A 55,151-nucleotide genomic window follows, 5' to 3' on the forward strand; every position below is an offset into this window, starting at 1 on the left:
GTAAACTATATGATCCAACAGGACATTTTGGAACTTGGAAATAGGAGTATAACTTATGCAATTAGAGATTATCGGTAGTAAAATTTATACGGAACAAGATTTTCATAATCAAATTTCAAAAATATTTTCTATACAAGATTATTATGGGAACAATCTTGATGCTTTGTGGGATTTATTGAGCACAAATGTAGAACGACCGATTACTTTGGTATGGAAAGATGCTATGTTCTCAAAAAATCAATTAAAAAGTATATTTATTGAAATAGTAAAGGTTCTAGAAAGAGTTAAGAAACAAGATGAGGATTATGGATTCGAAGAAAAATTTAATTATATTTTAGAGTAAGCAAACCCTAATTATATTACGTACACAGGATTAAAACTCCCCGGAGCCAATTAAGTAAGCCGTAGCCCATATGAAACCTAAACTCAACAAGTAGCATGTGTGCAGAACGCACGCATGCGGTTCTCAAGGTTTGAGCTAAGAGGCCGTCTGAAAACAGAAAAAACGTTTCAGACGGCCTTTGTTTAACGTTAACAAGTCAGTAATGCCGCTGCGCCCTATGCCTCCGAAGCAATAGGCAGAACATTCGGCCACGGAGAAAACAAAAACGAAACCGCCCGGGCAATCGGACATTTCCTTTTAGGTGCAACGGTTGCCTGCGTCAACGGTGGTAATTTTGCTGCCGGCGGCTCGGCTGCAGTTGCAGCTGAAAAGGCAGCGGAACATCTTGCCCAACGGTATAACGATGGTAAAACCGCAATCGATCCGCAAACAGGCGAGTTCAATGCCAACCTGCTGCAGGAACATATTAAAGAAGAAATCAAATCAAAGAGCGGGGTGATTGCATCACTGACGGGAGCGGCCGTGGGCGGCACGCCGATAGACGTGCAAATCTGAGGCGCGGTCGGACAGAATGGAGTAGAGAATAATTTAGTGGGTATATCATATGTTGTATTGACTGATTTTTCGCATACTCACTGATTTTTTAAAATCTTTTTACATGGTTATAGAAATTTCGGTGTGGGAAAGTGATAAAAGTTTTAGCTTGTGTATATGTCGCAGCATTGAGACCTTATCTTAAGATATGAATATTAGCTTAGAGTTTCAAAGAGAATGTGGCAAAGGTTTAAGGAGTCAGGTTTTGCCTTCTGACGATGGCGCGGATAACGGTGCGGTTGGGGTGTAGGGCGTGGCGCAGGCGTTGTGAAAAGGGATGGGGCAAGCCTAGGATTTCGGCGGCAACGGCGGCGGCGCAGATGGGGGCGGTGGCGAGTCCGCGGGTGCCGTGCGCGGTGTTGACGTAGGCATTAGGCAGATATGGGCATGGGGCGTCGATGCGGTAGTTTTTGTCCAGTGCAAGTTTGGCGTAAGTTTGTTGCATGGCGGCAATGTCGCCGAGTGCGCCGACGATGGGCAGATGGTCTGGGCTGTCGCAGCGCATGGCGGCGTGCCCTTGGTATTTTTGAGGGTTTGGGTTGGCGGCAAACAATGATTCGGCGAGGGCGGGGTTAAGCTGTGCCAATGCTTGGCGGTTTGAGGCTTCTTCGGCGTCGTTCCATCCGGTATGGCTGCTGTTGGGAATAAAACTTGCACCGTAGCAGTGCAGCCTGTGCCATGATGGGCTGATGTAACTCTCGCCTGAAACGGCGCAACGCAGTTGTTCGGAAAATGGGGTGGATGGTGTGAGGCCGGTTTGTCCGCGTATTTGCCTGAGGGGCAGGGCGGCGAGGTTGGTTTCGGGCAGGCAGGGGCTGTGTGCGCCGGTGCAGTAGATGATGTGTGTGGCGGAAAATATGCCGTTTGGCGTGGTCGCAATCCACTTCTCCCCGTCGTGGGAAATGTCGGTTAACGGTGTGTTTTCGTGTAGTCCAATCAGCGGATGGTTGAGGAGGGCGTGGACGAATGCGGGCGGATTGAGCCATACGCCGTGCTGCCAGAAGAGGCCGCATGATGGTTCGGTGTAGGGGATGCTGAGGGGGATACCGGCGATTTTTTCGGCTTCTGCAGACGTGATGCTGCGGTAGAGGTGTACATGGTGTTTTTGCAAACCCAATTCGTGATTGCGACGGTATTCGTCTTGGTTGTAATTGAGGTGGATAATGCCGTTTCCGCCCCATGTGTCGGAGTCGGGCAGGATGTGTTCGAGCAGGCGTTTGGTGTAACCGTAGCCGGTGAGCAAAAGTTCGGTTTGTTCGGTATTGTGTGGCGAGATTTTGGCATAAAGCAGCCCTTGGCGGTTGCCGCTGGCGGCTTGGGCGGCTTTTCGGGCTTCCAATACGGTAACGGAAATGCCGTGTGATGCTAAGGCGTGGGCGGTTGCCGCGCCGGATATGCCTGCGCCGATAACGAGAACGTGTTCTGGTTTTTGCCGTTCGGATGTTTGTGGAAGTGCAAACCAGGGTTTGTCGGACTTGCTTTCGGTTTGCGGGATGGCTTCGGTCTGCCAGGAAAGGTGGTGGAAATGTTCGTGCAGGCGGTGGGTGCGTGAAGGGGGAACCAGCCAGAAACGGACATCGTGCAGGATGTGTTCGATTAGATTGATGCTGTTGAATTGTAGGCACTGCAGTGCTTGTTTCAAACGGTGTTTCAGACGGCATTCTCCGTCCGAAGCATCTTGTGCGGTTTGAAAATCGGGAATCTGATTATCGGGAAGGCAGATAATCAGGTTGAGCGGTTGCGCGCGTTTGTCGATAATATTGTAAAGTGTGCGGATGTCGGGAATGCCGTTCCATGCGAGATTGTCCATATCAATGCCGTCTGAAATGTGGGTTTGAATATCGGTATCGGGATAAAGCTGTTAAAATACCCGCCGTTTAAAGGCCGCGTGCGTCTGCCGGATATTGTATGCCGAATTGAGGTGTTTTTTGAATAATATTCCTGTTGAAATCCGTTTGTTGAAAAACCGTACCGTGTTGGTTTTGACTTATGGGGACGAACCTAAGGAGCTGTCCGCCGAATTTTTACGCGTCTATTCGCCGAGTGCGGAAGTACGCGGACACGGTGTGGGACAGGATGTTTTGCAGACCGGTAAGGCGGATGTGCAAATTACGGATTTACAGCCTGTCGGTCAGTACGCGCTGAAAATCAGTTTTTCGGACGGGCACGACAGCGGGCTTTACGATTGGGACTATCTGCACGGGCTGGCATACGGACGTGATGCCATGTGGCAAAAATATCTGGACAGGTTGGCGGCGGCGGGCGCGTCGCGTTTTGAAGAGAAATAAGACCGGTCGGATAGCAATCTGACGGACAACGGTATCAGAGAGGTGGTTAGAATATGGGCGGACAGAAAACGCATTTCGGGTTCAGTACGGTCAACGAAGATGAGAAAGCCGGAAAAGTGGCGGAAGTGTTCCACTCCGTCGCCAAAAACTACGACATTATGAACGATGTGATGTCGGCAGGGCTGCACCGTGTATGGAAACACTTTACCATCCATACGGCGCACCTGAAAAAAGGCGATAAAGTGTTGGACATTGCGGGTGGTACGGGCGATTTGTCGCGCGGTTGGGCAAAACGCGTCGGCAAAGAGGGCGAAGTTTGGCTGACCGATATTAATTCTTCTATGCTGACCGTCGGGCGCGACCGTCTGTTGAACGAAGGCATGATTTTGCCCGTATCGCTTGCCGATGCGGAAAAACTGCCTTTCCCCGACAATTATTTCAACTTGGTTTCCGTGGCGTTCGGCTTGCGGAACATGACGCATAAAGATGCCGCGCTGAAAGAGATGTACCGTGTTTTGAAACCCGGCGGAACATTGCTGGTATTGGAGTTTTCCAAAATCCACAAACTGCTCGAAGGCGCGTATGATTTCTATTCGTTCAAACTGTTGCCGGTGATGGGCAAACTGATTGCCAAAGATGCGGACAGCTACCAGTATCTTGCCGAATCCATCCGTATGCATCCTGACCAGGAAACTTTAAAGCAAATGATGCTGGATGCCGGATTTGACAGTGTGGACTATCATAATATGAGTGCGGGGATTGTGGCCCTGCATAAAGGCGTTAAATTCTAAAACGGTTCCCTTGATCATGCCGTCTGAATGGTTTTCAGACGGCATTTTGGTGTTTTCAAGGACTAGATAATTAATTTAAAAAATTAATTCATTTTATTATCATGAAGTTATAAACTTTCTAAAAAATAGGAACAATTATCATTTGCAAAATATAAAGATGTCTGTATAATGCAATCAATCCAGTAAATAACACAGCAGACGAAAGGAGGGAAAAATGCCGGAAAGTATTTTCAAACAGATTTCCCTTGATATTTTGAAACTGCATCGGGATTCTGTTTATTCGCTGCTTGCCACTTCCGGCTGCAACTGTCAGGTGCATGAAGCGGCGTATGTCAACATCGACGGCAAATATTATATTGCGCTTTCNTGCGAGCCTGAGGTAGGAGAAGTTAAAACAGGGATTTTGCTGATTGAAGATGAAAGCCGCAGCTTGCGTTTGAGCTGGGTCGGCAGTGCTCGGGAACTTGACCGTAAGGATAGTGTCTATAAGCGTGCCTTGTCTGCGCTATCCAGAAAGATGGAGCGGTGTAAAGACAAGCTGCATACGGCGGTTCAACCGTTTTTGTTGGAGCTGGTGCCGGAGAAAGGCAGATTTTCTGTCGGTGATGAAGAAGTTTGGATTTCTCAAAACGATTTAGTGAGAGCTTTATATCCTGTCGGATACAGTATGCGGCAGGCAATGTTGTAGATTTAAAGTTTTGGTAGTGGTTTGTGTTCCTTTTGCGCCCCTTTGTCAAGGGGCGATTTTTTTGCGTACAGATCGGCAGCAGGATAAAAATGCCATCTGAAAAAACTTAGACGGTATTTGCATATATCGAATTATTTATCCGTCAGGAGGCGGATACCTTGATCGCCAAGCTTTCTGGACAACTCGGCGGCTTTTCCATGTTTGCCTAGGACAAAATCAGGGAGGATTTCTGCCAAAGGGCGTATGACAAAACTGCGTTCGTGGGCGCGCGGATGCGGCAGGGTGAGGCGGGGGTCGTCGCTGGAGATTCCGTCAAAGTCGATAATGTCCAAATCCAATGTGCGCGGCGCGTTGCGGAAGCTGCGTTCGCGTCCGAAATCGGCTTCGATACGGTTGAGTTCGGCAAGCAGGGCAATGCCGTCCAAGGTGGTGGAAACGGTGCAGACGGCATTGATGAAATCAGGCTGATTGTCGTAACCGACGGGTGCGGTCATATACAGTGAGGAAGCCTGTTCAAGCCGGATGTCAGGATGGGACGACAGCGTGTCCAATGCGGCGCGTACCTGTTGGGCAGGGTTTTCAAGATTACTGCCCAGGGCGATGACGGCGAAATGTCTGTTGTTCATGGCAGTGTTTCAGAATGGTAGGACTTTGGTTTTGGCAAGGTAAACGATACAGGTGACGCAACACATAGCAAGCAGGTAAACGGCATAGAATTTGGCAGAACGTGGGCGGGCGCGCATCATAATCATACCTAATGCGATATAGGTGAGCAGGAGCAGAATTTTTGTACCGAGCCATGGTGCGTTGAACGGGGAAAAATGGGTAATCTTCATCAGCCACAATCCGGTAAACAGCAGCATGGTGTCGTTAAGGTGGGGCAGTGCCTTCCAAAAGCCCGCCAAGGGTTTTTCGGGATTTTTCCAAAGCAGGAAAAAGCGGATGTTGAACAACAAAATGGTAACGGTAACGAAGATTTGGTGGCTGTATTTGACAATCAGATACTGCATAGTCGGCTCTTATTAAAATAAGGGTTGGAACCGGCCTATTTTACCGCAAACATTTATTTTTGACGTAACTTTTCAAATGCCAACAGATAGGGCGGGTTGTTTTTCCGGTTGGTAAAGCCGTAACGCAAAACGGCAAACTGTTCTTGAGGCAGGTTTTTTGCCCATTGTTCGATTGCTTCTGCCTCCTGTTTGCCGTTTTCGTGTCCCGGATAGAGGACGGCAATAAGCATACCGCCTTCTTTCAGCAGGGAGAGGGTTGCGCAAAGGGCGGGAATGCTGGTTTCCGTACGGGTGGTAAGGCTTTTGTCTCCGCCGGGCAGCCAGCCAAAGTTGAAAATGGCGGCATTTAGCGGTTCTGAAACATATTGTTTCAGGTTTTCGTGTCCGTCTAAGATAAGTTGCACATTCTCGTATCTCGCCTCTTTCAGACGGCATCGGGTGCGGCTCAGGGCTTGCGGTTGGATATCGAATGCCCACACTTTCCCCAGAATGCCTGCTGTTTGTGCAAGAAAAAGGGTGTCATGTCCGTTGCCGGCTGTGCCGTCCAAGGCGTTCCCGCCTTCGGGCAGTGTTTGCTGTAAAAGGTAATGGGCGAATGGAATGATGTTTTGCAATAACATTTTTAAATGCTGTCAGAAAATAAAAATACCTTACCGATGCCGGTAAGGTATTGGAATATATTGATTTGTGCGGATTATTCAGCAGATTGTTGGACGGTTTCCACTTGGACGAGGGTTGATGCAGGTGCGGTTTGGGGTCTGTTTTCGTGTTGAAGGTTGACAGAGCGTGCCGGTACGATGGTGGAAATGGCGTGTTTGTAAACCATTTGGGTTACGGAAGTGTTTCTCAGGAGAACAACGTATTGATCGAAAGACTCAACCTGACCTTGCAATTTGATACCGTTAACTAAGTAAATCGAAACCGGAACATGCTCTTTACGCAATGCGTTCAGGAAGGGATCTTGCAACATTTGTCCTTTAGCTGTCATATTTTTTAACTCCGCTATTATGATTGTGAAATCGGGCAAATGCCCTGTATTTGTAGAATTGTAGCCTTTAATAGGAAAAATTACCAATTTTTTTTGTGCTTGAAACGGATTTCTACGCTAATTGTTTGCATACATTAAGAACGTTGCTGCAGCATCCATGATTCGATTTTACGTGCGTCGTTGACCCGCGTGGCGGATGTAGGCGAATTTAACAATATGATGGTAACCGGTTGGTTTTGAATATTGGCCCTGACGACCATAGACCTGCCCGCCTCGCGTATATAGCCTGTTTTCTGCAGCTCGATGTTCCACATGCCTTCCCTAACCAAGGCATTGGAATTTTTATAGTTTTGCTGTCCATTTTTCGTTTGTACGGCGGCATGGTTGGAGGTCGAGTTGATACGTATCTGGGGATATTGTACGGCTGCGTTGACCATAAGGCTTAGGTCTTTGGCTGTGGAAACGTTTTGGTAGTTGAGGCCGGTCGGTTCGTAAAATCGGCTGCTGTACATACCCAGGCTTTGTGCTTTACGGTTCATTGCGGCGACAAATGCGCCCATGCCGCCGGGGTAGGTTCTCCCAAGCGCGTGGGTGGCTCGGTTTTCGCTGCTCATCAGGCTTAAGTGAAGCAGCTCTTTCCGAGTAAGGGACGTGCCGATGGCAAGGCGGCTGCCTGTTCCTTTGATACGGTCGATTTCGTCTGGCGTAATGGTAACGGTTTCATCCATGTTTAAATTTGCATCTAAAACGACCATTGCGCTCATGAGTTTGGAGATGGAGGCAATGGGCATAATCCTGTCGGCGTTTTTCTGATACAGTATTTGCCCTGTTTTGTTGTTGACGACCAGTGCGGATTGGGAGGACAGAATCAGCCCGCCCGTAATGGCTTGGGTGTTGGGGGGGTGTATCGGACTTTCTGCAAATATTTCTATCGGGTCGGAGGATGTGAACAGGTTATGTTCCAAAAATTGTCCTAAAATATCGTCTTCGGCAAAGAGATATGCCGAAGGCAGGGACAGGCATAAACCGAGTAGCAGAGACGAAGGCAGATGTTTTAAGGTGCGGACGGACATTTTTGATTCCATTGATTGAATGTTGGCATTATTTTGTTGAAAAAACAGATATATGTAAAGTATGTTGTCAGGGAGATAGGTTGCTTGTATCCGTAATGTAAGATTGTTTTTATTAATAACATATTGTTTTTATTAAAAATATTTATTGTGATTTAATTTCGGCAGTTTGATTTGAAACAGAGGCCGTCGGTTGAATCTATGCGCCTCGAGGCGGTAGAATCGGGGTTGGCTTAGATATCAAACTAATGCACAGGTGTGTGCTGATGCATTGTTTTAATCGTTGAAATATTGGGAGTACGGATTAATGGGTTTGAAATATGAATTTACCCTGCCTTCAAGCAGCGGTGCGGATTTCCATTCGGCAGAACATCTGCCTTTGGTTGTGTATTTTTATCCGAAAGACAGTACGCCTGGTTGTACGACGGAGGGGCTGGATTTTAATGCGCGATTGGCGCAGTTCGGCGACTTGGGTTATACCGTGGTCGGCATTTCGCGAGACGGTGTGAAAGCGCATCAGAACTTTTGCGAGAAACAGGGTTTCCGGTTTGAACTGTTGAGTGACAAGGATGAAACAGTGTGCCGCCTGTTTGATGTCATCAAATTGAAGAAACTGTATGGGAAAGAGTCGTTCGGTATCGAGCGCAGTACGTTTGTTCTGAATAAGGACGGTGAAATCGTCCATGAATGGAGGAAGGTCAAGGTGGCGGGTCATGCGCAGGAAGTGCTGGAAACGCTTTCCTGATTATGCGGGTTTCGCTTCCTAACCTGTTTCAGACGGCATTTGTTTGGAATAATATGGAAGAAGATTTGATTGACAGGCTGCTTGAAACCTTATGGCTGGATCGGCGGCTTAGTCGGAATACCTTGGAGAGCTACCGGCGGGATTTGGAAAAAATTGCCCGCCGGTTGTCTTTGTGCGGTCAAACCCTGAGGGATGCGGACGAATCGGATTTGGCAGCGGCGGTTTATGTTGCCAGTGAGGAGCGAAGCTCTCAGGCCCGTGCATTATCAGCATGCAAACGCCTGTATATATGGATGGAGCGTGAAGGCATGAGGACGGACAATCCCACCCGTTTGCTGAAACCGCCCAAAATCGACAAGAATATTCCGACTCTGATTACCGAGCAGCAGATTTCCCGACTGCTTTCCGCACCGGATACGGATACTCCGCACGGTTTACGGGATAAGGCATTGCTTGAATTAATGTATGCAACCGGCTTGCGTGTTAGCGAAGCGGTCAGGCTGAGTTTTGGCAATCTGGATTTGGACAGGGGGTGTATCACTACCTTGGGCAAGGGTAACAAGCAAAGGATAGTGCCGATGGGGCGGGAGTCCGTATATTGGGTGGAACGTTACTACAAGGAGGCGCGCCCGTTGCTGTTAAAGGGAAGGTCTTGCGATGCATTGTTCGTCAGTCAGAAAAAAACGGGTATTTCCCGACAGCTGGCATGGATGATAGTTAAAGAATATGCAAGTCAAGCAGGTATCGAACACATCAGCCCGCACAGCCTGCGCCATGCTTTCGCCACACACTTGGTGCAGCACGGATTGGATTTGCGCGTGGTTCAGGATATGTTGGGACATGCTGATTTGAACACGACTCAGATTTATACCCATGTTGCCAATGTGCGGCTGCATAGCGTGGTTAAGGAACATCATTCCCGAAATTGAGGATCTATTCCCTCATCGGCTTCAGATTAATAAAAAACCAATCGAAAATAGAAATGCGATAAAAAAATACCAAGATAACCGAGTATCTTAACCTTGCAATACAAACTGTTTTTATTTATATTTGCGTACGATAATAAAAGCCGCTATCAGTATGATAGTTTGAGAACACACGGAGTATAAAATGTTTGTCTGTATCTGCAATGCCGTTACCGACCATCAAATCAAAGAAACTATTGCCGCAGGCGCGACCACAATGGGTGATTTGCAATCGCAGTTGGGCGTGGCAACCTGTTGCGGCTGCTGCGGGGAGCTTGCTGCTTCGTTTTTGACGGCACATAACGTGCAACCGACGGTTACGTCAGGTATTAGCGTTCAAGCGTAAAACGGTTTTAAAAATGCCGTCTGAACAGTTCAGACGGCATTTTTGCTGTTTTTGGGCTGCGTGTTAAGACAGTGCAGATTTGCTTCAATGATGATTCCGCTATGTATTGGGACGATAAAAGGGATAATAGTTATCCAAGATAAAAATTTTAATGATGGAGGTGCGGCATTCAGACCGACATCAGGCGAACAATATACAGTAATACAAATAGTTGGCGGAGATAATATTGTAAGGCATAAACTTTATATCCTTGGATTTTATAAAGGAAAAGATGGAAATTTTGAATATATCAGAGAAGCAGATGGAAAAATTAATCATAGATTATTTGTCCCTAAGCAGCAATTTCCTGAAAAATAGCAGATAGAGATTAATATGTTAAATGAGATTTTTGAAATTTATTCGAGACAAGGGGGAATCTTTGATAGGAATTGGAATTAGAGAAGCCGCATTACCCGTCCCCGCTGCAATAGATATATTAAATTTATTTATCAATGAGAGAATACTTGTATTGGGGGGGAGATATTTATATCAAGAAAGATAATTATTTTTATCAAACATATGATAATTGGTATTACGAGGGAAGTAATTTATTTAACAGTATCAACAAAGCAATGCATTATTTATCTCAAATAAAATTAGAGAATGCATACGTATCTTTTGTTTTAAAATTTATCTAACAAAGGAAGCACAAGAATAGATTTATAGTAAAACATCAAGATGTTGAATATCATGACTTAAAAGTCAGGTGTTGGAGTCACAGCTCAGGGGGTGCGAGAAATACATAATAAAGCAAAAGAACTATATGACCAAACAAGAAAGGATAGATGATGGGTTACCATATTAGGATAATAAATACCAGCAAAAAAATTTCAGACGAAAATAAAATATTAAAAAACAAGGAGAACTTGTCAATATTTTTAAGAGAAAAATTTAATTATCATGAAGGTTGCAACGAGATGGGTGAAGTATATTTTTATGACCCAAACGATGAGGAAAGCATTCTTTTTTATGATGGGGAAGAATTGCTTGCAATTACCACAAGCAATGATCTACTATCATCAATGATAAAAATTGCAAGGTCGTTTAAGGATGGTTCCAGAGTTGTTGGTGATGAAAATGAGACTTACAAGGATATAAATAATGCATATCTACATGAGGATGATTATGAGCAGACGCAACAAAAAGAAGATAACTACATTAAAAAAATTAAGGACGCCATTATTCCAATAATAGTTCCTATTTTACTTGGGATAATTGCATTAATATTAAAAATATTAAAAATTAATTAATCTTAAAGCTAGGAAACCGGCTATGGACATACTATCCATAAACAATCAAAACTCAACGATATCACTAACTCAAGATGAAGTTTTTGTTTTACGGGCTATCTTGAGTGAGATATATGCAGGTGTATGCGTAGATGCAAGGGAATTTGAAATAATCCATGGCGTTGAAAGAGATGAAGTAGATGATTTGAAGAAATATTTTATTGAAATTTATGAAAAAATGACCACTTGTCAACCCACCCCTGAGCCCCTGGTCTGAAGGCTTGGGATTGTGGAAGCAGAACGGTAAGGAAATGCTGATGAAACTAACCCTGATGTTTCGCGAATATTGCAGTTTATGCCACAAGATGCGAGACGAACTTAAACCTTTCCAGGATGAATACGGTTTCGGGCTGGATGTGCTTGATGTGGATGATGATCCCGTTTTGGAAGAGAAATATAATGAGCTGGTGCCTGTTTTGTTGGCGGGTGATAAAGAAATTTGCCATTGGTATTTGGATGAAAAAAAGTTGAGGCAGGTTCTCGAATCGTAAAAATGCCGTCTGAAGCAGGACTTCAGACGGCATTTTTAGATTGAATCAACGGTTCTCGCTTTTTTGCGGAACAGAGGACTTGCCGTTAAAGGCAGTACGTTTGAATGCTTGGTAAATTGCTAGTCTTCTTCGATGTTGCATATTAACCCTTTCTTTATTTTATTTGTCGGTTGGGAGAGAATCTAATTTATTGGTTTACTCAATGAGAAAAGTAAGATTAATTGTGAGATGTTATTGATTGGCAATCATAGCATGTTTTGAAGAAAGTGTAGGCATGATTGTGTAAAGATGATAAGCGTTTGTGTAATCATCGGATTTTATAATAAAACCGCCAAGTCTGAGCTTGGCGGCGGAAACGGTATGAATGAGTAGGGGTTAAAGCAGCTTTAAAACAACTTGTGAAAGGGCTTTTTGCCAGTCTGACGGTTTGATGCCGAAGTCGCTTTCGATTTTGCGGCAGTCCAAAATACTGTACGGCGGCCTGGAAGCAGCATCCGGATACTCTTCATCCGATACGGCATTCAGGTCGGGAACGGGAAAAGAGGCATCTTGCTGCAATGCCGTCTGAAAGATGTGCCGGGCAAATTCGTACCAAGAGGCGGATTTGCCGCCCGCAAAGTGGTAAATACCGCGTACCGGCGATGATTGCTGCAACAGGCGGATGATGGCAGCAGCTAAGTCGCCAGCATAGGTTGGGCAGCCGGTTTGATTGCTTACGACGGGTAATGAAGAACGTTCGTTGGCAAGGTTCAGCATAGTTCGGACAAAGTTATCGCCATATTCGCTAAATAGCCAGGAGGTTCTCAGGATAAGGCTTTCCGAATTGGCAGACAGCGCGAGCAGTTCGCCGGCGGCCTTGGATTTTCCATATATGTTGAGCGGATTGGTAAAATCGCTTTCCAAATAAGGTTTGTTGGCTTGACCGTCGAATACATAGTCAGTAGAAATGTGGATGAATCGGGCGTGGGTTCGGTGCGCCGCCGAGGCGAGATTGTAAACGGCGGAAGCATTAACGGCAAATGCCGTGGTTACATTTTCTTCAGCTTTGTCGACGGAGGTATAGGCCGCCGTATTGACAATGGCATCGGGTTGGAAATTTTTTACCATATTGAAGACGGCATCGGCATCGGTAATGTCTAAAGATGCGGAATCCGTTGCAATGGTTTCCCAATCTTCGGGAAGACGGTCGCGCAAGCAGCGTGCCAGTTGGCTTTTTGAGCCGGTCAATAGGATTCTCATGAGGTATTTCCTTTTGTAAGGTATTTATAGATTTGATATTGACATTATAGTGCTAAAATTTTGTCGGTGCTTGGCGTAATGGCATTATTCTGAGCAGTTGTTGTGGAAAAGGTATTGTTTTACGACGATTTCGGCTAAAATACCGTAATCCGATTCCGATTGTTGAGTGTGGTTTCGGTATTGTCTAAGGCATTTTCAGGGTAATATGAAATGAGTGTAACCAGTTTGGTGAAAATCTACTCCGGCAAAGTACGCGATTTGTACGAAATTGACGATAAGCGAATGTTGATGGTTGCTTCCGACCGTCTGTCTGCATTCGATGTGATTTTGGATGATCCGATTCCGGGTAAAGGGGAGATTCTGACGCAGATTTCCAATTTTTGGTTTAAAAAATTGGCTCATATCATGCCTAACCATTTCACCGGCCATACGGTTTACGACGTTTTGCCTGAAAACGAAGCCAAAGTTTTAGAAAAACGCGCCGTCGTGGCTAAAAAACTCACTCCGGTGAAAGTAGAGGCTATTGTGCGCGGTTATTTGGCAGGTAGCGGTTGGAAAGATTATCAAAAAACAGGCTCTGTTTGCGGTATTCAACTGCCTGAAGGTATGCAGGAAGCGCAACAACTACCTGAAGTGATTTTTACGCCATCGACCAAAGCCGCAGTTGGTGATCATGATGAAAACATTAGCTTTGAAGAATGCGAACGTATTATCGGAAAAGAATTGGCGGCTGAAGTGCGTGCCAAAGCGATTCAGCTTTACACGGAAGCGGCAGAATATGCGAAATCTCGCGGTATTATTATTTGCGATACCAAGTTTGAATTTGGTTTAGATGAAGAAGGTACGTTGACTTTGATGGACGAAGTGTTGACGCCTGACTCCAGCCGTTTTTGGCCTGCCGATCAATACAAGGTNGGTACCAATCCGCCATCTTTTGACAAACAATTTGTCCGCGACTGGTTGGAGCAAAGCGGTTGGAACAAAAAAGCACCTGCGCCTAAAGTGCCTGCCGATGTGATTCAAAAAACAGTCGAAAAATATCAGGAAGCATTGACTTTGCTGACTCAGGATTAATTTTTAAGTTTGAAGGCCGTCTGAAAGAGATATGTTTCAGACGGCCTTTTCATTGTATAAATACTGGATTTTAAGGATGGTTGCCTTTATAATCGAGAGTTGTTTTCAGCGTCTTAAAGGCCGTCTGAAAGCTTGTTTATAACCTGCCGCACGGTCTGAAACCCTAACTATGCACATTCGGATTTTAGTGTGCATTATTAGTGTTTTAGCAGTGCGGTATTTTGAAAGGAACAATAATGTTCAATAAACACGTTAAGACCTTCCAATACGGTAATCAAACCGTTACTTTGGAAACCGGCGAAATCGCTCGCCAAGCCGCTGCTGCCGTTAAAGTATCCATGGGCGACACTGTTGTTTTGGTTGCCGTGACTACCAACAAAGAAGTGAAAGAAGGCCAAGACTTCTTCCCTCTGACTGTCGATTACCTCGAACGTACTTACGCAGCAGGTAAAATCCCCGGCGGTTTCTTCAAACGCGAAGGCAAACAAAGCGAAAAAGAAATCCTGACCAGCCGTCTGATCGACCGTCCGATTCGTCCTTTGTTCCCTGAAGGTTTCTACCACGACATCCAAATCGTAGCGATGGTGGTGTCTGTTGATCCTGAAATCGATTCTGACATTCCTGCCATGCTCGGCGCATCTGCCGCGCTGGTGTTGAGCGGCGTACCATTTGCCGGTCCGATTGGTGCGGCACGCGTGGGTTATGTAAACGGCGTGTACGTTTTGAACCCGACTAAAGCCGAATTGGCTAAATCACAATTAGACTTGGTGGTTGCCGGTACTTCTAAAGCCGTGTTGATGGTGGAATCCGAAGCTGACATCTTGTCTGAAGAAGTAATGTTGGGTGCGGTTGTTTACGGTCACGATCAAATGCAAGTGGCCATTAACGCCATCAATGAGTTCGCCGATGAAGTAAACCCTGAAGTATGGGATTGGAAAGCGCCTGAAACCAATGAGAAATTGGTGGCCAAAGTACGCGAAATTGCCGGCGAAACCATTAAAGAAGCGTTCAAAATCCGTCAAAAACAAGCGCGTTCTGCCAAGTTGGACGAAGCTTGGAATGCCGTGAAAGAAGCGTTGATTACCGAAGAAACCGACACTCTGGCAGCCAACGAAATCAAAGGCATTTTCAAACACTTGGAAGCCGATGTTGTCCGCAGCCAAATTTTGGACGGCCAACCGCGTATCGACGGTCGCGACACCCGCACTGTTCGTCCGTTGAACATTCAAACCGGCGTATTGCCGCGCACGCACGGTTCTGCACTGTTTACCCGTGGCGAAACCCAAGCTTTGGCGGTTGCAACTTTGGGTACTTCACGCGACGAGCAAATTATTGATGCGCTGTCTGGCGAATACACCGACCGCTTCATGCTGCACTACAACTTCCCACCATACTCTACCGGCGAAGTGGGTCGCGTAGGCGCACCAAAACGTCGTGAAATCGGTCACGGTCGTTTGGCTAAACGTGCATTGTTGGCCGTATTGCCGGAACCTGAAGATTTCAGCTACACCATGCGCGTGGTTTCTGAAATTACCGAATCCAACGGCTCTTCCTCTATGGCTTCCGTCTGCGGCGGCTGCTTGAGCCTGCTGTCTGCCGGTGTGCCTTTGAAAGCACACGTTGCCGGTATCGCTATGGGTCTGATTTTGGACAACAACAAATTTGCCGTCCTGACCGACATCTTGGGCGACGAAGACCACTTGGGCGATATGGACTTTAAAGTAGCCGGTACAACCGAAGGCGTAACCGCGCTGCAAATGGACATCAAAATCCAAGGTATTACCAAAGAAATCATGCAAATCGCTTTGGCTCAAGCCAAAGAAGCACGTTTGCACATCTTGGATCAGATGAAAGCCGCCGTTGCAGGCCCACAAGAGCTGTCTGCACACGCGCCACGCTTGTTCACCATGAAAATCAACCAAGACAAAATCCGTGATGTGATTGGTAAAGGCGGCGAAACCATTCGTTCGATTACCGCTGAAACCGGTACTGAAATCAACATCGCTGAAGACGGCACCATCACTATCGCTGCGACTACTCAAGAAGCAGGCGATGCAGCGAAAAAACGCATCGAAGAAATCACTGCCGAAGTGGAAGTGGGCAAGGTGTACGAAGGTACTGTGGTTAAAATCCTCGACAACAACGTTGGCGCGATTGTCAGCGTGATGCCGGGCAAAGACGGTTTGGTACACATCAGCCAAATCGCCCACGAGCGCGTACGCAATGTCAGCGACTACCTGCAAGTAGGTCAGGTTGTAAATGTAAAAGCATTGGAAGTAGACGACCGCGGCCGCGTACGCCTGTCTATCAAAGCTTTGCTGGAAGCACCTGCCCGTGAAGAAAATGCCGCCGAGTAATGCTTAGGGATGAAAATGCCGTCTGAACTGGTTTCAGACGGCATTTTTTACGGGTATCGGGAATGAATGGGGCTTACAGCCACAGGACGGCAAGCTTCCATAATGCCCATAATGATACGGATAATCCTGTACACAGGCGGATATATCGGTTTTGCATGATTTTTTTCAGTTGTAGGGAAAAAATGCCGATTGCCAAAAGATTGGGCAGCGTACCCAGTGCAAAGGCAAGCATATATAACCCGCCCGTTGCCGCACTACCGCTTCCCAGCGCGTAAAGCGATGCGCTGTAAACCAGTCCGCACGGCAGCCAGCCCCATAATATTCCGACAGCAAGGCAGGCGGGTATGGATTTTATGGGGAACAGCCGGTTGAGTATCGGGTTCAGGTTGCGCCATATCGGTTTGCCGATTTTCTCGATTTTTGCCGCCAAGGAAGAAATACCGCTCAAGTATAAGCCTAAAAAGAGCAGTAGGAGGTTGGCGGCTGTGTATAAAATATTCTGCAGGACACGGGTTTGGTCGAGCGAAACGCCGACCTGTCCGATTAATCCGAGCATCAGGCCGATTGCCGTATAGCTGCTTATCCGTCCTGTGTTAAGCAGCAGGATCAGCCAAAAGCGGTTGATATGCGGGGGGAGTTGGAGCGCAAACGCGCTGCTTAATCCGCCGCACATGCCGATGCAGTGCGTTCCTCCGAAGAAACCGAGTAGGAACAGGGTTAGGAAAGTGATGTCATGGTTCATGGACGGCTCATGGTCAGATGTTTGTCGGGGAAAACGGATAATTTCCGGCAGTCCGACCAATAGGGTTTGGCGAGGGCATTGCCTGTGCTGTTAAAGTCTTGAATAAGGATGCGGTTTGTGTCATGAATTTCGACAGTCCTGTAAAATCCGCCCTTTACTGCGCTGTCGGCGGGTTTGCCGTGTGCGTCAAAATACAGGATGGTGCGGTTGTGAAGATGCGCGCAATTTGAAACGGCCGGGTTTGCCGGTATGTTTCGGGTGCAGGCAGCAAGGATTGCACAAGGGAAAAGCAACAGTAATATGCGGAACATGGTGTTTATTGTAATGGGTAACAAACAGTATAATGGCTTATTTTAATCTCCCGACGGCGGGAGATGGAAGCATTTCCCTTCGGCACGGGGATTTCGGAATTCGGAAGCAACAGACAATACGGGATTTCAGAATAATATGAAGACTTTGAAATTTACTAAAATGCACGGTTTGGGCAACGATTTTATGGTGATTGACGCGGTCAGTCAGGATTTTATTCCTGAGCATGCTCCGATTGCGGCATGGGCTGACCGTTTCCGCGGCATCGGGTTCGACCAGCTTTTGGTGGTCGGGCGTTCGGAAACCGAAGGCGTGGATTTCCGTTACCGTATTTTCAATGCCGACGGCAGCGAGGTCGGGCAATGCGGCAACGGAGCGCGTTGTTTTGCCCGTTTTGTTGCAGACAAGGGTTTGACCGATAAGAAAGAAATTTGTGTTGAAACGGCCAAGGGCATTATTTTTCCGAAATTGTCCGATAACGGCATGGTTACGGTCAATATGGGCAAACCGAAGTTTATGCCGTCTGAAATACCGTTTGTCCCCGAATCGGGCGAGGGGGATGATGCCTGTATTTACGGGGTGCATCTTGAATCCGGCATTCAGCCTGTCAGCTGCGTCAATATGGGCAACCCCCATGCGGTGATTGTAGTCGATGACGTGGAATGCGCGCCGGTACGCGAAACCGGTTCGCTTATCGAACCGCACAGGCAGTTTCCCGAACGCGTCAACGTCGGCTTTATGCAGATTGTCAGCCGAACCGCGATTCGTTTGCGTGTGTTCGAGCGCGGTGTGGGCGAAACCCAAGCTTGCGGTACGGGCGCGTGTGCGGCTGTGGTGGCGGGTATCCGTCTGGGGCTGTTGGATGAAGGGAAAACGGTAGAGGTGATTTTGCCGGGCGGAACTTTATATATTGAATGGGCCTGCGGCGGCGATGTGATGATGACCGGCCCTGCGGAAGCGGTGTTTGAAGGCGAGTTGACGTATTCATGATTTTGCTGCATTTGGATTTTTTGTCTGCCTTACTGTATGCGGCGGTTTTTCTATTTATGATATTCCGCGCAGGAATGTTGCAATGGTTTTGGGCGAGTATCGTGCTGTGGCTGGGAATATCGGTTTTGGGGGCGAAGCTGATGCCGGGGATGTGGGGATTGACCCATGCCGCACCTTTGTTCATTCCCCACTTTTATCTGACACTGGGCAGTATATTTTTCTTTATCGGGCATTGGCGGAGGAAGGCAGACGGAGAGGGATGGCAGGCAGATGCCGAGCATCCGCTGCTCGGGCTTTTTGCCGTCAGTAATGTATCGATGACGCTTGCTTTTGTCGGAATATGTGCGTTGGTGCATTATTGGTTTTTGGGAACGGCACAAGTGTTCGTATTTTCGGCATTGCTTAAACTTTATGCGCTGAAGCCGGTTTATTGGTTCGTGTTGCAGTTTGTGCTGATGGCGGTTGCCTATGTCCACCGCTGCGGTATAGACCGGCAGCCGCCGTCAACGTTCGGCGGTTCGCAGCTGCGACTCGGTGTGTTGGCGGCGATGTTGATGCAGGTTGCGGTAACGGCGATGCTGCTTGCCGAAATCGGCAGATGATTGTGATGCCGTCTGTATCGGAACAAAAAGTTATAAAGAAAGAAATTTTGGGTATTGGTTTTTCAGACGGCATAGGTTTAGGATACGGCCATATCTGAAATTTGTTTATGGTTCGGCGTGAATACTCTGTAATTGGACAGGATGTTGACAGGGGATTGCGTGCCGTACTATCGAAATCTTATTATTCAGGAGCAGAAGATGAAAATTGCAAACAACATTACCGAATTGATCGGCAACACGCCTTTGGTCAAACTGAACCGTCTGACCGAAGGTTTGAAGGCAGAGGTTGCCGTGAAACTGGAATTTTTCAATCCGGGCAGCAGCGTCAAAGACCGCATTGCCGAAGCAATGATCGAGTCCGCCGAAAAAGCGGGCAAAATCAACAAAAACACCGTGATTGTTGAGGCAACCAGCGGCAATACGGGTATCGGTTTGGCAATGGTATGTGCCGCACGCGGCTACAAACTGGCGATTACCATGCCGGAAAGCATGAGCAAAGAGCGCAAAATGCTGTTGCGCGCGTTTGGCGCGGAGCTGATTCTGACCCCTGCCGCCGAAGGTATGGCGGGCGCGATTGCCAAAGCGCAATCCTTGGTGGACGCTCATCCAGACACTTATTTTATGCCGCGCCAGTTCGACAATGAGGCAAATCCCGAAGTCCACCGCAAAACAACCGCTGAGGAAATTTGGCGGGATACGGACGGCAAAGTCGATGTCTTCGTTGCCGGTGTCGGCACAGGCGGTACGATTACCGGCGTGGGCGAAGTATTGAAAAAATACAAACCGGAGGTTCAGGTAGTTGCCGTCGAGCCTGAGGCTTCCCCCGTATTGAGCGGCGGCGAAAAAGGCCCGCACCCGATTCAAGGCATCGGCGCAGGCTTTATTCCGACCGTTTTGAATACCAAAATCTACGACAGTATTGCCAAAGTGCCGAACGAAGCCGCTTTTGAAACCGCCCGCGCAATGGCGGAAAAAGAAGGCATTTTGGTGGGTATTTCTTCCGGTGCGGCGGTTTGGAGCGCGTTGCAGCTTGCCAAACAGCCTGAAAACGAAGGCAAGCTGATAGTCGTGCTGCTGCCTTCTTATGGCGAACGCTATCTCTCTACGCCACTTTTTGCAGATTTGGCATAATGCTTTAATCGGATTGTTGGAACGTTCGGGCGCATTTTGCGGCATCGGTGTAACACCGTACCGCAAAATGCGTTTTTGCATATTTGTCAAAAATCTTCGGTTTCAGACGGCATATTTGCGGGCTAGATGGTTGTTTTTCCGATTGGACGGCTGTCGTATGGAGAAGGGAGGGGATATTGTGGTCGGTAACGGAAAAAAATATGCCGCACCATTGCTGGTGCTGGGTTGCGTGGTGTTCGGTCTGGGCAGCCTGATTGTCAGATCCGTCCCCGTCGGCCCGTATGCAATCGCATTTTGGCGGTTGCTGATTTCGGTGTTCGTATTTTGGTTTTTGGCACGGTTTTTCGGGCAAAAATTCCCAAAAAACAGGAAAACCGTCTGCTATGCCCTGACGGCGGGCGTGTTTCTTGCTTTCGATTTGGCGTTGTGGCACGAAAGCATACACGCGGTCGGGCCGGGTATTTCCACCCTGCTCAACAGTCTGCAAATCTTTTTCTTGTCGGCAATCGGTGTTTTCTTTTTTAACGAACGTTTGAGCGGGCTGAAAAAGGCGGGCTTAATATCGGCAGTTGCTGGCGTGGCGATGATTGCCGGTGCGGAATTCGGCTACAACGGTAATGCGGTTTGGGGATTCGTCAGCGGTTTGGTGTCCGGGCTGATGCTCGCCCTGTCGATGGTGTTCGTCCGCAAGACTCATGAAGTCGAGCCGGTGGCACTTTTCCCTTCAATGATGATTTTGAGTTTGGGCGGCGCGGTATCGCTGGTTGTTCCGGCATTGCTGATGGACGGCGGTGCGCTTTATCCGACGACTTGGAAAGATGCGGGTTTGGTGCTTGTGTACGGCGTGGTGATGCAGTGCTTCGCGTGGGCGATGGTTGCCTATGCGATTCCGCTGCTTTCGCTGTCGCTGACGGGGCTGCTGCTTTTGTCCGAACCGGTTGCCGCCCTGTTCATCGATTATTTCGGGTTGGGCAAACCGATTGAAGGCGTGCAGTGGGCAGGGGTGGCACTGACGCTCTCGGCAATTTACCTCGGTTCGTTGAAACAGCAGTCTTCACATTGATTTCATTAGGGCAATATTGGCAGTTCGCCGTGCAAAACCTGCGTTACCGGACTGATAGGTAGGAAAATCCGTCAACGCCGGACCCGCCTGCAAAGGTGAGGAATAGCAAATGCCGTCTGAAACTATTTTCAGACGGCATTCTTGGCTTCCCAGTTTAGCGGATTGCCGTACCGGCCCGGCTGAAATCGCCGAAGTTCATCAGAATGAAGGTTGCCTTACCGACAACCAGCTTGTCATCTACAAAGCCCCAGTAGCGCGAATCGGCACTGTTGTCGCGGTTGTCGCCCATAGCGAAATAGCGTCCTTCGGGAACCTGACATACAAAACCGCTGCCGTCGTCAGCATATTGGCAATGGTTCAGACCGCTCTGCTCTATGGAGTAGCCGTTTTCAGACATGATATCGGAGGTATATTTGTTCAATACGGGTAGGGAAACGGCCGCTTGCCCTTCTTTTTTCAGAATATTGAATGATCTGCCGTCCAGATCGCTACGGAACATATCCGTGTTGTGGATTTCGGAAGAGTCGGTGTCGTCGTGATAGCTGTATGTGCCGTCAGGAATATCGGAAGCCGGTTTTCCGTTTACCGTCAGAACCTTATCCCGATATTCGACAATGTCGCCCGGGATGCCGACAATACGCTTGATGTAGGTCATGTCCGGCTGCAAAGGATAATTAAAAACGACGACATCGCCCCGTTCGATTTTACCTGTGGGGATAAATACATTGTTTAAAACAGGTACGCGCAAGCCGTAGGAAAATTTGCTGACCAAAATGAAATCGCCCTTGATTAGGCCCGGACGCATGGAGCTGGATGGAATTTGGAACGGTTCGGCAATAAACGACCGGATGAGGAATAATACCAAAACGGTAGGGAAGAAACTGCCGAAATAATCGCCGAAGTGGCTGCTTTCCGAGATTTCGGGATGAGTCTTCAGGCGGTACTTATATACCCCCCAAGCCGTACCGCATAATACAACGAAAATCAGGAAAACGGCGGTAAAGCTCATAAACAGGGACAAAGCGGCAAACACGCCGACCGCCGTCAGGATATAGGCGTATTCGAGGCCGGAACTCCATTCCCCGTTTTCCTGCCGTTTCTTGTCGCTTTTGAAATAAAGGATGATGCCGGCAAGCAGCGCGGCAGCCGCGCCCGACATTAGCATTGTGTTCATTGTTGTTCCTTAATGCTTAAAAACCCGCCCGTCCGTGCAACCGTTTTAAGGCGGCAAATTGCAAAATTTGTTTGCGGGCGTGTGCCCCTGAAATCAGGGCGGTTTGAGGGGTGTTCCCGACGTGCCGCCCTATGTGCCGAAATATTATTTGTCGCTTACCTGCAAAATCGCCAAGAACGCGCTTTGCGGAATTTCCACGTTGCCCACTTGTTTCATACGGCGTTTGCCTGCCTTTTGTTTTTCAAGCAGTTTTTTCTTACGCGTAATATCGCCGCCGTAACATTTTGCCAAAACGTTTTTACGCAGGGCTTTGACGTTTTCTCTGGCGATGATCTGGCTGCCGATGGCGGCTTGGACGGCGATGTCGAACATTTGGCGCGGAATCAGTTCGCGCATTTTCGATGCCAGCTCGCGGCCTCGGTGAACGGCACTTTGACGGTGCACAATCAGGCTCAGCGCATCGACTTTTTCGCCGTTGACCATAATATCCAGCTTAATCAAATCAGACGGTTGGAACTCTTTGAAATGGTAGTCCAACGAAGCATAACCGCGCGAAGTCGATTTGAGTTTGTCAAAAAAGTCCATGACGACTTCGTTCATCGGTAAATCGTAAGTCAGCATCACTTGGCGGCCCATGTATTGCATATTGACCTGCACGCCGCGCTTTTGGTTACACAAAGTCATGACGTTGCCGACGTATTCCTGCGGCACAAGAATGGTCGCAGTGATAATCGGCTCGAGAATAGTTTCGATGCTGCCGATGTCGGGCAGTTTGGACGGGTTTTCGACTTCGATTTTTTCACCGCTTTTCAACACGACTTCGTAAACCACCGTCGGCGCGGTGGTAATCAAATCCATGTCGAACTCGCGTTCCAAACGTTCCTGTACGATTTCCAAGTGCAACAGACCCAAGAAACCGCAACGGAAGCCGAAGCCCAATGCTTGAGAAACTTCAGGCTCGAATTTCAACGAAGCATCGTTCAGCTGCAATTTTTCCAAAGCGTCGCGCAAAGCCTCATAGTCGTGGCTTTCCACGGGATAAAGGCCCGCGAATACTTGACTTTGTACTTCTGGGAAGCCGGGCAGTGGCTCTGAGGCGGGGTTGGCAACCAGTGTAACCGTATCGCCGACTTTCGCCTGACCCAATTCTTTTACGCCGGTAATCAAAAAGCCTACTTCGCCGGCTTTGAGTTCTTGTTTTTGAACCGATTTCGGTGTGAATACGCCCAGCTGCTCGACCTGCGTTTCCGCCTTGGTGCTCATAAAGCGCACTTTGTCTTTCAGTTTGATGGTGCCGTTTTTCACTCGAATCAGCATGACCACGCCGACGTAATTGTCAAACCACGAATCGACAATCACGGCTTGCAGTGGCGCGTTTTCGTCGCCAGTCGGTGCGGGGATTTTGGCAACGATTTCTTCCAAAACGTCTTCCACGCCGATGCCGCTTTTGGCGGAACATTGCACCGCGCCGACGGCATCGATGCCGATGATGTCTTCAATTTCCTGTTCCACGCGTTCGGGGTCGGCGGCGGGCAGGTCGATTTTGTTCAAAACAGGCACGACTTCCACGCCCAAATCAATCGCGGTATAGCAGTTCGCCACGGTTTGCGCTTCGACCCCCTGAGATGCGTCAACCACCAAAAGCGCGCCTTCGCAGGCGGACAGCGAACGGGAGACTTCGTAAGAGAAGTCGACGTGTCCCGGCGTGTCAATCAGGTTGAGTTGATACACCTGCCCGTCGCGTGCTTTATAGTTGAGCGCGGCGGTTTGCGCTTTGATGGTAATGCCGCGCTCTTTTTCGATGTCCATGGAATCGAGCACCTGCGTACTCATTTCGCGCAAATCCAAGCCGCCGCAATATTGGATGAAGCGGTCGGCAAGCGTCGATTTGCCGTGGTCGATGTGGGCAATGATGGAGAAATTTCGGATATTTTTCATTAGAGTTATTTTGAATGTCGAACAGTGGGTTTTAAAAATGCCGTCTGAACAAACAGCGGTACGTCCAAATATCGGGCGCAACGTGGAAATAGCCCGATATTCTAACGGAAAACCGCTGTTTTGGCATGATTTGATAAAGGTTTTATAAAGATTTGACGATTTCTGCCACCATTTTTGCAGAACTTGCCGCCGCCGTTTTCAAAAATTCGTCAAAGCTGATGTCTGCCTTTTCGTCTGCCGAATCGGAAACCGCGCGGATGATGACGAAAGGCGTTTCCAACTGATGACAAGTTTGGGCAATCGCCGCTGCTTCCATTTCTACCGCCTTAACTTCGGGGAAGTGCTTGCGGATTTCCGCCACGCCTTCGCTGCTGTGGACAAAGCGGTCGCCGCTGACAATCAGCCCTTGTTCTACCGCCGCGCCTTCAAACATTTCCGCCGCCTGTTTTGCCTTGCCGACCAAGAGGCCGTCTGAAACAAATACGGCGGGCAGTTGCGGCACTTGTCCCCAAACATAACCGAACGCCGTTACATCGACATCGTGGTGTGCAATTTCCGTGCCGACCACGACGTCGCCGACTTTCAAGCCCTTGCCCAAGCCGCCCGCGCTGCCGGTGTTGATGACGCAGTCCGGTGCGAACTGATGGATAAGCCAGGCCGTTGCAACTGCCGCGTTGACCTTGCCGATGCCGCTCAATGCAAGCACCATGCGTTTTCCCACCAATTCGCCTTCATAGGCGGAAAATCTGCCGAAAGAGATGGCTTTGACATTTTCCATCATCTCGCGCAAAAGCTCGATTTCCTGTTCCATTGCGCCGATAACGGCTACTGTTTTCAAAGACATATTGCTGACCTGCTGTGAATTTCGGATAGAATGCCGAATTATACACGCTAACACGGCAGGATTGAGTGGGGGCGGTTTGTCCATGCCGTCTGAAACGGTTTCAGACGGCATGGCGGGTTTTTGGTAGAATGGGAAGGTACAGATTGTTTGAAGATTTGGGGACGAGGATGTTTACCGATGAAAATATGACGGCAAAAGACGAGTTGTTCGCATGGCTGCGCCATATGAACAAAAACAAAGGTTCCGACCTGTTTGTGACGACCCATTTCCCGCCCGCAATGAAGCTGGACGGCAAAATCACCCGCATCACGGACGAGCCGCTGACGGCGGAAAAATGTATGGAAATCGCCTTTTCGATTATGAGTGCGAAGCAGGCGGAAGAATTTTCATCGACCAACGAGTGCAACTTCGCCATCAGCCTGCCGGACACCAGCCGCTTCCGCGTCAATGCGATGATACAGCGCGGTGCGACGGCATTGGTATTCCGCGCGATTACCAGCAAGATTCCCAAGTTTGAAAGCCTGAACCTGCCGCCGGTCTTGAAGGATGTCGCGCTGAAAAAACGCGGGCTGGTTATTTTTGTCGGCGGCACCGGCTCGGGCAAATCGACTTCGCTTGCCTCGCTTATCGATTACCGCAATGAAAATTCGTTCGGGCACATCATCACCATCGAAGACCCGATCGAGTTTGTCCACGAACACAAAAACTGCATCATCACCCAGCGCGAGGTCGGCGTGGATACGGAAAACTGGATGGCGGCGTTGAAAAACACGCTGCGTCAGGCACCGGATGTGATTCTGATCGGCGAAATCCGCGACCGCGAAACAATGGACTACGCCATTGCCTTTGCCGAAACGGGGCATTTGTGTATGGCGACGCTGCACGCCAACAGCACCAATCAGGCACTCGACCGCATCATCAACTTTTTCCCCGAGGAGCGGCGCGAACAATTGCTGACGGATTTGTCGCTCAACCTTCAGGCGTTTATTTCGCAACGCCTCGTTCCGCGAGACGGCGGCAAGGGCAGGGTGGCGGCAGTCGAGGTGCTGCTCAATTCGCCCCTGATTTCGGAGTTGATTCACAACGGCAACATCCATGAAATCAAAGAAGTGATGAAAAAATCCACTACCCTGGGTATGCAGACCTTCGACCAACACCTTTACCAATTGTATGAAAAAGGCGAGATTTCCTTGCAGGATGCCTTGAAAAATGCCGATTCCGCACACGATTTGCGTTTGGCGGTGCAGTTGCGCAGCCGCCGCGCGCAAAGTTCCGACCCCGATTTGGAACTGCTCTGATGAACGGCATGGATTTCCGGACGGATGGTTTGAAATGATTTATCCGTGGCATAATGAGCAATGGCGGCAGATTGCGGAACATTGGGAGCGTCGTCCCAATGCATGGCTGTTCATTGGTAAAAAAGGTACGGGAAAGACTGCGTTTGCCCGCTTTGTGGCACAGAAGCTGTTATGCGAAAACCCTGTGCCGGGGGGCGGACCTTGCGGGGTATGCGCGTCCTGCCATTTGTTCGAGCAGGGAGGACATCCTGATTTTTATGAGATAACCCCCTTGTCGGATGAGCCGGAAAACGGGCGCAAACTGTTGCAGATTAAAATCGATGCCATCAGGAAAATTATCGACAACGTGTATCTGACTTCGGTACGGGGCGGTTTGCGCGTGGTTCTGATTCATCCTGCGGAAAGTATGAATGTCCAGGCCGCCAACAGCTTGTTGAAAGTGTTGGAAGAACCGCCGCCCCAAGTGGTCTTTTTGCTGGTAAGCCACGCGGCGGACAAGGTTTTACCGACCATTAAAAGCCGCTGCCGGAAAATGGTTTTGCCTGCGCCTTCCCATGAAGAGGCATTGGCGTATCTGCGCGACAGGGGTGTTGCGGAACCGGAAGACCGCCTAGCTTTCCATTCCGGCGCGCCGCTGTTTCAGGAGGAAGGCGAGCTTCGGGAATTGAGGGCAAAGCTGCTGGAGATATTGGCAGAGCCGAGATTGTTGAAGATTTTGGATTACGCCGCGCTTTTCGATAAGGAAAAACTTCCGCTCGCCGTATTTGTCGGGTGGATGCAGAAGTGGCTGGTCGATTTGGGATTGTGCCTGCAACACATGAAACCCGTCTATTATCCTGCTTATGAAGACAAGCTGCTTCAGACGGCATCCGGTTTCCGTCCGCGCAATGTATTTGCGGCGGAGGATATGCTCAAACAGCTTGCCCCTTACGGGTTTCACACTTTAAATGTCAAAATGCAGATCGAGCATCTGCTCATCAACTATTTGGAATTGAAGAAAGAGAACGGGTGAATTATGTCAGACGGACAAAATATTCCGGCAAAAATGATGTCGTTGCAGTTGAAAGACGTGAATCTACTTTACAGCTCCTATATGCCGTTTTTGGAACACGGCGGTCTGTTTGTGCAGACCGACGACGTATTTTCCATCGGGGAAGACATCCTGCTTGCCGCAGAAATCCTTAACCTTCCCAAGCTTTTCCTGCCGACCAAAGTTGCCTGGATTAATCCGGCGCGCACCTCGTCAAAGCCCAAAGGGGTGGGGTTGGCGTTTACGACACATGAAAACTGTTTGAAAGTCAAAGACCAAATCGAAGCCGAATTGGGCCGTATGCTTGGCAGCAATAGGCCTACATTTACCATGTAACACCATGCATATTATCGATTCACACTGCCACCTCAATTTTGAGGGTTTGAAAGAACGCCTGCCCGAAGTTTTGTCCAATATGGAAGAAAACGGAGTGGGGCAGGCGCTTGCCATCAGCGTCAGCAGGCAAAGTTTTGCCGAAGTATCCGCTATCGCCGAAGTTTATGAGCATATTTACTGCACAATAGGCGTACATCCCGACAGTAAGGAAGCCGAAGAATTTTCCATTGCGGAAATGGTTGCCGCAGCCGCCTCGCCGAAAGTGGTCGGCATAGGCGAGACGGGGTTGGATTATTACTGGTGCAAAGGCGATTTGTCTTGGCAACACAAACGCTTTGCAGACCACATCGAAGCAGCCAATCAAACCGGACTGCCCGTTATCGTCCATACGCGCGATGCGGCGGCGGATACCTTGTCTATCCTGAAAGAATGCCGGGTTAATTCGGGCGTTATCCACTGTTTTTCCGAGGATGTCGGTTTTGCCCGTGCGGCAATGGATTTGGGACTTTATATTTCTTTCTCGGGAATCGTTACCTTTAAAAACGCACCCTTGGTTCAGGAGGCGGCAAAATACGTTCCGGACGACCGTATCCTGGTGGAAACCGATGCACCGTTCCTCGCTCCCGTTCCCAAGCGCGGCAGGCAGAACGAGCCGGCTTTTGTGCGTCATACCGCCGAACATATTGCCAAATTGCGGAACCAAACATTGGAACAGGTTGCGGCATATACGACGGAAAACTTTTACCGTCTGTTTAAAAAAGTGCCCGATATGCGGGCCATCTGACCCTGTGCCGACGATAAGGGAAACCATGAGGGCAATTCATCTGTATGTATGTCCGCGCTGCTGCTGACTGCCTGCCAACACGTTTCGGACAGGCATGAGGCAGTCGGTATGGCAAATTCCGCTTCCAAATTCTGCATTGCCAAAGGCGGCAGACGGGAAGCAAAAAAGACGAAAGCGGCGGCGGATATACCCTGTGCCATTTGCCGGACAGCAGGATTGTCGAGGAGTGGGAATATTTCCGTTCACAACATTGATACTGCGCGATATACGGCAAATATTGTGGGAAGTTTCCGCTTTTGCGTATAATGCGCCCTACCTGACAAATTTTGTCAACTTTAATCAAAAGGAATAAGCGATGGCTTCCATCCACGACCAAATTAAAGAAGTAGTAACGACTCACCGCGTTGTATTGTTTATGAAAGGTACGAAGCAGTTTCCGCAATGCGGTTTTTCTTCACGTGCCGTACAAATCCTTAATGCGGCAGGCTGTACCGACTATGTAACCGTCAACGTATTGGAAAATCCCGAAGTACGTCAAGGTATTAAAGAATACAGCGACTGGCCAACCATTCCCCAACTTTATGTGAACGGCGAATTTGTCGGCGGCTCGGACATTCTGGCGGAGATGTATGAGGCAGGCGAGCTGCAGGATCTGCTCAAAGCCTGATTCGGCCGTTCATGCCGTCTGAACGTGTTTCAGACGGCATTTTCTTTTCCGGCAAATTAAAAAAAAGTATAATGACGCGTCTCAAAATCACATTGGAACACCGCGATGAACGTTAACGTTATCAACCATCCGCTCGTCCGCCACAAATTAACCCTGATGAGGGAGGCAGATTGCAGCACCTACAAATTCCGAACGCTTACCACAGAGCTGGCACGCCTGATGGCGTACGAAGCAAGTCGTGATTTTGAAATCGAAAAATACCTTATCGACGGATGGTGCGGTCAGATTGAAGGCGACCGCATCAAGGGCAAAACATTGACCGTCGTTCCCATACTGCGTGCAGGTTTGGGTATGCTTGACGGCGTACTCGACTTGATTCCGACTGCCAAAATCAGCGTGGTCGGCCTGCAGCGCGACGAAGAAACGCTGAAGCCTATTTCCTATTTTGAGAAATTTGTGGACAGTATGGACGAACGTCCGGCTTTGATTATCGATCCTATGCTGGCGACAGGCGGTTCGATGGTGGCCACCATCGACCTGTTGAAAGAAAAAGGTTGCCGCAACATCAAAGCCTTAGTCTTGGTTGCCGCCCCTGAGGGCGTGAAGGCTGTTAATGACGCGCATCCCGATGTTACGATTTATACCGCCGCGCTCGACAGCCATTTGAACGAAAACGGCTACATCATCCCCGGCTTGGGCGATGCGGGCGACAAGATTTTCGGTACGCGCTAACTGTTTGATTTTCGGAGCTGACATGAATTTTCAAGATTATCTTGCGACATTTCCGCCTATCGATCATTTGACCGGTTTGGATGTTCAGGATGCCGATGGCAAAACGGTTCACCATATTCCTGCCGTACAGGGCAAGCTCGGTTCGCTCAAGTTGTACAATGCTTTGGCGGAACGTTTTGGCGGAAAATTGGGTCAAGAAGCGGCAGAACAGGGTTTGATATGGTTTGCTGAACACGTTGCCGATGCGCGCGCCCACCCCGGTAAGCATCCCAATATCGATTTGCTGGAAAATGTCGTGCAAAGCGGTGAAACCTGGTTGCTGAAACCTGTCTCCGCCTGATGCGGAATAAAGGAAATGCCGTCTGAAAAGTGTTTTCAGACGGCATTCACTTAAAGTGGAATAATAATTTCAAGCCGAAGGGAAGCGGTTTCAACACCTCGGGCAAGAATAAGGTATGTACGGTTTGGTTTGTGAAGGATTAAATCCTTATAAAACATCGGATGATTCCAATGAAAAGAACCTTGATTTTGATTTTTTCAGGAATGATTGGCACGGCAGGTATTGCCCAAGCAGGTCCGGTATTTTCCTGTAAGACGGACAACAATAAATATATCGAGGTTGAAAAAATCAACCCGAACCTTTACGAATATTCATTCGGCAGTATGGGTAAAAAAGAAATCGTTATCCGCAACGGAAAATCCGACCTGTTGCACCGTTCCGACAAATGGGAAGGGACGGGTAGAGGTCGTTGGGCGACGATGAAATTCCAAAACGGCGAATTTATGTACACCGTATGGACAGACTTCGATTCCGTGACTCATACGGAAAGCAGCGGTGTCGTTGTGGAGCGTAGGGGCAAGGAAGTCGCACGGGTCGGCTGTACACCGAAAACCGCGCAGGCAAATTTCAATGATAACGACTTTTCTTGGTAATCCCAGGTAATGGAATCAATGATGCCGACTATGCTGATTGTCCGTCCGTCCGCCAGGGCCGCAGAAGATGTCGAAACCTGCCGTCGTACCGGATGGCAGGCGGAAGTGTTGAGCCCGATTGAAATCGAAGCAGATGCTGCCGGGCTGGCACGCCTGCCCGAACAATATGCCCGCGCCGATGCGGTATTTTGGGTCAGTCCGACCGCAATCGAAACCGCCGTCCCGCACCTTAACCTTTCAGACGGCATAAAGGCGCACATTGCCGTAGGGCAGGGCAGCCGCCGCGCATTGGAACGCTATTTGGGCAGAACGGTCATTGCGCCGGATGACGGAAACGACAGCGAGGCGGTTTTGCGCCTGCCGGTTTGGAACAGTCTGCCCGAAGGTGCACGCGTCTTGTTCGTGCGCGGACACGGCGGGCGGGATTTCCTTATGAGGAGGCTTCGGGAAAAGGGTTTGCAAACCGAATTGGCCGAAGTGTATTTCAGACGGCATAAACCTTTGAACTTTCAAAATTTCCAATCCGAGAATATTACTGCCGCCTATATTACGTCTACAGAACTCGTGCAGTTGCTGTTTGCACAGGTTCCTCCGCAATTTTCCCGATTCTTCAAATCCTTGTTATACTTCACCCATCATCCGCGTATTGCGGAGGCCTTGAAACGCGAAGGAGTACAGTCGGTGGAAACCGTCCCTTCGCTGGAATACGCACTTTCCCATTTTCCTGTTTGAAAGGTTCGGATCCGTTGCGGACGGTCCGGCCTTTCCTAAAAAGCTTAATCGATAAGGAGCAAAACGGTGAGCGAACCTGAAAACAAATCATCCGAACCCGTCAGCGGGACAGCGGCGCAAAAAGAAATGCCGTCTGAAACCTCTTTACCGAACAAAAAGTCCGAATCTGAAGCGCAAACCGGCAATGCGGGCATGGGTTACGCACAGGATACCCGCCCCTTCGTCGTCAAACAGACCGGCAGCAACGCCTTGGCAATCTGCGCTTTAGTATTAGCGGCCTTGGGTTTGGGTGCGGGCGGATTTCTGTTCGTACAAGGGCAGAATGTCCTGAAAAACCAAGAATTGGCATTCAATCAAAAAATTGACAAAGCCGCTTTGGGCGAATCGGAGAACGCCACCCTGCTGAAAGACAACCTCAACCGGCAAGCCACCATACAATCAGAGCTTGACCGTTTGGACGGAAACGTCAAAGCAAACGGCGAACAAATCCTGGAAATGCAAAAATCCTATCGCGAGTTGACCAAAGGACGCGCCGATTGGCTGGTGGACGAAACCGAGACCATACTCAATCTGGCTGTGCAACAGTTGGTCTTGACGGGCAACATACAGGCTGCCGTAGGCGTGTTGGAGCATATCGACAACCGATTGTCCCGTTTCGATCAGGCGGAGCTCCTGCCGCTCAAGCAGGCAATCAGCAGCGACTTGGCGGAACTGAAAAACCGTCCTTATGTCGATATTTCCGGCACGGCACTGCGCATCGACCGGTTGGAAACCGCCGTATCCGGACTGCCGTTGATTTTGGACGGCGTATTGAAACCGGGCGTACAGGTGAAGAACGAAGCCGTTTCCGCCTCATGGTGGCAGTACGTATGGGAAAAATCCCTCGGCACATTGAAAGGGCTGGTCGAAATCCGCCGTTTGGAAAACAACGATGCCATGCTGATTTCTCCCGAACAGGCATATTTTGTACGCGAAAATCTGCGCCTCCGCCTTTTGGATGCGCGGACTGCATTAATGCAACGCAACAGCGAAGTCTATCAAAGCGATTTGAACAATGCTGAAACCGCCGTCAGACAGTATTTTGATGCCAAATCCCCCGCCACGCAGTCGTGGTTGAAGGAATTGGCGGAATTGAAGGCGTTGGATGTGCGCATGACGGCGGATGACGGCTTGAAGGCCAGTTTAAATGCCGTCCGCGCCTATCGCGACGGTACGCGCATGACGGCGGCGGAAAATCAAGAAGCGGAACAGGTGGTTTCCGAACCGGCAAACGAAAAAACAGCTTCCGAACCGGCTGCCGCATCGGATGTGAAGACCATAGAAGCACCGTCCCTCCCGTCGGAACGCAAACCAGAACAGCCTGCAAAAAAACAGCCCGTACCGGAAAAGGCGGGGCGTTCGCCGTCTGCTAGAGGAGAACGCGCATGAAAACGGTAGTCTGGATTGTCGTCCTGTTTGCCGCCGCCGTCGGACTGGCACTGGCTTCGGGCATTTACACCGGCGACGTGTATATCGTACTCGGACAGACCATGCTCAGAATCAACCTGCACGCCTTTGTACTGGGGCTGCTGATTGCCGTTGCAGTTTGGTATTTCCTGCTTAAATTCGTCATCGGCATTTTGAATATTCCCGAAAAGATGCAGCGTTTCAGTTTGGCACGAAAAGGACGCAAGGCCGCGCTTTACTTGAACAAAGCGGGTTTGGCGTATTTTGAAGGGCGTTTTGAAAAGGCGGAACTCGAAGCCTCTCGAGTGTTGTGCAACAAAGAGGCGGGCGACAACCGTACTTTGGCATTGATGTTGGGCGCACATGCCGCCGGGCAGATGGAAAATACCGAATTGCGCGACCGGTACCTTGCAGAAATTGCAAAGTTGCCTGCAAAACAGCAGCTTTCACGCTACCTCCTGCTGGCGGAATCGGCACTAAACCGCCGGGATTACGAAACGGTGGAAGCCAATCTGCACGCGGCAGCCAAAATGAATGCCGGACTGACACGGCTTGTGCGCCTGCAATTGCGCTATGCCTTCGAGAGGGGAGACGCGCTTGAGGTGTTGGCAAAAACCGAAAAACTTTCCAAGGCAGGCGCGTTGGGTGAATCTGAAACGGAACAGTATCAAAATTGGGCCTACCGACGGCTGCTGGCGGATGCAGACGATGCTGTTTCTCTGAAAGCTTGTCTGAAGCGGATTCCCGACAGCCTCAAAAACGGGGAATTGAGCGTATCGGTTGCGGAAAAGTACGAACGTTTGGGACTGTATACCGAAGCGGTTAGATGGGTCAAACAGCATTATCCGCAAAGCCGCAGACCCGAACTTTTGGAAGCATTCGTCGAGAGCGTGCGCTTTTTGGGCGAACGCGATCAGCAGAAGGCCATTGATTTGGCCGATGCTTGGCTTCGGGATCAGCCCGACAATGCCCTGCTTTTGATGTATCTCGGACAGCTTGCCTACGGCCGCAAACTTTGGGGTAAGGCAAAAGGTTACCTTGAAGCGAGTATTGCACTGAAGCCGAGTATTTCCGCGCGTTTGGTTCTGGCAAAGGTTTTCGACGAAATCGGAGAAACGCAGAAGGCGGAGGCGCAGCGCAGCTTGGTTTTGGCAAGTGTTGCAGAGGAAAACAGACCTTCCGCAGAAACCCATTGAAACCTTCAGACGGCATAGTTGAAATGCCGTCTGAAAACTATTCCACACACTTTACAAACATACTGACAGAAAGCCCCGCATGACTCTTTTAAAAAACGATACCTTCCTCCGCGCCCTGCTCAAACAGCCCGTCGAATACACGCCGATTTGGATGATGCGCCAGGCGGGGCGTTATCTGCCCGAATACAAAGCCACGCGCGCGAAAGCGGGCAGCTTCCTTGATTTGTGCAAAAACACCGAATTGGCGACCGAAGTCACCATCCAACCTTTGGAACGTTTCGATTTGGACGCGGCGATTCTGTTCTCCGACATCCTGACCGTTCCCGACGCAATGGGCTTGGGACTGTACTTTGCCGAAGGCGAAGGTCCGAAATTCGAACGCGCCTTGCAACACGAAGCCGACATCGCCAAGCTGCACGTTCCCGATATGGAAAAACTGCAATACGTTTTCGACGCGGTAACTTCCATCCGTAAAGCATTGGACGGCCGCGTACCGCTTATCGGCTTCTCCGGCAGTCCGTTCACGCTCGCCTGTTACATGGTTGAAGGCGGCAGCAGCAAAGAATTCCGCACCATCAAAACCATGATGTACTCGCGCCCCGATTTGCTGCACAAAATCCTCGATACCAACGCCCAAGCCGTTACCGCCTACCTCAACGCCCAAATCGACGCAGGCGCGCAGGCTGTGCAGATTTTCGACACTTGGGGCGGCGTGTTGAGCGACGCGGCGTTTAAAGAATTCAGCCTCAAATACATCCGCCAAATCGTTGCCGGANTGAAACGCGAAAGCGAAGGCAGACGCGTTCCCGTCATCGTGTTTGCCAAAGGCGGCGGACTGTGGCTGGAAAGCATGGCAGAAATTGGTGCGGACGCCTTGGGCTTGGACTGGACGTGCAACATCGGCGAAGCACGCCGCCGCGTCGGCAAGCAAGTCGCCCTGCAAGGCAACTTCGACCCATTCGCCCTCTTCGGTACGCCGGAATCCATCCGCACCGAAGTCGCACGTATCCTTGCCGACTTCGGACAAGGCAGCGGTCATGTCTTCAATCTCGGACACGGCATCAACCAACACGCCGACCCCGAACACGCCAAAATCTTAGTCGACACCGTACACGAGCTGTCGCGGCAGTATCACGGCGGGTAAGCCGGCAGGAAACTGCCCGATATGCCGTCTGAAGAATCGGAAGTTTTCAGACGGTATATGCTTCATTTTGCACTTCGGTACACCAAGCCATTGTGTGGTAGCTTGATATTGGGTAACCAAAAATTTTTCCCCATCCAACCTTTATCTTGATTGCCTTCTACTTGATAAATAGTTAAAAATAAATCGTTAGGGTATTCGTTGCCCAGTTTGCGGTCGTCTTCCGAGAGCATAGTCCCTGTTCCTTTAGATAAATTTCGATTTTTCTTTATTAGGACATAAAACTTAAAACGAGGGCGTTGTACTGTTAAAGCTTCTACGCTGGAAATAAATTCTTCTTTATTCCAGTCATCGGGTTTGAAATTGCCCAAATTATTTAGAATCAGTCTGAAGCCATCAACATCGGTACAGTATAAATCAGGTTGTATTTCAATGTTTAAAGCAGAGGATAAAATAGCATCTAATGCCGATAAATTGTTTTCGTCAGGGTAGGTTGGGAAATAATTCACGCCCCCGACCAGTTCATTGATGTAGGCTGCATTTAGTACATTTTTTCGCGTCGGATTGATATTTTTCGGATAAATAATCTGGATTTCTCCATGATTCTGCTTTGCCTGCTCAATAATCAGATTGTTTGCCTGATTGAGTTGAACAAAGAAATGATAGACATCAGACGGAATATAAAGCCGTAACAATGATTTATCTCGGTCATATCCAAAAATGCGCGAATGCTGCCAGAAAGTATCTGCATTCGGTTTTTTAGCTGTACGACTGTAATAAACTGTTTGCAGTTTTGGAATAGTCAAACCACGACCAATCACATTACCACCAATAATGATATTGAAACCTTTTTCCAAGTCAAAATCTGCTTCTGTCTGCGAATTAATGACAAGAGTAGAGATTTGTTTATTCTCCAAAAGTGCGGTCAATTTTTCGTATATTTCATCAAAGTGATGAATATCGGGCTTGGTCTTTTGCAAATCCAAATAACTTTCTTTAAAGCTACCTGCAAGATCTTCCCCATTATTGACTGCTTGCACTAAGTCATTTAAAAAGGCTTGGATTTTCTTTGAAAAGGCTTGATGATCTTGAATTTTATAGCTTGGATGCAGTGCAAAATTACAGTTAGTTTTATTACATAGCGCGAATTCTGCACAGGTTATTAGAAAACTAAGCAATGCCTGTTTTGCTCCTTCGGCAATTTCACCACTCTCGTCTTTCATATCATCCAATTCACTATCAATAAACCGAACGATATAGCTAGGTGGATCAGAAAAGACAAAGTTGCCACCGATGTATTTTTCGCCTGCTTCAAAGAAGTGGATAAATTCAGGTTGCCAATCGGATGCTTCGTGTTGCAATAAAAGCGATTGAGGTGTGGCTGTCAACTGGATAAACAGGCTTTGACAGCAGGAATTTTTGATGTCATTTAATAGTTTATTGATGGTGCTAGCATCTTTATTGTGCTTATCTGCATTGGTATTTAAGCTAGCTGTGTCTGCTTCATCATCCACAATGACCAAAGGGTAGCCTTTCAGGCTACTTTGACTGGCAAACAGATTACGCCAACGTCTCAATACACGGGCATTCTTTTTAATCACGACCAAGATGGGGTTTTCTGCCTTCATTACTTCCATAAAACTTCGGTCGTCAGCTTCAGACAATACGATAAAGTTTTTCAGATTGGCTTTGGCTCGTTTGACTGTTTGATCCTGTAAATCTACGCTATCAGTAGTGAGGTACAGAAAAACTTTATGATCGCCATCGTCAGCCAGCGCGCTTAATACTCCCAAAACCTGCGCCGTTTTTCCACTTTGAACATTGCCTAGCAATAAAACATTTTGGGCGATTTTCGGCTCAGTTTGCGATAATTTTTCCATAAAACCATCAACGGTTTTTCTTACGGAATCAGCCAATTCAGGCGGGGTTAATTGATTTAAGTAGGTTTTTAGCATTTAGTTTTTTCCCTTAAATGAGAGTAGCCAGACATTAGGGTTGTCAGTTGAACGGAATTCAAAATGATCATTGCCGTATTGGTGTAAGGTTTCATGCGTAATTTTCTCGTTATTTTGCAGGCAGCCACGGCTTTCCAAGCGACCTTTAATCCATTTTCCAAGTGTTTTCAAATCATTTTCTGAGCGGAAATTTTTGGAATAATCTCCAGATGTCTTGCATTGAAATTGCCAACCGTCATCTGTAATAACTGTAAAAGACTTAAAAAGCGGATAACCTTCTTGTGAGGTGATGTTTTTGGGTACAATTAACTCCACTTCATACCAAGGTCTTGGTTTGACAAAACCCCGCTTATCTCGCCTCCCCTCTCCAAAAAATACATTCAAATTACTTTTTTCTTCGGTTTTAGCTGGAATAGAGAAATTATATTTTGACGTTTGGGCAAATAATTGCCGAATCTTTTCTGGTGCAACTTTCTGCACACCCAAACAATTTTCTAAATGACTGTTATGTTCAATAAATTTACTCGGTCTTTCAACTTCTTGGATATTTTTGCCTAGCTTATGAATGGTATTTTGAATATCTACATACAACATCTGTGCATCCTTACCGTCCAAATGTAACATGGTTTCATAAGTACGCTCCGTACTATCCCAAAAACACGTTAAGTTAGCAGAACCAATTAATCCATTGATTTGTTGATAATTTTTAAAGGAATACATTTTTCCGTGAAATTTCACAANGGGAGAAACATAGACAGCCCCTCTTTTCTCATGTTGCAAAAAATCATTTAATTTACATAAGCTGTCATATTGCAAATGGCTAAAACCTTCTAAATAATGCATTCCGACCAATAAATTTATTTTTTGAATGTGATCGTTTAGCTCCAAAATTTTATGTAGTTCAACTACTGCATCATTAGATACATAACCTGTTGCCATTAACACTTCATCCGCTGACTTAAATAAATCCATCCAAACCGTATTAAGCGATTTTTCAGTGATTTTGGCATTGGCAATATTAGAAAAAACAGTATTCATCATTTACCTCCACGAATTTTGCTTAATCGGTCATGGAATAAAATTTCTTTTTCTGCGATCAATTTCTCATGCAAATCTACTTTTTCGTAGTTGCCTGAAAAAATCGGTAAAATGCTTTTTGCCAGTTCAATCACGCCCTGAGGAGGAACAGCATTACCAATCTGGCGACGTACTTCAGTTGTTGAACCAACAAATTCGAAATCATCAGGAAAGCTTTGCAACCTTGCGCGTTCACGATTAGTAAAGGCACGTGGTTCAGGAAAGTGGTAGCCCCAAGTACCACCGCCACCTGCTGCAATAATTGTTTTTGACGGTTCATCTCGGTGCATTCGACGATAGACATGGCTAATCATACCTTTTACATATAAAGGATGGTCTTTGGGAATATCGGTAAAATTACCGCCTTCAGGAATTAATTCCAACATACTTCGTGTTTTATCACTGATTTTCAGCAATTCATTATTACTCGCATTTTGTGGAATATTAGATATCGCTTGACCAGCAGTTACATATGGTTTTAAACCATTTTCACCAGTCTCATTATGCGTTGGTTTCGGATGGTGAAAATCAAACCCAGTATCTAGTCTTACTCCAACAATCAGAACACGTTCACGAAATTGAGGCACGCCAAATTCTGCAAAGTTATACAACTTCGCCTGAACGTAATAACCACAATTCTCAAAATCGGTAATAATTTGCTGGATGGCTTTTTTCTTGTTAGCAGTCAACAAACCTTTCACATTCTCAGCAACAAAAACTTTCGGTTTTTTTGCATTTACAAAACGTAAAAAGCTTTTATAAAGATTGCCACGTTCACCTTCTAAGCCAGGCTGTTTCCAAATCATGGAAAAGTCTTGGCAAGGAAAACCGCCTAAAATGATATCGCAGTCAGGAATAGAAGGATCATTGGGATCAATTTGTTCAATATCACCTTCTACGATGACATCGCCAATATTTTTACGGAAACTTTCGCAAGCCCAATGGGAAAAATCGTTCGCCCAAACAGTCTCATAACCAGCTTGATGAAAACCCAAATCCAAGCCTCCACAACCTGAAAATAGAGATAGAATTCTGGGTTTATTGTCGGATGAATTAAACTTTGAGATTTTTTTAGATGACATAGGATTTCACTCCTATATTTAGATTTGATAAAAACCCTTGAAGGGATTTTAATAGAGAACTAGGCAAGGTAAGCTTACCATCGTTATTTTGAAATAAAATCATTTTTCTAAAATTTCCATGTAAATTTTTCCTATTATGCCGCAAAAAAACAGCAAGTGCCGCTGCATTAAACTAGTTATGAATACTTGAAATTATAAATAAAGTATTCATAATCCCAAGGTCGTTTGAAAACAACATGATTGTTTTCAAACGACCTTTTCACACATCAAATATTCCACAGGGAAAACATTATGGCAAAATCCCCCAAAACCATCTACCAATGCACCGAATGCGGTGGCACCTCCCCGAAATGGCAGGGCAAATGCCCGCATTGCGGCGAGTGGAACACACTTCAGGAAAGCTTAGCCGCGCCCGAGCCTAAAAACGCCCGTTTCCAATCTTGGGCGGCGGACACTTCGACCGTCCAATCCCTCTCCGCCGTTACCGCCACCGAAGTGCCGCGCAATCCGACCGGTATGGGCGAACTTGACCGCGTATTGGGCGGCGGTTTGGTCGATGGCGCGGTCATCCTGCTCGGCGGCGACCCCGGCATCGGCAAATCCACGCTGCTGTTGCAAACCATCGCCAAAATGGCGCAAAGCCGCAAAGTGCTGTACGTTTCCGGCGAGGAATCCGCCCAACAGGTCGCCCTGCGCGCGCAACGTTTGGAACTGCCCACCGAAGGCGTGAACCTGCTTGCCGAAATCCGCATGGAAGCCATTCAGACGGCCTTGAAACAACATCAGCCCGAAGTCGTGGTCATCGACTCCATCCAAACCATGTATTCCGACCAAATCACTTCCGCCCCCGGCTCCGTGTCGCAGGTGCGCGAATGTGCTGCCCAACTGACGCGTATGGCGAAACAAATGGGCATCGCCATGATACTGGTCGGACACGTGACCAAAGACGGCGCGATTGCCGGCCCGCGCGTGCTGGAGCATATGGTCGATACCGTGCTGTATTTTGAGGGCGACCAGCATTCTAATTATCGAATGATACGCGCCATCAAAAACCGTTTCGGCGCGGCAAACGAACTGGGCGTGTTCGCCATGACCGAAAACGGCTTGAAAGGCGTGTCCAACCCGTCCGCCATCTTCCTCGCCAGCTACCGCGACGATACGCCCGGCTCGTGCGTTTTGGTTACACAGGAAGGTAGCCGCCCGCTTTTGGTTGAAATTCAGGCATTGGTCGATGACGCGCACGGCTTCACGCCCAAACGCCTCACCGTCGGACTGGAACAAAACCGTCTTGCGATGCTGCTTGCCGTGTTAAACCGACACGGCGGCATCGCCTGTTTCGATCAGGATGTGTTCCTCAACGCCGTCGGCGGCGTGAAAATCGGCGAACCGGCGGCGGATTTGGCAGTCATCCTCGCGATGCTTTCCAGCTTCCGCAACCGCCCTATGCCTGAAAAAACCGTGGTTTTCGGCGAAATCGGACTAAGCGGAGAAGTCCGCCCCGTCGCGCGCGGACAAGAGCGGCTCAAAGAAGCGGAAAAACTCGGCTTCAAACGCGCCATCGTCCCCAAAGCCAATATGCCGCGCAACACCAAAGAGTTTCCTAACCTGAAAATCTACGGCGTTTCGAGTTTGCAGGAAGCCATTGATATTTGTCGGGAAGATAGGGATTGAAAGGAAATGCCGTCTGAAATCGGGTTTCAGACGGCATTTGGTTTGTGGCGGATTGAAACAAGAAGGCATACCGGCGACAGATAAGATTTGCGGCAAAGTTGCCTGTGATATGGCAAAAACACACACGCCCGTCATCCCTGCGAAGGCGGGAATCCGGAATCGTCCGTTTCGGCAATGATTGAAAATCACGGCAATCCAACCGATTGGATTCCCGACTTCGTGGGAATGAGGGGCGTGTGCATTTGATTTCCATCCGCCATATGTCGGCGACGGGCTTATTCGCCTACGGTTTTTTGTATCAGTTTTTCGGCGTTTGCCAAAGTGTTTGCCACTTCGTCAAAACCGATGCGGCTGCCGGCAATCAGGGCGTGCGTATCGGTATAGCCGGTGCGTACTTTGCCGTCCGTTTCAGTAACGAGGACGCGCAGGGGCAGTTGCAGGGCGAAGGCGGGGTCTTTGACCATCAGCGGCGTACCGGCTTTGGGCGTGCCGAAGACAATGACTTTTGCCGGCTGCATCGTTAAGCCGTTTCGGCGGGCGGCTTCCTGATGGTCGATGACGGCAAAAATGTTCATCCCTTTGCTTTTTATGGCGGTTTCAAGGCGGCTGACGGTTTCGTCAAAACTGTATTTTGAGGTGAGGGTATGCGTGGTCATGGCGGTTTCGTTTTGGGTTTGCGGTTCACCGACAGAATGCGCCCAAGCGGTTGAGAGGGCGAATACGGCGGCGGCTGTCAGGGAAAATATACGTTTCATTGTGTGCTTTCAAAATAAATGCCGTCTGAAAAGAAGGCAGCCTTTCAGACGGCATGATGTTATTTCATGCCTTTTTTGAGCAGGTCTTCATAACCGCCGTGATTGACAACCTTCGTATAGCCTGCTTTTTTCAGCTCTTGAAGGGCAACTTCGGCACGCCGTCCGCTGCGGCAGTACAGGTTGACCGGTGTGTCTTTGTCGGGTGCGGCTTCGTGTATGCGGCGGACGATTTGGTCGACGGGGATGTTGATCGCGTTGTGCAAATGCCCTTCGCTAAATTCCTGTTCGGAACGGACATCAATCCAAACGGCTGCATGTTGTGCGGTTTGGGCGGCGGATACGGGTTTTTGCGGGGCTGCCTGCGCGGCAAAGGCGGCTGAGGCAATGAGCGCGGCAGTAATCAGGTGTTTGATATTCATAGGGTTCTCCTGCGGTTGTCGTCTTAAGGGACGGGAAGTTATTTTATCTGTTCCAAAGCGGCGGCATCTATGTCCCAACGCCAAACGCCGCCTTTGCCATCCAATCCGCGTAGGAACAGGTAGCGGATGGAAATGGCGGCGGGCGGTTGTCCGCGCAGTTTGAAGTAGCGCGCGGCGGCAACGGCGTAAATCAGTGCCTGAAGGTAATAGTGGTGGTGCGCGACGGCTTCGTCCATCGCCTGCCGCGTGTAGGCGGATGCGTCCGTGCCGAGGTGGTTTGATTTGTAGTCGATGACGCAGATATTGCCGTCGGGGTCTTGGCAAACCATGTCGATAAAGCCGTTTAAAAAGCCGTTGACGGTGTGGAAGTCGAGCGTTTCGGCGGCGGCACGGCAGACTTCGGGCAATCGGATATCGTCGCGGGCAAACCAGTCGCGCAGCCGTTTGAGGCTGAAGTTTTCGGTGTGTAGGGTAAAGCCCATTTCGGGGCAGCGGTACTCGGGCGGGATGTCGGACAGGCCGTATGCCCCCGTCAGCGGCGTTTTGCGGCAGGCTTCCGCCATTTCGGCAACGGCGGGCAGCCATATTTCTTCAAAACCGTATTTTTTCAGCTTGTCGGTGATGAGGGTTTCCTGTTCGGCGGCGGCTTGTTCGAATTTGAAATCTTCAAGAATTTCGTGCAGGCACAGCCCCGCCTGCGTGCCTTTCGGAAAGTCGTGTATCGATATGCCGTCTGAAGCCGTCGGCGTTTCAGACGGCATCACCGGCACCGAGGTTTCGGCGGCATCCAAGGACGGGCAGGCATCTTCTTCGCCGCCGTCGGGCGTTTGGGTTTGGCGGCTTAAGGCGGTAAAGCTGGTGTGGCGGATGAAGCGGAAACCGCGCTTGGGAATGTCGGAGGCGGCAAATTCGGCGGTTTGACCGGCGTTGCCGCAATATACGGCAGGGGGCGGAGCATCTTCTGTGAAGGAGAAATTTGTGCTGGAAGGGGCGTTGTCCGCCACGCGCCGCCAGTTGCGTTTGAGCATCGCGATGCCGTCCTTTTCTTGGGCATAGGTTTGGCGGACGGTTTCGCGGCTGTCTTGGGGCGAGCCTTCAATCAGGTAGGCGAGGGGGTTGTCGGCAGTATTGGTGGAATATGCGGCGTAGATGTTGAGCTGTTCCTCGGCACGCGTCAGCGCGACATAAAGCAGGCGCAGGCGTTCCGCCATTTCTTCATCGGCGTATTGCTTCTGTTCGCTTTCCGACAGTTGCGCCTTTGCCAAAAGTTCGGCCCGGTTTGCGCCTTGGTGGAGGATTTGCCAGTCGGACGGTCCGGTATCTTGCGCGTCCCACGCAAACGGGCAGTATACCAGCGGATACTGCAAACCTTTCGAGGCGTGCATGGTAACGATTTTGACCAAATCTTCGTCGCTTTCCAGACGGATGGCGCGGTTGTCGCCGCCGTTGTTGCCGGCCAGGCTGATTTGGTCGCTCAGCCATTTGTGCAGCGCGGCGGGGTTGCGGTTTTGCGCGTCTTCGGCAGCAAGCAGTTCGAGCAGTTGGAAATAATTGGTCAGGCTGCGCCCGTTGTTCCGGCTTAAGAGGCGCGTTTCGATGCCGTGTGTTTGGGAAAACTGCTGCATGGCGGCGAAAATGCCGTATTGATTCCAGTTGTCGAGTGCGGTTCGGGCAGATTCCGCCCAATGCAAAATCTCGCTTTCGTTTTGGTTGAAGTCGTGCAATTGCTGCGCGTCATAACCGAATATGCTGCTTGTCAGGACAAAGCGCAGCGTTCCGGCGCGGCGCGGTTCGAGCCAGAAGCCGATGAGTGCGGAAAGGGCGGCGGCTTCGGGCGAGGCGAACACGGATTCGCGCGAAAGCAGGACGCTTTGCACCTGCCGTTTTTTCAGGGCGGCGGAAACCATTACCGCCTCGTTGTGCGTGCGGACCAGCACGGCAATATCGCCCGACTGCAACGGGCGGCCTTTGAAATTCAGACGGCCTCCGGCGGCTTCGTTGAGCGCGTGGGCGATTTCGTCGGCGCAATAGTCGGCGGCACGGCGGCGCAAAACGTCTTTGTTGGTTTTTTCATTGTCGTTTTCGTGCAGCCAACGAACCTGTACGGCAGGACGTTCGGGGGACAACCTGCTTTCGGCACGCGCCGCACCGACTTCCGAATAGCCGATGTTTTCCAAAACGAACGGGCGTTCTTTGAGGCGGAACAGCGCGCCGATGCTGCCGATAAGCGCGGCGTGGCTGCGGTAGTTGGTGGCGAGCGTGTAGCGGTGCCGCGCGTCTTCCGCCGCCTGAAGGTAGGCGTAAATGTCCGCTCCGCGAAAGCTGTAAATCGCCTGTTTGGGATCGCCGACGAGGAACAGCGGGCGGTTTTGGGCGATGAAGATTTTTTGGAAGATTTCGTATTGCAGCGGGTCGGTGTCTTGGAATTCATCAATCAGCGCGGTTTCCCAGTTTTCGGCAACGGTGCGGGCGAGGGTTTCGGCGTGCGGATTGTCGGTCAGCGCGGTGTGGACATCGAGCAGCAGGTCGTCGAAACTGCGTTCGCGGCGCGATTTTTTCATCTCAGCAAGGCTGCGGTTGAGGTATCCGATTAAATCCAGTTGCAGCCGGATCATTGTTGCTTCTTCCGCTTCTTCGAGTGCGTTCAAATCGCGCCCGAAGTCTGCCAGTTTCTGCAATTCGGCAAATACTGCCGCATCGGGCGTTTTGCCTTTTTTCAGTCCGGCTTCGAGTTTGTCGGACGCAAGTTTCAAGAGCCTGTCGTGCAGCTTTGCCTCCAAAAAGGGCAAATCCGGCGACAGGGCTTTTTGTTCCAACGCGTCAAACAATTCGGCAAAACTGTTTTTCCGATATGAATTGCCGTTTAAAAGGGGATGGATGCGCCAAAAAGTTTCTTTTAATTCAGCCAGATTTCCGCAAATGTTTTGCCAGCTTGCCAAAGCGGCATCCCGGGCTTGCGGAAAATCGGTTTGCGGACGGCGGAAACTCAGGTACGGGCGGGACAGGTAGGCGCGGATTTGGGCAAGGACGGTTTGCGGCACAGCTTTGCGTTTAAACGCCAATGCGGCAAGCACCGGATCATTGCTGACGCGTTCCCGCCAAAAATCTTGCGCCGGGACAAGCAGGCGGTCGCCGTCTTCTTCGGTCAGTTCGACATCGAACGGGGCTTGGCACAGGAAGGCGTAGTCGCGCAGGATACGCTGGCAGAAGCCGTGGATGGTGTAGATGGCGGCGTTGTCGAATTGCCCGATGGCGGCTTTGAGGCGGACAATCAGGCACGTCCGGCTCTCTTTTTGCAAAGCCTGTTTTAAGAGTGCGGGCAGGAAGGTGTCGCCTTCGTGGTGTTCGGCGCAGTAGGCGGCAATGCCGTCTGAAAGCGTGTCGTCTCCAAGTTCGGTAATTTCTTTGCTTTCCAAAACCTGCAACACATCGTCCAAACGCGCGCGCAGGCGTGTTTTCAGCTCGGCGGTGGCGGCTTTGGTGAAGGTAACGACCAATACGCGTTCGACGTTTTTTTGTTCTAATACGATCAAACGTGTAAACAGGGCGGCGATGCCGTAGGTTTTGCCGGTGCCGGCAGAGGCCTCAATCAGGTTGGTGCCGGAAATGGGGGCGGTCAGCGGGTCGAATGCTTGGATGCTTGCAGACATAGTGCGCGCTCGGAAAACGGTTGGACGGTATAGTGGATTAACAAAAATCAGGACAAGGCGACGAAGCCGCAGACAGTGCAAATAGTACGGAACCGATTCACTTGGTGCTTGAGCACCTTAGAGAATCGTTCTCTTTGAGCTAAGGCGAGGCAACGCCGTACTGGTTTTTGTTAATCCACTATAAAACGGGAAAATGCCGTCTGAAAAAGGGTTTCAGACGGCATCGTCCGGCTTAGAGGTTTTGCAGGCGTTCTACAGACGGCGCGTAGTAGTATCCGCCCGAGACGGCGGCGGAGAGGTGCCGGAGCAGTAGGTCGGTTTTGCCGTCCGTATCGCCGAACATACTCAATAATTGCGCTTCGATATTGTGCAGCGTGCGGCAGTATGCGGTAAACATCAAACCGTGTTCGCCGCTGATTTTGCCGAAGGGCAGGCTGCGGCGGACGATTTTCAGGCCGACTCCGTTTTCTTTCAGGTTGACGCGGCCGAGGTGCGAATCGAGCAGGCGGACATCGCGGCTGAATTCGTCGTTGGTTTCCTTGCTGCGTCCGACCGAGGCTTCCTGTTCGGCGACGGGGACGGCATCTCATTTTTTCAAATCGTGCAGGTATTTTTGCAGCAGTACATAGCTGCCGCCCGCATCGGGTTTTCCTTCGGGGATGATGGCGACTTCGCGGATTTTTTCATCGCCCTGCGGGTTTTCCGTGCCGTCGACGAAACCGTCCAGCCCACGATCCTGATACAGACGCAAACCGTGTTCTTCGGACGCGACGCATATGCTGTCGCCGAATGCGCTCAAAACAGATTGGGCAAGCGCGTAGGCGGCGTTTTGGCGGAAGGATTGGATGTGGATGTACATATCGTGCTGCGTGGATGGTGCAAGCCCATTGCCCATTTTGGGGAAGGGTTTGATTTCACTGCCTTCGTCCGTGTGTCCGAATGTTTTCCAGGCTTCGCTGCCGAAGGCGATGGTCAGACCCAAAATATCGTCTGGAAAGCGGGCTTTCAAGGCAGTTAACGCGTCAAGCGAAGCGCGGCAGGCGGCTTTAATATCGTTGAGGCGGTTGGCGGCGAAGTCGGCTTCGATAAAGATACCGGCTTGGGCGTGGTCGGGAATGATGGCGGATTGGGGTGTGTTCATGATGTTCCTTTTTGGTGTCATCTGTTTCGGGTGGATTATAGCACCGAATTGGCAGGCGGATTTTTGCCAGAACAGCGTGCGTGAATCCGCCGTTTGCGTACCTGATGCCGCTTTTCGGTTTCGTGCCGTCCACCCCCTTTATTTCCGCGTCCGGCGGCTTCGGCATATCTTTCCCATTCCTGAAACCTAATGAGATAAATATATAGGGGTTGATGAGAAAAATGGGACGAAAGAGGATGACGGGGGATTTTGTGGGATGGAAAAAATGCAAGGGAGTTGCAAATATTGCAATAAAAACGGACGGTATTTTTATCGTCCGTTTTTTGTTGTCAAAGTCCTTTTTTGAGGGCGGCGATGGCGATGTCGAGGATTCTTCGTTCGGCACCGGGTTGGAGTTGGTTGTTGCCGTTAATGGGGAGATAGGGGCGTGCTGGAAGGTTGGTTTTGTGACCTCGCCCTGCTCGTCCGCCGAGGTGGTGGACGGCGGCGTATTTTTTATTGCTGCCGATTCGAGCATAGTTGCTGCCAACCTGTATAGTCAGGCTGGCGGCAAGTTGCCCGCTTTTTTGCAGGGTCTTGCCTCCCTCATCTGCGGCACGCCGACTTCGTTTCCACCGCTGCTCGCCCCAGCTTTCGGATTCGAAGTTTTCTTCGGTTATAGATAGCAACTCGGTGGCAATACCGCGCATCATGGGGCGGCTGTTTGCGGCGTTTTTAAGGAGCGTACCCAGACCGTGTTCGAGTTTGGCAGCATCGAGTTTGATTTCCAGCATAATCAGCCTTTTAACAGTTTAAGCACCCAAGTCAGCGAAGCGGTGGACAGGGCGTTTTTGAATCTGTCGTTGCCCATCATCGTTTTCAGGGCAATGCGGGCGATGTCCGGATGGGTTGCCTGAGCCTTATCCACTGCGATTTTCGCCATACGGGACAGCATAGATTTGCCTTGGTTGGCGTTGAAGCCCGCATTGGGGGCGATAAATGTGTTGTTGATGCGAATGCCGGTGCGCTGTGCGTAACGCTCCTCTCCGGTATAGGGATTTGCGCCTATATCGACAGTGATGGACTCAAGAGTTGGTCGGGGCAGGACACGGTTTTCTCCCATACTGCGGGACAGCGGTTTGACACGGCAGCGACAGCGGTAGTCCAAAGGAGGGTACAAAGTATTCCATACGGGGTCGTCTGCGGCATAGACGCGACCGTGCATCATACGGTGGGTATCACGAGTGCGGCTGTCGTTGATGGCGACGTACTGCCAATAAGGGTGCGTGTCGATGGAGTCCATCATTTTGGCGTAGCGGCCCGCCATGTAGGCCGACTGCATATTGGTCAGATAGATGGTTTTCAGGCGGTGGGGGCTACCGAGCTGTACGCTTTGGGTTTCTCCTTCGGGATTTTGAACTTCCTGCCTGCCCCACCAGCCTTTGCGCTGTAGAACGGGGGCGAGTTCTCGGCTGAACTCTTCCAGCGTCCGGCCTTGTTCGGCGGCATCGACGACGGCGGAATAGATATCGGAGAGCACATCCATTTTGGCGGTTTTGGCCACTGTAAAGGCAGTGGCGTGCGCGTCGTCCAACATATCCTGCCAGTCCCAAGATACGGCAATGCCTTTTTGCTTGAGATAGGCGACGGCGGCTTCGGGTTTCATGCCGAAGACGGCTTTAATATCTTCGGGGTTCATGATTTAAGCTCCTGTGCTACTTCAATCCTGCCGACCAAGTCGGAAAGGAAAATCAGGCGCGCCAACTCGTTTTGCAAGGCGGTATCGTCCATATTCGGATAGGCGGCGGACAGACGATCGAGCAGGTTTTCGGCAGTTTCGCCTTGTCGCAGTTCGGCGACCAAGGCGACCGTCAGCCGTTCGCCTTGGTCATTCAGACGGCCTGTGTCGGGGGCGAGTCCGTCGATGACCAAACCCGCATCGGTCGGTCCTGCTTCGGCAAACTCGGCGGATGGCGCACCCGATGCCGTCTGAACGCCCTCAAGCAAATCCCCGTCTTCGAGTCCGTAGGTGCGCTGCCAGTATTGCTTGGTGAACTTGGCACCGGCATCCACCATCATCTTATCCCGTTCGGCACGCTCTCTGGTGCCGCTTTCCTCATTTTCGAACAGTACGAATTTCGGACGGGCAACGTCTCCGAAATTTATCTCTATTACCCACTCTATCAACTGATTGAACGTTGTCTCCACGATTCGTTTGTCGCTGTCGCGGATGTCGTCCGTTACTTCCAAACCTGCGGTCGCGCTGGCGTGCGTGCTGTCTTTTTCGGTGGTTTGGTCTTGTCCGAGCAGCGCAATGCTGATTTCGGAGCGGCAATAACGAATGAGCTTGTCGTAGGCATCAATAGATGAGGCCTTACCGCTTGCCTCGTGGATTTCGACGCTGGAATCATTGGGAATGGTGCCGACGCTGTTGCCGATCAGGGCTTCGAGCGCATCCAGCAGCTTGTCGGTATCCTGCGGGGTATTGGAACGCGGTTCTTTACCAATCAGCCAAGGCGCACCGTATTTTTCGGTGAACTGCATCCAGAATTTAAGGCCGCCGCGTTTGAAGGTGACCAGCCAAAAAACCAAGCCCAAATCGCCCAAACCGTAGGGGTTTAGATAATCTGCCTCATGTGTCGGGCAAAGAAACTTATAAGGCGGAGGAACGGTATCGGTCAGCCCGTTTTGGATGTAACGCAGTTCGCCTTCGTCGTTGAAGGCGAACCACTCTTGCGGCTTGGCGATGATTTTGTCAGGCAGCCATGCAGAATCGGTACGCCAAATCAGTTCGATGGGCTGGTAGCCGTAAAAAACGGCGTTTAAAACGTCTTTAATCAGGCGGTAAACATCGGTTTCAGCCAGCCAGCTATCGACAAAATCCCGAACATTTTTAGGGGTGTCGTCGCCCTCAAGCCGCCATTCGAGGCGGGCGACAGCTGCTTTTCGGCGGCGCACCAGCGAGCCGACCAAGGGGTCACGCATCAGCTCGCGGTAAATGGAGATTTGCCTGCCCATTTTGCGCAAAACAGGGTCGGGATTAGGTAGCCAGCCGTTGAAACCGCTGAAAAACGGGCGGGAAACGGCGAGATGTGCAGATAAATCCTGCGGCTTGAAGGTCATGATGCCTTGGCTGGTTTTGAGTTTGAGGTGGGGTTTGGGCATGATATGTACTCTTTAAATACCTTAATAACCTTCGGTTAACGCGCTTTTTCGGCAGATTCGGCGGCTGGCTACGCGTATCGGTCCGGTATTCAGCTCGCGGCTGGCGTAATGGGCAAGGACAAAGGCAATCGCCGCATCGCCGTGGCGTTTTTTGCCGTCTTGACCTTTGGTGCGTACATCGGGGATGCGCGGCACGCCTCTGACCAGCTCGAAGGCGCGCAGGTCGGTCAGGATGTCTTCGTCTTTGGGAATGCCGTCCAGTGTGCCGTCTTCGAGGGCGGCTTTGAACGGCGCGGTATGGGTGCGGTACCAGTTTTCCGAGAGCATGACCGACTCGCATACCTCCGCGCCAAATTCGTCGCGCATGGCTTCGGCGATTGATTGACCGTTGCCGCGCGCGTCCAATGCCGCTCCGCGCAGATTGGGTAAGCCGTGCAACAGGTGTTTCATGATTTGCTCTTGTTGGGCAAACGGCATATTGCCCAACTCCAACACGAACGGCGGCTTAAGGCTTAAATTAGGCTGCTGCAATAAAGGGACGATGACGGTACGGTCGCCGCTGCGGGCAAAGTCTTCGCCGACGAAGCTGGTGCGGGTTTTATCCAAACCGTCGAGCAGCGGTTGCAAGGTGTCGGCTATCCAGTCCGCTACTTCGGCGGCGCGGCGCGGTTCGGGCAAGAGGCCGAAATCGTCGGTCTGGTCGTACCGGATAACCGGCGTATAAGGACTCATACGGCTTTCAATCAAGGCGCGGTTGAGCCATTTTCCGCCGCCGTTTTTCGGGATGCAGTCCAACTCTTCGCTGGCATCTTCGCCGTAGAAATCGCGGATTTCCTTGCACCACGCGGCTTCGCCGTCTGCCGTCCACTCTTTACCCAAACGCAGGCAGATGCGGCGGTAGAGGCCGTCTGAAACGGCCTCGTCGAAAGTAATGCGGTGGATGGAGTACGGCTTTTTGCCCGCACGAATGTCGGTAATCAGCTCGTTGAACGGATTGTCCACACCGTCATGGGTAGAGATGATGTGTACCTGACCGCCCCACATCAGCAATGCCATTGCCGCTTTGAGCAGCTCGCCGAGCTGCTCGTGGAACGCCGCCTCGTCGATGATGACGCGCCCCTGCTTACCGCGAAGGTTTGAGGGGCGGCTGGATAAGGCGGTAACGCGCCAGCCGGACGCGAAACGGATGACGAAGGCGAGGACGGATTTTTTGTCGTCCCCCTCGACGAACACCTCCTCGGTCTCTTCGATTTCTCCCGCCGCCAAACCGTAGAATTTCGCCCAGTTGGCACAATCGCGGATGAATTCGATGGCCATGTCTTTGTTATAGCCGATGTACCAACTGTCCATGCCGTTTGCCGAGGCGGCCAGCAGCGCGGTGTCGGCAGCCTCGCCCCAGCTCAAACCGATACGGCGCGATTTTTCGCACAGCTTGACCGGCGAAGTATCGGCGCACCAGCGCTGCTGATAAGGCAGCAGCGCCATCGGGGTGCGGTCTTCGATTTTATTTTCTGGCGACATCATCGATACCTAGAATTTGCTTTCTAATCATTCGGCATGTTGATTGGGAAATTTTGATATTCCTACTCAAAGGATGGCGTCTGCCACGACTGGGAGGAAGTTTGTTTTTAAGTCTGATACAGGTAATCATGACGCAATCCCCAAGATCTGTTTACGGATGGCTTCGGCCGCTTCGTCGGACAAACCACCTTTTCTAGCCTGTTTGGCTACATCATCGGCAGCAGCGGCCACTTTGGCTTTGACCTTGGCCTGATACTCTTTCAGGCGTGTGCTGGCTGATGTTAGAGTCGCGATATTTTTGGCCGCTTTCGCAACCATGCTAAACCTGTCTACAGCCGATAAGTCTTCCATTTCACCAATTTCCAACATGGCTTCAAATAATTCGGACTGCACCATTGCAACCAATGCTTCGCTACGGGTGTCACCTTCATCGGCCGCACCTTCGGCTATCAGTCGCGCGGCTTCGGTGCTGGATTTGATGGCAGCAAAACGACGTTGCACTTTTTGGCCGTAGCGGTGGGCGGCGGAGCGGCTGATTTCGTAGCCCTGCTGCTGCAACCATTCCGCCAGTGCCTGATAGTCGGCAAAACCGTTTTCGACGAGTTTGCGCTCAAACTCATGGCGGACGGCTTCGGGCAATTGGTCTATCGTGCTGCGCTTGCCCATATCAGCTCCACACTTTTTCAGGGCGGGCGATACCGGCGCGGCACTCGACCGTGTATTCGGCAATATCGACACCCAAACTGGTCAGGTCGGCAAACCACAAGCCGTGCGGTGCCTTATTCAGCTCGACCATTTTGCGGTCGGCAAGGTAGTCGAGCTGCTGGCGCAGTTCGGTGGCGGTGGTCTGCGGGTAAATCGCGTTCATAATATCCAGCAGGAAGGTTTCGCTGGTGGTGTGCGGGCGGGCTTTATTAAGGGTGTTGATAATGTTCCAACGCATCCCCTCGCGGCGTTGTTTGGCGATCAGTTCCTGGCTAATCATTTCTTTACGCTTTCCATTTTGTAGATTTCAGTGAGTTTTTCTGCGACGTTGTCGAGTTTGGCTTCGAGGACGACTTGATTGCGGATGTAGTCTTCGCGCAGGACGTATGTCAGCGGCAGACCGGCATTGAATTCCGCCAGTTTGTTTTCCATGATTTCGACTTTGCCTTGTAGGCGTTCCTGCTGTTTTTGGCGTTCGTCCTGCTGCTCGCGGAATTGCGCCAGCAGCATTTTGCCGAAGGTAAAACAAATGCCGAGGAAGGAGAGTAAAAAGCCGACAAGCTGCCAAAATTCGATGTGGATAAAGGTTTTTTCCATTGTTCACCTCTGAAATCCGTGTTCAAAATATTCTTGGCAGACAACGCAGCGCGTACAGCCTCGGACGGCTTTTTGCCTGGCTTCGGGTATCGGGCTACCGCAATCTTCACAGTGGCTTAGGCTGGCGGTGGTTTCAGAGTGCGAAGCCTGCCCGTGGTACGGCGGTTGATGCTTTGCCAGGGATTCTGCGAGAAAGATGGCTTCGCGTTCGGATGCGCGGTCGGCAAAATCAGTCATTTTTCAGACGGCCTTTCGTGTACCAGTTCTGCCAGCCCTCAATTTGGATTTCGAGCTTTTGACAGTATTCACCGTAGCGCACGGCATGGTTCAAGAGTTGTTCGGGTGAGCCGCCGGTCGGACGCTCGGGGCGTTCGTATTTGACCAGCAGCCCGGTAGATACAGGCGGCAAATCCACTGTCGGTACGGTTTTAATCGGGGTATCCGAAGGCACGGTTGTAGAGGTGCAGGCTGTTAGAGCCGATACCGTTAAAACCATTGCCGTCTTTTTTAATCGTGTCATGCGTTTGCTCCTGTAAAGTGTTTTTGGTTTTATCCAGTTCGCTCAGGGCGGATGCCAGCTCAATGCTTTGACGCTGCGCGAAGTCATGCCAACGCTTCGTTTCCGCCTGCGCTTTTTTAAGCTCGTCGGCGTATTGTTTGGCTGCCGCCTTTGACGAGTTTTGGTAGGCGGTAATCAGGGCGGTTTGCTTGGCATCGGCTTTGTCGGCGGCATAGTGATAGCCGTTTAGCCAAATGCCCAAAACAATCAATGCACGCCATGCCAATGCCGATTTGTTTTTGTACAAAAAGTCAATCATTGCCGCTCCATTCTTCCGCATTCGCGGATTTTTTGATTTCTGCCAACTGCGGTACGGCGGCGATACCTCGTTTGATTAATGCATACCCGCCGACCAATGCTCCATAAGCCCACCAGAGCCATTCCGGCGCATCTGCTGTTTGAGAAAACTTATAGGTCATAGAAGCGGCTGCCACGTTTGCCCATAGTTTGGTATGGCTGATTTTTCCTGTGGCCGGATTAGAGACCAAGCCGCCCAGCCATCGGAAAAAGGCGGTTATTTGCGACGCTTTTTTTTGGCTGCGCGTTTCGCGGCGGCTACCCCGCTCTTGCGGTGGGCTTGCGTCCAACATCCCTGAGTCGGCATGGCGCAGCGAATGCCTAGGTCGCTGTGGCTGAAATCGGGCTGCATGGCTGCGGCCATTAGGGCGATGAGTGACTTTTTTGACATGGTTTGTCTCCCTTTAATCAGTGTTATCTGCAGACGCGTGAATCAGGTTTTGCGCCACACGGCGTACCCAGCCCTTGCCGAAAGAAGTGAACGTACCGAGCTTGGTATAAAAGACCAGACGCTCGGCGTTGAACCGCAATAAAAGGTCGTTTTCGGGGAGGGAATTGATGGCTTTGAGGCTGATTTCGCCGATGATTCCATCGTCCGCCACGCCTGCAGCGCGTTGCAGCATACGGGCGGCATTGCCGTAACCGTGGTTGACGCAGGCATCAAAAAATTGGAACGCGACCGCTTCCGGCATTTGGTCGGCGCGGTAACGCTCCCAAAACGCCTTTCGGTAAATGCCGATAGCCTGTTCACGCGTCATGGCACGCATGGAACCGTTAAAGCCGTTTGCCTGTGCGGTGCGCTTAGTGATGCCCCAATTGGTTTCGCCGCCGGGGTCTTTGGGATGGTTGACGTAACCGCCCTCGTGGGAGAGGACGCGGTTGATGAATTGATTGAATTTGTCTGACATGGAAAATCCCCGTATTGAGGTTGAAATCAATACGGGGATTGTAGGGAAGGCCGTCTGAAGGGGCTTTTAATGGAGGTTAAAACCTAACGGAGGCTAAGGTGTAATACACAGCTCAACTTCGGGATTGCATTTATCGCTTTTCATATATGCTTCATTTGAATCGTCCATTTCCTCAATCTGCATAGGCATATCCGATTTTGCCAACATGGAAACACTTTTTTGCTTACGACTGACCGTAATGAAATAATCCACTCCATTTTGATTA

Annotated in this window: 60 protein-coding genes and 4 pseudogenes (1 of these 64 running past the window's edge); 32 read left to right on the top strand and 32 right to left on the bottom strand. The window is 50.0% G+C overall.

The features are described 5' to 3' along the window. The first annotated feature begins 55 nt into the window (after positions 1-55). Positions 56-343, top strand: a complete 288-nt coding sequence (locus ACRPFF_RS02260; protein WP_301670089.1) for a barstar family protein — start codon at positions 56-58, stop codon at positions 341-343. Between the two features lie 784 nt (positions 344-1,127). Here ACRPFF_RS02260 and mnmC read toward each other — a convergent pair. Further along, positions 1,128-2,747 (bottom strand): FAD-dependent 5-carboxymethylaminomethyl-2-thiouridine(34) oxidoreductase MnmC, encoded by a 1,620-nt coding sequence (gene mnmC, locus ACRPFF_RS02265; protein ID WP_411712426.1) that lies wholly within the window; start codon positions 2,745-2,747, stop codon positions 1,128-1,130. Positions 2,748-2,865: 118 nt separating this feature from the next. Between mnmC and ACRPFF_RS02270 the strand changes: the two genes are divergently transcribed. The 3 genes from ACRPFF_RS02270 to ACRPFF_RS02280 all read left to right on the top strand — a co-directional run bounded on the left by ACRPFF_RS02270 (position 2,866) and on the right by ACRPFF_RS02280 (position 4,704). Further along, positions 2,866-3,225: a gamma-butyrobetaine hydroxylase-like domain-containing protein gene (locus ACRPFF_RS02270; protein ID WP_411712425.1), complete on the top strand. Its 360-nt coding sequence runs from the start codon at positions 2,866-2,868 to the stop codon at positions 3,223-3,225. 53 nt (positions 3,226-3,278) lie between these two features. Continuing rightward, positions 3,279-4,016 (top strand): bifunctional demethylmenaquinone methyltransferase/2-methoxy-6-polyprenyl-1,4-benzoquinol methylase UbiE, encoded by a 738-nt coding sequence (gene ubiE, locus ACRPFF_RS02275; protein ID WP_411712424.1) that lies wholly within the window; start codon positions 3,279-3,281, stop codon positions 4,014-4,016. A 214-nt stretch (positions 4,017-4,230) separates the two neighbouring features. Continuing rightward, positions 4,231-4,704: a pyridoxamine 5'-phosphate oxidase family protein gene (locus ACRPFF_RS02280; protein ID WP_301885334.1), complete on the top strand. Its 474-nt coding sequence runs from the start codon at positions 4,231-4,233 to the stop codon at positions 4,702-4,704. 131 nt (positions 4,705-4,835) lie between these two features. On the opposite strand, the gene folK is transcribed toward ACRPFF_RS02280, so the two are convergent. The 5 genes from folK to ACRPFF_RS02305 all read right to left on the bottom strand — a co-directional run bounded on the left by folK (position 4,836) and on the right by ACRPFF_RS02305 (position 7,775). Then, positions 4,836-5,330 carry a 2-amino-4-hydroxy-6-hydroxymethyldihydropteridine diphosphokinase gene (folK, locus tag ACRPFF_RS02285; protein WP_411712423.1) on the bottom strand — a complete coding sequence of 165 codons (495 nt, stop codon included), beginning with the start codon at positions 5,328-5,330 and terminating at the stop codon, positions 4,836-4,838. A gap of 9 nt (positions 5,331-5,339) precedes the next feature. Continuing rightward, on the bottom strand, positions 5,340-5,714 hold the full coding sequence (locus tag ACRPFF_RS02290; RefSeq protein ID WP_314169155.1) for a SirB2 family protein: 375 nt from the start codon (positions 5,712-5,714) through the stop codon (positions 5,340-5,342). A gap of 53 nt (positions 5,715-5,767) precedes the next feature. Continuing rightward, positions 5,768-6,334 (bottom strand): tRNA (mnm(5)s(2)U34)-methyltransferase, encoded by a 567-nt coding sequence (locus ACRPFF_RS02295; protein WP_196428641.1) that lies wholly within the window; start codon positions 6,332-6,334, stop codon positions 5,768-5,770. A gap of 74 nt (positions 6,335-6,408) precedes the next feature. Further along, on the bottom strand, positions 6,409-6,702 hold the full coding sequence (gene hfq / locus ACRPFF_RS02300; protein WP_118820057.1) for an RNA chaperone Hfq: 294 nt from the start codon (positions 6,700-6,702) through the stop codon (positions 6,409-6,411). Between the two features lie 134 nt (positions 6,703-6,836). Further along, entirely contained in the window at positions 6,837-7,775 is a 939-nt protein-coding gene (locus tag ACRPFF_RS02305; RefSeq protein WP_432673682.1) for a serine hydrolase, read from the bottom strand. A 304-nt stretch (positions 7,776-8,079) separates the two neighbouring features. Between ACRPFF_RS02305 and ACRPFF_RS02310 the strand changes: the two genes are divergently transcribed. From ACRPFF_RS02310 to ACRPFF_RS02345, 8 genes and pseudogenes are all read left to right on the top strand, one after another. Then, a complete protein-coding gene (locus tag ACRPFF_RS02310; RefSeq protein WP_003677534.1) occupies positions 8,080-8,517 on the top strand; it encodes a peroxiredoxin in 438 nt (145 codons plus the stop codon). Positions 8,518-8,570: 53 nt separating this feature from the next. After that, on the top strand, positions 8,571-9,446 hold the full coding sequence (xerD, locus tag ACRPFF_RS02315) for a site-specific tyrosine recombinase XerD (RefSeq protein ID WP_304670160.1): 876 nt from the start codon (positions 8,571-8,573) through the stop codon (positions 9,444-9,446). 181 nt (positions 9,447-9,627) lie between these two features. Then, positions 9,628-9,828, top strand: coding sequence for a (2Fe-2S)-binding protein (locus ACRPFF_RS02320; protein WP_107862542.1), 201 nt, complete (start codon positions 9,628-9,630; stop codon positions 9,826-9,828). A 186-nt stretch (positions 9,829-10,014) separates the two neighbouring features. Next, positions 10,015-10,185: pseudogene (locus tag ACRPFF_RS02325) on the top strand (MafB); the annotation flags it as partial. Between the two features lie 15 nt (positions 10,186-10,200). Then, a pseudogene (locus ACRPFF_RS02330) lies at positions 10,201-10,505 on the top strand (hypothetical protein). A 147-nt stretch (positions 10,506-10,652) separates the two neighbouring features. Next, entirely contained in the window at positions 10,653-11,117 is a 465-nt protein-coding gene (locus ACRPFF_RS02335) for a hypothetical protein (RefSeq protein WP_003774468.1), read from the top strand. 22 nt (positions 11,118-11,139) lie between these two features. Continuing rightward, positions 11,140-11,373 (top strand): hypothetical protein, encoded by a 234-nt coding sequence (locus tag ACRPFF_RS02340; protein ID WP_107862541.1) that lies wholly within the window; start codon positions 11,140-11,142, stop codon positions 11,371-11,373. Positions 11,374-11,413: 40 nt separating this feature from the next. Continuing rightward, positions 11,414-11,647, top strand: a complete 234-nt coding sequence (locus ACRPFF_RS02345) for a glutaredoxin family protein (protein WP_025456684.1) — start codon at positions 11,414-11,416, stop codon at positions 11,645-11,647. A gap of 375 nt (positions 11,648-12,022) precedes the next feature. On the opposite strand, the gene rfbD is transcribed toward ACRPFF_RS02345, so the two are convergent. Beyond that, positions 12,023-12,886: a dTDP-4-dehydrorhamnose reductase gene (gene rfbD, locus ACRPFF_RS02350; protein ID WP_411712421.1), complete on the bottom strand. Its 864-nt coding sequence runs from the start codon at positions 12,884-12,886 to the stop codon at positions 12,023-12,025. A 210-nt stretch (positions 12,887-13,096) separates the two neighbouring features. Between rfbD and ACRPFF_RS02355 the strand changes: the two genes are divergently transcribed. Continuing rightward, a complete protein-coding gene (locus ACRPFF_RS02355; RefSeq protein WP_061725349.1) occupies positions 13,097-13,960 on the top strand; it encodes a phosphoribosylaminoimidazolesuccinocarboxamide synthase in 864 nt (287 codons plus the stop codon). A gap of 236 nt (positions 13,961-14,196) precedes the next feature. Next, positions 14,197-16,317: a polyribonucleotide nucleotidyltransferase gene (pnp, locus tag ACRPFF_RS02360; protein ID WP_432673683.1), complete on the top strand. Its 2,121-nt coding sequence runs from the start codon at positions 14,197-14,199 to the stop codon at positions 16,315-16,317. 73 nt (positions 16,318-16,390) lie between these two features. Here pnp and ACRPFF_RS02365 read toward each other — a convergent pair whose 3' ends face one another. Together ACRPFF_RS02365 and ACRPFF_RS02370 are read right to left on the bottom strand one after the other, a co-directional pair. Then, positions 16,391-17,059 (bottom strand): sulfite exporter TauE/SafE family protein, encoded by a 669-nt coding sequence (locus tag ACRPFF_RS02365; RefSeq protein WP_432673684.1) that lies wholly within the window; start codon positions 17,057-17,059, stop codon positions 16,391-16,393. Further along, entirely contained in the window at positions 17,056-17,370 is a 315-nt protein-coding gene (locus ACRPFF_RS02370; RefSeq protein ID WP_432673685.1) for a hypothetical protein, read from the bottom strand. Before ACRPFF_RS02370 ends, ACRPFF_RS02365 begins: the two co-directional genes overlap by 4 nt. 136 nt (positions 17,371-17,506) lie before the next feature. Between ACRPFF_RS02370 and dapF the strand changes: the two genes are divergently transcribed. From dapF to ACRPFF_RS02390, 4 genes are all read left to right on the top strand, one after another. Beyond that, the gene (dapF, locus tag ACRPFF_RS02375; protein WP_432673686.1) at positions 17,507-18,358 is read left to right on the top strand and encodes a diaminopimelate epimerase; all 852 of its coding nucleotides are present in this window, start codon (positions 17,507-17,509) and stop codon (positions 18,356-18,358) included. Then, the gene (locus tag ACRPFF_RS02380; protein ID WP_432673687.1) at positions 18,355-18,960 is read left to right on the top strand and encodes a hypothetical protein; all 606 of its coding nucleotides are present in this window, start codon (positions 18,355-18,357) and stop codon (positions 18,958-18,960) included. Before dapF ends, ACRPFF_RS02380 begins: the two co-directional genes overlap by 4 nt. Before the next feature lie 198 nt (positions 18,961-19,158). Beyond that, positions 19,159-20,091 carry a cysteine synthase A gene (gene cysK, locus ACRPFF_RS02385; protein ID WP_432673688.1) on the top strand — a complete coding sequence of 311 codons (933 nt, stop codon included), beginning with the start codon at positions 19,159-19,161 and terminating at the stop codon, positions 20,089-20,091. Between the two features lie 157 nt (positions 20,092-20,248). Beyond that, positions 20,249-21,154, top strand: coding sequence for a DMT family transporter (locus ACRPFF_RS02390; RefSeq protein WP_432673710.1), 906 nt, complete (start codon positions 20,249-20,251; stop codon positions 21,152-21,154). A 154-nt stretch (positions 21,155-21,308) separates the two neighbouring features. Here ACRPFF_RS02390 and lepB read toward each other — a convergent pair whose 3' ends face one another. From lepB to ACRPFF_RS02405, 3 genes are all read right to left on the bottom strand, one after another. Next, the gene (gene lepB / locus ACRPFF_RS02395) at positions 21,309-22,328 is read right to left on the bottom strand and encodes a signal peptidase I (RefSeq protein ID WP_411712416.1); all 1,020 of its coding nucleotides are present in this window, start codon (positions 22,326-22,328) and stop codon (positions 21,309-21,311) included. 144 nt (positions 22,329-22,472) lie between these two features. Further along, positions 22,473-24,266: a translation elongation factor 4 gene (gene lepA / locus ACRPFF_RS02400; protein WP_432673689.1), complete on the bottom strand. Its 1,794-nt coding sequence runs from the start codon at positions 24,264-24,266 to the stop codon at positions 22,473-22,475. A 142-nt stretch (positions 24,267-24,408) separates the two neighbouring features. Next, positions 24,409-25,110 (bottom strand): 5'-methylthioadenosine/adenosylhomocysteine nucleosidase, encoded by a 702-nt coding sequence (locus ACRPFF_RS02405; RefSeq protein ID WP_432673711.1) that lies wholly within the window; start codon positions 25,108-25,110, stop codon positions 24,409-24,411. Between the two features lie 167 nt (positions 25,111-25,277). On the opposite strand from ACRPFF_RS02405, the gene ACRPFF_RS02410 reads away from it, so the two are divergent. The 13 genes and pseudogenes from ACRPFF_RS02410 to hemE all read left to right on the top strand — a co-directional run bounded on the left by ACRPFF_RS02410 (position 25,278) and on the right by hemE (position 35,408). Then, on the top strand, positions 25,278-26,408 hold the full coding sequence (locus ACRPFF_RS02410; protein WP_283255193.1) for a PilT/PilU family type 4a pilus ATPase: 1,131 nt from the start codon (positions 25,278-25,280) through the stop codon (positions 26,406-26,408). Positions 26,409-26,442: 34 nt separating this feature from the next. Continuing rightward, positions 26,443-27,420, top strand: coding sequence for a DNA polymerase III subunit delta' (locus tag ACRPFF_RS02415; protein ID WP_432673690.1), 978 nt, complete (start codon positions 26,443-26,445; stop codon positions 27,418-27,420). Positions 27,421-27,423: 3 nt separating this feature from the next. Then, on the top strand, positions 27,424-27,774 hold the full coding sequence (locus ACRPFF_RS02420; protein WP_432673691.1) for a PilZ domain-containing protein: 351 nt from the start codon (positions 27,424-27,426) through the stop codon (positions 27,772-27,774). A 4-nt stretch (positions 27,775-27,778) separates the two neighbouring features. After that, complete coding sequence (locus ACRPFF_RS02425; protein WP_314169321.1) at positions 27,779-28,558, top strand: TatD family hydrolase; 780 nt, start codon at positions 27,779-27,781, stop codon at positions 28,556-28,558. Between the two features lie 67 nt (positions 28,559-28,625). Further along, positions 28,626-28,812, top strand: a pseudogene (locus tag ACRPFF_RS02430) (putative hemolysin). 101 nt (positions 28,813-28,913) lie between these two features. After that, positions 28,914-29,225, top strand: coding sequence for a Grx4 family monothiol glutaredoxin (gene grxD / locus ACRPFF_RS02435; protein ID WP_002241342.1), 312 nt, complete (start codon positions 28,914-28,916; stop codon positions 29,223-29,225). 105 nt (positions 29,226-29,330) lie between these two features. Beyond that, positions 29,331-29,957, top strand: a complete 627-nt coding sequence (gene upp, locus ACRPFF_RS02440) for a uracil phosphoribosyltransferase (protein WP_019271899.1) — start codon at positions 29,331-29,333, stop codon at positions 29,955-29,957. Between the two features lie 22 nt (positions 29,958-29,979). Next, positions 29,980-30,297 (top strand): DUF2322 family protein, encoded by a 318-nt coding sequence (locus ACRPFF_RS02445; protein ID WP_314169319.1) that lies wholly within the window; start codon positions 29,980-29,982, stop codon positions 30,295-30,297. A gap of 170 nt (positions 30,298-30,467) precedes the next feature. Then, entirely contained in the window at positions 30,468-30,890 is a 423-nt protein-coding gene (locus ACRPFF_RS02450; protein ID WP_432673692.1) for a protein Gly1ORF1, read from the top strand. Between the two features lie 9 nt (positions 30,891-30,899). Then, positions 30,900-31,622, top strand: coding sequence for a uroporphyrinogen-III synthase (locus ACRPFF_RS02455; RefSeq protein WP_432673693.1), 723 nt, complete (start codon positions 30,900-30,902; stop codon positions 31,620-31,622). A 66-nt stretch (positions 31,623-31,688) separates the two neighbouring features. After that, the gene (locus ACRPFF_RS02460; protein ID WP_432673694.1) at positions 31,689-33,050 is read left to right on the top strand and encodes a uroporphyrinogen-III C-methyltransferase; all 1,362 of its coding nucleotides are present in this window, start codon (positions 31,689-31,691) and stop codon (positions 33,048-33,050) included. After that, positions 33,047-34,264 (top strand): heme biosynthesis protein HemY, encoded by a 1,218-nt coding sequence (locus ACRPFF_RS02465; RefSeq protein ID WP_432673695.1) that lies wholly within the window; start codon positions 33,047-33,049, stop codon positions 34,262-34,264. The genes ACRPFF_RS02460 and ACRPFF_RS02465 overlap by 4 nt, the downstream gene beginning before the upstream one ends. 79 nt (positions 34,265-34,343) lie before the next feature. Then, positions 34,344-35,408: a uroporphyrinogen decarboxylase gene (hemE, locus tag ACRPFF_RS02470; RefSeq protein ID WP_432673696.1), complete on the top strand. Its 1,065-nt coding sequence runs from the start codon at positions 34,344-34,346 to the stop codon at positions 35,406-35,408. Positions 35,409-35,470: 62 nt separating this feature from the next. Here the strand turns inward: hemE and ACRPFF_RS02475 are convergent, their stop codons facing one another. The 3 genes from ACRPFF_RS02475 to ACRPFF_RS02485 all read right to left on the bottom strand — a co-directional run bounded on the left by ACRPFF_RS02475 (position 35,471) and on the right by ACRPFF_RS02485 (position 39,519). Next, positions 35,471-37,360 (bottom strand): Z1 domain-containing protein, encoded by a 1,890-nt coding sequence (locus ACRPFF_RS02475; protein ID WP_411712408.1) that lies wholly within the window; start codon positions 37,358-37,360, stop codon positions 35,471-35,473. Beyond that, positions 37,361-38,401 carry a restriction endonuclease PLD domain-containing protein gene (locus ACRPFF_RS02480; protein ID WP_432673697.1) on the bottom strand — a complete coding sequence of 347 codons (1,041 nt, stop codon included), beginning with the start codon at positions 38,399-38,401 and terminating at the stop codon, positions 37,361-37,363. It abuts the gene before it with no gap. After that, complete coding sequence (locus ACRPFF_RS02485; RefSeq protein WP_411712406.1) at positions 38,398-39,519, bottom strand: DNA cytosine methyltransferase; 1,122 nt, start codon at positions 39,517-39,519, stop codon at positions 38,398-38,400. The genes ACRPFF_RS02480 and ACRPFF_RS02485 overlap by 4 nt, the downstream gene beginning before the upstream one ends. Before the next feature lie 291 nt (positions 39,520-39,810). Between ACRPFF_RS02485 and radA the strand changes: the two genes are divergently transcribed. Then, the gene (gene radA, locus ACRPFF_RS02490; RefSeq protein WP_432673698.1) at positions 39,811-41,190 is read left to right on the top strand and encodes a DNA repair protein RadA; all 1,380 of its coding nucleotides are present in this window, start codon (positions 39,811-39,813) and stop codon (positions 41,188-41,190) included. 275 nt (positions 41,191-41,465) lie between these two features. On the opposite strand, the gene ACRPFF_RS02495 is transcribed toward radA, so the two are convergent. From ACRPFF_RS02495 to ACRPFF_RS02575, 17 genes and pseudogenes are all read right to left on the bottom strand, one after another. Further along, positions 41,466-41,945, bottom strand: coding sequence for a DUF302 domain-containing protein (locus ACRPFF_RS02495; protein ID WP_432673699.1), 480 nt, complete (start codon positions 41,943-41,945; stop codon positions 41,466-41,468). 59 nt (positions 41,946-42,004) lie between these two features. Then, positions 42,005-42,364 carry a rhodanese-like domain-containing protein gene (locus ACRPFF_RS02500; protein WP_432673700.1) on the bottom strand — a complete coding sequence of 120 codons (360 nt, stop codon included), beginning with the start codon at positions 42,362-42,364 and terminating at the stop codon, positions 42,005-42,007. A gap of 38 nt (positions 42,365-42,402) precedes the next feature. Continuing rightward, positions 42,403-46,014 (bottom strand): exodeoxyribonuclease V subunit beta, encoded by a 3,612-nt coding sequence (gene recB, locus ACRPFF_RS02505; protein WP_432673701.1) that lies wholly within the window; start codon positions 46,012-46,014, stop codon positions 42,403-42,405. 232 nt (positions 46,015-46,246) lie between these two features. Beyond that, positions 46,247-47,155, bottom strand: a pseudogene (locus tag ACRPFF_RS02510) (Dyp-type peroxidase). A 329-nt stretch (positions 47,156-47,484) separates the two neighbouring features. After that, positions 47,485-47,928 carry a phage virion morphogenesis protein gene (locus tag ACRPFF_RS02515; protein WP_301883530.1) on the bottom strand — a complete coding sequence of 148 codons (444 nt, stop codon included), beginning with the start codon at positions 47,926-47,928 and terminating at the stop codon, positions 47,485-47,487. A 2-nt stretch (positions 47,929-47,930) separates the two neighbouring features. Next, on the bottom strand, positions 47,931-48,833 hold the full coding sequence (locus ACRPFF_RS02520; RefSeq protein ID WP_301883528.1) for a phage head morphogenesis protein: 903 nt from the start codon (positions 48,831-48,833) through the stop codon (positions 47,931-47,933). Further along, positions 48,830-50,299: a DUF935 domain-containing protein gene (locus ACRPFF_RS02525; protein ID WP_314169273.1), complete on the bottom strand. Its 1,470-nt coding sequence runs from the start codon at positions 50,297-50,299 to the stop codon at positions 48,830-48,832. The genes ACRPFF_RS02520 and ACRPFF_RS02525 overlap by 4 nt, the downstream gene beginning before the upstream one ends. Positions 50,300-50,320: 21 nt before the next feature. After that, complete coding sequence (locus ACRPFF_RS02530) at positions 50,321-51,823, bottom strand: terminase large subunit domain-containing protein (protein ID WP_432673702.1); 1,503 nt, start codon at positions 51,821-51,823, stop codon at positions 50,321-50,323. Positions 51,824-51,946: 123 nt separating this feature from the next. Then, the gene (locus ACRPFF_RS02535) at positions 51,947-52,486 is read right to left on the bottom strand and encodes a DUF3486 family protein (RefSeq protein ID WP_314169271.1); all 540 of its coding nucleotides are present in this window, start codon (positions 52,484-52,486) and stop codon (positions 51,947-51,949) included. Between the two features lies 1 nt (position 52,487). Then, positions 52,488-52,805 carry a hypothetical protein gene (locus tag ACRPFF_RS02540; RefSeq protein WP_013448348.1) on the bottom strand — a complete coding sequence of 106 codons (318 nt, stop codon included), beginning with the start codon at positions 52,803-52,805 and terminating at the stop codon, positions 52,488-52,490. After that, positions 52,802-53,122, bottom strand: coding sequence for a hypothetical protein (locus ACRPFF_RS02545; RefSeq protein ID WP_013448349.1), 321 nt, complete (start codon positions 53,120-53,122; stop codon positions 52,802-52,804). Before ACRPFF_RS02545 ends, ACRPFF_RS02540 begins: the two co-directional genes overlap by 4 nt. Positions 53,123-53,125: 3 nt before the next feature. Next, positions 53,126-53,359 (bottom strand): TraR/DksA C4-type zinc finger protein, encoded by a 234-nt coding sequence (locus ACRPFF_RS02550; protein ID WP_314169269.1) that lies wholly within the window; start codon positions 53,357-53,359, stop codon positions 53,126-53,128. Then, on the bottom strand, positions 53,352-53,573 hold the full coding sequence (locus ACRPFF_RS02555; RefSeq protein ID WP_019272454.1) for a hypothetical protein: 222 nt from the start codon (positions 53,571-53,573) through the stop codon (positions 53,352-53,354). The genes ACRPFF_RS02550 and ACRPFF_RS02555 overlap by 8 nt, the downstream gene beginning before the upstream one ends. After that, complete coding sequence (locus ACRPFF_RS02560; RefSeq protein ID WP_061704865.1) at positions 53,551-53,940, bottom strand: hypothetical protein; 390 nt, start codon at positions 53,938-53,940, stop codon at positions 53,551-53,553. The genes ACRPFF_RS02555 and ACRPFF_RS02560 overlap by 23 nt, the downstream gene beginning before the upstream one ends. Next, the gene (locus ACRPFF_RS02565; RefSeq protein WP_314169268.1) at positions 53,933-54,271 is read right to left on the bottom strand and encodes a hypothetical protein; all 339 of its coding nucleotides are present in this window, start codon (positions 54,269-54,271) and stop codon (positions 53,933-53,935) included. Before ACRPFF_RS02565 ends, ACRPFF_RS02560 begins: the two co-directional genes overlap by 8 nt. A gap of 111 nt (positions 54,272-54,382) precedes the next feature. Continuing rightward, on the bottom strand, positions 54,383-54,886 hold the full coding sequence (locus ACRPFF_RS02570; RefSeq protein ID WP_314169267.1) for a glycoside hydrolase family 108 protein: 504 nt from the start codon (positions 54,884-54,886) through the stop codon (positions 54,383-54,385). Positions 54,887-54,979: 93 nt separating this feature from the next. Continuing rightward, positions 54,980-55,151: the 3' portion of a hypothetical protein gene (locus ACRPFF_RS02575; protein ID WP_314169266.1), read on the bottom strand. Its footprint extends 455 nt past the window's final position; 172 of the gene's 627 nt are visible here — the last part of the coding sequence; the start codon falls outside the window, past its right edge; its stop codon occupies positions 54,980-54,982.

The organism is Neisseria sp. SLRRB23 (assembly GCF_050896295.1).
Classification (GTDB): Bacteria; Pseudomonadota; Gammaproteobacteria; order Burkholderiales; family Neisseriaceae; genus Neisseria.

What these genes read in the sequence shown, in the direction of transcription:
- ACRPFF_RS02260 (WP_301670089.1), top strand. Translation starts at nt 56, where the DNA reads ATGCAATTAGAGATTATCGGTAGTAAAATTTATACGGAACAAGATTTT.
- mnmC (WP_411712426.1), bottom strand. Translation starts at nt 2,747, where the DNA reads ATGGACAATCTCGCATGGAACGGCATTCCCGACATCCGCACACTTTAC.
- ubiE (WP_411712424.1), top strand. Translation starts at nt 3,279, where the DNA reads ATGGGCGGACAGAAAACGCATTTCGGGTTCAGTACGGTCAACGAAGAT.
- folK (WP_411712423.1), bottom strand. Translation starts at nt 5,330, where the DNA reads ATGAACAACAGACATTTCGCCGTCATCGCCCTGGGCAGTAATCTTGAA.
- ACRPFF_RS02290 (WP_314169155.1), bottom strand. Translation starts at nt 5,714, where the DNA reads ATGCAGTATCTGATTGTCAAATACAGCCACCAAATCTTCGTTACCGTT.
- ACRPFF_RS02295 (WP_196428641.1), bottom strand. Translation starts at nt 6,334, where the DNA reads ATGTTATTGCAAAACATCATTCCATTCGCCCATTACCTTTTACAGCAA.
- hfq (WP_118820057.1), bottom strand. Translation starts at nt 6,702, where the DNA reads ATGACAGCTAAAGGACAAATGTTGCAAGATCCCTTCCTGAACGCATTG.
- ACRPFF_RS02305 (WP_432673682.1), bottom strand. Translation starts at nt 7,775, where the DNA reads ATGTCCGTCCGCACCTTAAAACATCTGCCTTCGTCTCTGCTACTCGGT.
- ACRPFF_RS02310 (WP_003677534.1), top strand. Translation starts at nt 8,080, where the DNA reads ATGGGTTTGAAATATGAATTTACCCTGCCTTCAAGCAGCGGTGCGGAT.
- xerD (WP_304670160.1), top strand. Translation starts at nt 8,571, where the DNA reads ATGGAAGAAGATTTGATTGACAGGCTGCTTGAAACCTTATGGCTGGAT.
- ACRPFF_RS02320 (WP_107862542.1), top strand. Translation starts at nt 9,628, where the DNA reads ATGTTTGTCTGTATCTGCAATGCCGTTACCGACCATCAAATCAAAGAA.
- ACRPFF_RS02335 (WP_003774468.1), top strand. Translation starts at nt 10,653, where the DNA reads ATGATGGGTTACCATATTAGGATAATAAATACCAGCAAAAAAATTTCA.
- ACRPFF_RS02340 (WP_107862541.1), top strand. Translation starts at nt 11,140, where the DNA reads ATGGACATACTATCCATAAACAATCAAAACTCAACGATATCACTAACT.
- ACRPFF_RS02345 (WP_025456684.1), top strand. Translation starts at nt 11,414, where the DNA reads ATGAAACTAACCCTGATGTTTCGCGAATATTGCAGTTTATGCCACAAG.
- rfbD (WP_411712421.1), bottom strand. Translation starts at nt 12,886, where the DNA reads ATGAGAATCCTATTGACCGGCTCAAAAAGCCAACTGGCACGCTGCTTG.
- pnp (WP_432673683.1), top strand. Translation starts at nt 14,197, where the DNA reads ATGTTCAATAAACACGTTAAGACCTTCCAATACGGTAATCAAACCGTT.
- ACRPFF_RS02365 (WP_432673684.1), bottom strand. Translation starts at nt 17,059, where the DNA reads ATGAACCATGACATCACTTTCCTAACCCTGTTCCTACTCGGTTTCTTC.
- ACRPFF_RS02370 (WP_432673685.1), bottom strand. Translation starts at nt 17,370, where the DNA reads ATGTTCCGCATATTACTGTTGCTTTTCCCTTGTGCAATCCTTGCTGCC.
- dapF (WP_432673686.1), top strand. Translation starts at nt 17,507, where the DNA reads ATGAAGACTTTGAAATTTACTAAAATGCACGGTTTGGGCAACGATTTT.
- ACRPFF_RS02380 (WP_432673687.1), top strand. Translation starts at nt 18,355, where the DNA reads ATGATTTTGCTGCATTTGGATTTTTTGTCTGCCTTACTGTATGCGGCG.
- cysK (WP_432673688.1), top strand. Translation starts at nt 19,159, where the DNA reads ATGAAAATTGCAAACAACATTACCGAATTGATCGGCAACACGCCTTTG.
- ACRPFF_RS02390 (WP_432673710.1), top strand. Translation starts at nt 20,249, where the DNA reads ATGGAGAAGGGAGGGGATATTGTGGTCGGTAACGGAAAAAAATATGCC.
- lepB (WP_411712416.1), bottom strand. Translation starts at nt 22,328, where the DNA reads ATGAACACAATGCTAATGTCGGGCGCGGCTGCCGCGCTGCTTGCCGGC.
- lepA (WP_432673689.1), bottom strand. Translation starts at nt 24,266, where the DNA reads ATGAAAAATATCCGAAATTTCTCCATCATTGCCCACATCGACCACGGC.
- ACRPFF_RS02405 (WP_432673711.1), bottom strand. Translation starts at nt 25,110, where the DNA reads ATGTCTTTGAAAACAGTAGCCGTTATCGGCGCAATGGAACAGGAAATC.
- ACRPFF_RS02410 (WP_283255193.1), top strand. Translation starts at nt 25,278, where the DNA reads ATGTTTACCGATGAAAATATGACGGCAAAAGACGAGTTGTTCGCATGG.
- ACRPFF_RS02415 (WP_432673690.1), top strand. Translation starts at nt 26,443, where the DNA reads ATGATTTATCCGTGGCATAATGAGCAATGGCGGCAGATTGCGGAACAT.
- ACRPFF_RS02420 (WP_432673691.1), top strand. Translation starts at nt 27,424, where the DNA reads ATGTCAGACGGACAAAATATTCCGGCAAAAATGATGTCGTTGCAGTTG.
- ACRPFF_RS02425 (WP_314169321.1), top strand. Translation starts at nt 27,779, where the DNA reads ATGCATATTATCGATTCACACTGCCACCTCAATTTTGAGGGTTTGAAA.
- grxD (WP_002241342.1), top strand. Translation starts at nt 28,914, where the DNA reads ATGGCTTCCATCCACGACCAAATTAAAGAAGTAGTAACGACTCACCGC.
- upp (WP_019271899.1), top strand. Translation starts at nt 29,331, where the DNA reads ATGAACGTTAACGTTATCAACCATCCGCTCGTCCGCCACAAATTAACC.
- ACRPFF_RS02445 (WP_314169319.1), top strand. Translation starts at nt 29,980, where the DNA reads ATGAATTTTCAAGATTATCTTGCGACATTTCCGCCTATCGATCATTTG.
- ACRPFF_RS02450 (WP_432673692.1), top strand. Translation starts at nt 30,468, where the DNA reads ATGAAAAGAACCTTGATTTTGATTTTTTCAGGAATGATTGGCACGGCA.
- ACRPFF_RS02455 (WP_432673693.1), top strand. Translation starts at nt 30,900, where the DNA reads ATGGAATCAATGATGCCGACTATGCTGATTGTCCGTCCGTCCGCCAGG.
- ACRPFF_RS02465 (WP_432673695.1), top strand. Translation starts at nt 33,047, where the DNA reads ATGAAAACGGTAGTCTGGATTGTCGTCCTGTTTGCCGCCGCCGTCGGA.
- ACRPFF_RS02475 (WP_411712408.1), bottom strand. Translation starts at nt 37,360, where the DNA reads ATGCTAAAAACCTACTTAAATCAATTAACCCCGCCTGAATTGGCTGAT.
- ACRPFF_RS02485 (WP_411712406.1), bottom strand. Translation starts at nt 39,519, where the DNA reads ATGTCATCTAAAAAAATCTCAAAGTTTAATTCATCCGACAATAAACCC.
- radA (WP_432673698.1), top strand. Translation starts at nt 39,811, where the DNA reads ATGGCAAAATCCCCCAAAACCATCTACCAATGCACCGAATGCGGTGGC.
- ACRPFF_RS02495 (WP_432673699.1), bottom strand. Translation starts at nt 41,945, where the DNA reads ATGAAACGTATATTTTCCCTGACAGCCGCCGCCGTATTCGCCCTCTCA.
- ACRPFF_RS02500 (WP_432673700.1), bottom strand. Translation starts at nt 42,364, where the DNA reads ATGAATATCAAACACCTGATTACTGCCGCGCTCATTGCCTCAGCCGCC.
- recB (WP_432673701.1), bottom strand. Translation starts at nt 46,014, where the DNA reads ATGTCTGCAAGCATCCAAGCATTCGACCCGCTGACCGCCCCCATTTCC.
- ACRPFF_RS02515 (WP_301883530.1), bottom strand. Translation starts at nt 47,928, where the DNA reads ATGCTGGAAATCAAACTCGATGCTGCCAAACTCGAACACGGTCTGGGT.
- ACRPFF_RS02520 (WP_301883528.1), bottom strand. Translation starts at nt 48,833, where the DNA reads ATGAACCCCGAAGATATTAAAGCCGTCTTCGGCATGAAACCCGAAGCC.
- ACRPFF_RS02525 (WP_314169273.1), bottom strand. Translation starts at nt 50,299, where the DNA reads ATGCCCAAACCCCACCTCAAACTCAAAACCAGCCAAGGCATCATGACC.
- ACRPFF_RS02530 (WP_432673702.1), bottom strand. Translation starts at nt 51,823, where the DNA reads ATGATGTCGCCAGAAAATAAAATCGAAGACCGCACCCCGATGGCGCTG.
- ACRPFF_RS02535 (WP_314169271.1), bottom strand. Translation starts at nt 52,486, where the DNA reads ATGGGCAAGCGCAGCACGATAGACCAATTGCCCGAAGCCGTCCGCCAT.
- ACRPFF_RS02540 (WP_013448348.1), bottom strand. Translation starts at nt 52,805, where the DNA reads ATGATTAGCCAGGAACTGATCGCCAAACAACGCCGCGAGGGGATGCGT.
- ACRPFF_RS02545 (WP_013448349.1), bottom strand. Translation starts at nt 53,122, where the DNA reads ATGGAAAAAACCTTTATCCACATCGAATTTTGGCAGCTTGTCGGCTTT.
- ACRPFF_RS02550 (WP_314169269.1), bottom strand. Translation starts at nt 53,359, where the DNA reads ATGACTGATTTTGCCGACCGCGCATCCGAACGCGAAGCCATCTTTCTC.
- ACRPFF_RS02560 (WP_061704865.1), bottom strand. Translation starts at nt 53,940, where the DNA reads ATGATTGACTTTTTGTACAAAAACAAATCGGCATTGGCATGGCGTGCA.
- ACRPFF_RS02565 (WP_314169268.1), bottom strand. Translation starts at nt 54,271, where the DNA reads ATGTTGGACGCAAGCCCACCGCAAGAGCGGGGTAGCCGCCGCGAAACG.
- ACRPFF_RS02570 (WP_314169267.1), bottom strand. Translation starts at nt 54,886, where the DNA reads ATGTCAGACAAATTCAATCAATTCATCAACCGCGTCCTCTCCCACGAG.